This window comes from Blautia sp. HCP3S3_H10_2 (assembly GCF_052122375.1).
Taxonomy (GTDB): Bacteria; Bacillota; Clostridia; order Lachnospirales; family Lachnospiraceae; genus Blautia_A.
The window spans coordinates 57672-114511 of record NZ_JBQKCL010000015.1 but is presented as its reverse complement, the minus strand read 5'-3'; the positions used below and the strand labels follow the sequence as shown (position 1 = coordinate 114511).

The 56840-nt window shown below is 45.2% G+C and carries 44 protein-coding genes and 1 pseudogene (1 of these 45 only partly in view); 39 read left to right on the top strand and 6 right to left on the bottom strand.

The window, feature by feature from the left end; translation table 11 throughout:
* The 6 genes from ACTQWB_RS15265 to ACTQWB_RS15240 form a co-directional block, all read left to right on the top strand.
* Positions 1-3883: SpaA isopeptide-forming pilin-related protein (locus ACTQWB_RS15265; RefSeq protein WP_441502218.1), on the top strand; the 3883-nt coding region annotated here is incomplete at its 5' end.
* A 256-nt stretch (positions 3884-4139) separates the two neighbouring features.
* Positions 4140-7064: an insulinase family protein gene (locus tag ACTQWB_RS15260; protein ID WP_441502219.1), complete on the top strand. Its 2925-nt coding sequence runs from the start codon at positions 4140-4142 to the stop codon at positions 7062-7064.
* A gap of 29 nt (positions 7065-7093) precedes the next feature.
* Complete coding sequence (gene era / locus ACTQWB_RS15255; RefSeq protein WP_441502220.1) at positions 7094-8002, top strand: GTPase Era; 909 nt, start codon at positions 7094-7096, stop codon at positions 8000-8002.
* 2 nt (positions 8003-8004) lie between these two features.
* Positions 8005-8772 (top strand): DNA repair protein RecO, encoded by a 768-nt coding sequence (gene recO / locus ACTQWB_RS15250; protein WP_441502221.1) that lies wholly within the window; start codon positions 8005-8007, stop codon positions 8770-8772.
* 310 nt (positions 8773-9082) lie between these two features.
* Positions 9083-10477, top strand: coding sequence for a glycine--tRNA ligase (locus ACTQWB_RS15245; RefSeq protein ID WP_441502222.1), 1395 nt, complete (start codon positions 9083-9085; stop codon positions 10475-10477).
* Positions 10478-10690: 213 nt separating this feature from the next.
* Positions 10691-11743, top strand: a complete 1053-nt coding sequence (locus tag ACTQWB_RS15240) for an acyltransferase family protein (protein WP_441502223.1) — start codon at positions 10691-10693, stop codon at positions 11741-11743.
* Positions 11744-11889: 146 nt separating this feature from the next.
* Here the strand turns inward: ACTQWB_RS15240 and ACTQWB_RS15235 are convergent, their stop codons facing one another.
* Entirely contained in the window at positions 11890-12768 is an 879-nt protein-coding gene (locus tag ACTQWB_RS15235; protein ID WP_441502224.1) for an aldose 1-epimerase family protein, read from the bottom strand.
* Between the two features lie 221 nt (positions 12769-12989).
* Between ACTQWB_RS15235 and ACTQWB_RS15230 the strand changes: the two genes are divergently transcribed.
* From ACTQWB_RS15230 to ACTQWB_RS15155, 16 genes are all read left to right on the top strand, one after another.
* Complete coding sequence (locus ACTQWB_RS15230) at positions 12990-15542, top strand: family 78 glycoside hydrolase catalytic domain (RefSeq protein WP_441502225.1); 2553 nt, start codon at positions 12990-12992, stop codon at positions 15540-15542.
* A gap of 278 nt (positions 15543-15820) precedes the next feature.
* Positions 15821-17077 carry a 6-phosphofructokinase gene (locus tag ACTQWB_RS15225; protein ID WP_441502226.1) on the top strand — a complete coding sequence of 419 codons (1257 nt, stop codon included), beginning with the start codon at positions 15821-15823 and terminating at the stop codon, positions 17075-17077.
* Between the two features lie 132 nt (positions 17078-17209).
* Positions 17210-19840, top strand: coding sequence for a pyruvate, phosphate dikinase (gene ppdK / locus ACTQWB_RS15220; protein WP_441502227.1), 2631 nt, complete (start codon positions 17210-17212; stop codon positions 19838-19840).
* A gap of 201 nt (positions 19841-20041) precedes the next feature.
* A complete protein-coding gene (locus ACTQWB_RS15215; RefSeq protein WP_441502228.1) occupies positions 20042-21451 on the top strand; it encodes a sensor histidine kinase in 1410 nt (469 codons plus the stop codon).
* On the top strand, positions 21448-22239 hold the full coding sequence (locus tag ACTQWB_RS15210) for a response regulator (protein ID WP_441502229.1): 792 nt from the start codon (positions 21448-21450) through the stop codon (positions 22237-22239). The genes ACTQWB_RS15215 and ACTQWB_RS15210 overlap by 4 nt, the downstream gene beginning before the upstream one ends.
* Before the next feature lie 252 nt (positions 22240-22491).
* Entirely contained in the window at positions 22492-23655 is a 1164-nt protein-coding gene (locus ACTQWB_RS15205; RefSeq protein WP_441502230.1) for a BMP family lipoprotein, read from the top strand.
* A gap of 129 nt (positions 23656-23784) precedes the next feature.
* Complete coding sequence (locus ACTQWB_RS15200; RefSeq protein ID WP_441502231.1) at positions 23785-25326, top strand: ABC transporter ATP-binding protein; 1542 nt, start codon at positions 23785-23787, stop codon at positions 25324-25326.
* Positions 25319-26449 carry an ABC transporter permease gene (locus ACTQWB_RS15195; protein ID WP_441502232.1) on the top strand — a complete coding sequence of 377 codons (1131 nt, stop codon included), beginning with the start codon at positions 25319-25321 and terminating at the stop codon, positions 26447-26449. Before ACTQWB_RS15200 ends, ACTQWB_RS15195 begins: the two co-directional genes overlap by 8 nt.
* Positions 26449-27390, top strand: coding sequence for an ABC transporter permease (locus tag ACTQWB_RS15190; protein WP_441502233.1), 942 nt, complete (start codon positions 26449-26451; stop codon positions 27388-27390). The genes ACTQWB_RS15195 and ACTQWB_RS15190 overlap by 1 nt, the downstream gene beginning before the upstream one ends.
* A 124-nt stretch (positions 27391-27514) precedes the next feature.
* On the top strand, positions 27515-28303 hold the full coding sequence (gene udp / locus ACTQWB_RS15185; RefSeq protein WP_441502234.1) for a uridine phosphorylase: 789 nt from the start codon (positions 27515-27517) through the stop codon (positions 28301-28303).
* A gap of 98 nt (positions 28304-28401) precedes the next feature.
* Positions 28402-29067, top strand: a complete 666-nt coding sequence (gene deoC / locus ACTQWB_RS15180; RefSeq protein ID WP_441502235.1) for a deoxyribose-phosphate aldolase — start codon at positions 28402-28404, stop codon at positions 29065-29067.
* 96 nt (positions 29068-29163) lie between these two features.
* Positions 29164-29601 carry a cytidine deaminase gene (locus ACTQWB_RS15175; RefSeq protein ID WP_441502236.1) on the top strand — a complete coding sequence of 146 codons (438 nt, stop codon included), beginning with the start codon at positions 29164-29166 and terminating at the stop codon, positions 29599-29601.
* Positions 29602-29695: 94 nt separating this feature from the next.
* Positions 29696-30670 (top strand): adenosine deaminase, encoded by a 975-nt coding sequence (add, locus tag ACTQWB_RS15170; RefSeq protein ID WP_441502237.1) that lies wholly within the window; start codon positions 29696-29698, stop codon positions 30668-30670.
* Between the two features lie 27 nt (positions 30671-30697).
* On the top strand, positions 30698-31888 hold the full coding sequence (locus ACTQWB_RS15165; RefSeq protein ID WP_441502238.1) for a phosphopentomutase: 1191 nt from the start codon (positions 30698-30700) through the stop codon (positions 31886-31888).
* 31 nt (positions 31889-31919) lie between these two features.
* The gene (locus ACTQWB_RS15160) at positions 31920-32648 is read left to right on the top strand and encodes a Crp/Fnr family transcriptional regulator (protein ID WP_441502239.1); all 729 of its coding nucleotides are present in this window, start codon (positions 31920-31922) and stop codon (positions 32646-32648) included.
* Between the two features lie 34 nt (positions 32649-32682).
* Positions 32683-33504 carry a purine-nucleoside phosphorylase gene (locus ACTQWB_RS15155; protein ID WP_441502240.1) on the top strand — a complete coding sequence of 274 codons (822 nt, stop codon included), beginning with the start codon at positions 32683-32685 and terminating at the stop codon, positions 33502-33504.
* Between the two features lie 158 nt (positions 33505-33662).
* Here the strand turns inward: ACTQWB_RS15155 and ACTQWB_RS15150 are convergent, their stop codons facing one another.
* From ACTQWB_RS15150 to ACTQWB_RS15140, 3 genes are read right to left on the bottom strand one after another with little or no spacing between them, the layout of a single operon-like run.
* Complete coding sequence (locus tag ACTQWB_RS15150; RefSeq protein ID WP_441502241.1) at positions 33663-33866, bottom strand: hypothetical protein; 204 nt, start codon at positions 33864-33866, stop codon at positions 33663-33665.
* Positions 33867-33911: 45 nt separating this feature from the next.
* On the bottom strand, positions 33912-35099 hold the full coding sequence (gene gltS / locus ACTQWB_RS15145) for a sodium/glutamate symporter (protein ID WP_441502242.1): 1188 nt from the start codon (positions 35097-35099) through the stop codon (positions 33912-33914).
* A gap of 57 nt (positions 35100-35156) precedes the next feature.
* The gene (locus ACTQWB_RS15140; RefSeq protein WP_441502243.1) at positions 35157-36086 is read right to left on the bottom strand and encodes a TAXI family TRAP transporter solute-binding subunit; all 930 of its coding nucleotides are present in this window, start codon (positions 36084-36086) and stop codon (positions 35157-35159) included.
* Positions 36087-36329: 243 nt separating this feature from the next.
* Here ACTQWB_RS15140 and ACTQWB_RS15135 point away from each other — a divergent pair, with 243 nt between their 5' ends.
* The 3 genes from ACTQWB_RS15135 (at position 36330) to rsmH (ending at position 39136) form a co-directional block, all read left to right on the top strand.
* Positions 36330-37250 carry a carbohydrate kinase family protein gene (locus ACTQWB_RS15135; RefSeq protein ID WP_441502244.1) on the top strand — a complete coding sequence of 307 codons (921 nt, stop codon included), beginning with the start codon at positions 36330-36332 and terminating at the stop codon, positions 37248-37250.
* Positions 37251-37261: 11 nt separating this feature from the next.
* Complete coding sequence (gene udk / locus ACTQWB_RS15130; RefSeq protein ID WP_441502245.1) at positions 37262-37897, top strand: uridine kinase; 636 nt, start codon at positions 37262-37264, stop codon at positions 37895-37897.
* Between the two features lie 141 nt (positions 37898-38038).
* Positions 38039-39136 carry a 16S rRNA (cytosine(1402)-N(4))-methyltransferase RsmH gene (gene rsmH, locus ACTQWB_RS15125; RefSeq protein ID WP_441502246.1) on the top strand — a complete coding sequence of 366 codons (1098 nt, stop codon included), beginning with the start codon at positions 38039-38041 and terminating at the stop codon, positions 39134-39136.
* Positions 39137-39149: 13 nt separating this feature from the next.
* Here the strand turns inward: rsmH and ACTQWB_RS15120 are convergent, their stop codons facing one another.
* On the bottom strand, positions 39150-40946 hold the full coding sequence (locus ACTQWB_RS15120) for an outer membrane protein assembly factor BamB family protein (protein ID WP_441502247.1): 1797 nt from the start codon (positions 40944-40946) through the stop codon (positions 39150-39152).
* 208 nt (positions 40947-41154) lie between these two features.
* Between ACTQWB_RS15120 and rfbD the strand changes: the two genes are divergently transcribed.
* From rfbD to ACTQWB_RS15085, 7 genes are all read left to right on the top strand, one after another.
* On the top strand, positions 41155-42003 hold the full coding sequence (rfbD, locus tag ACTQWB_RS15115) for a dTDP-4-dehydrorhamnose reductase (protein ID WP_441502248.1): 849 nt from the start codon (positions 41155-41157) through the stop codon (positions 42001-42003).
* Position 42004: 1 nt separating this feature from the next.
* The gene (locus ACTQWB_RS15110; RefSeq protein WP_441502249.1) at positions 42005-43300 is read left to right on the top strand and encodes a dicarboxylate/amino acid:cation symporter; all 1296 of its coding nucleotides are present in this window, start codon (positions 42005-42007) and stop codon (positions 43298-43300) included.
* A 468-nt stretch (positions 43301-43768) separates the two neighbouring features.
* Positions 43769-44140 (top strand): GntR family transcriptional regulator, encoded by a 372-nt coding sequence (locus ACTQWB_RS15105; protein WP_441502250.1) that lies wholly within the window; start codon positions 43769-43771, stop codon positions 44138-44140.
* Between the two features lie 5 nt (positions 44141-44145).
* Positions 44146-44994, top strand: a complete 849-nt coding sequence (locus ACTQWB_RS15100; RefSeq protein ID WP_441502301.1) for an ATP-binding cassette domain-containing protein — start codon at positions 44146-44148, stop codon at positions 44992-44994.
* A complete protein-coding gene (locus ACTQWB_RS15095; protein WP_441502251.1) occupies positions 44991-45659 on the top strand; it encodes an ABC-2 transporter permease in 669 nt (222 codons plus the stop codon). The genes ACTQWB_RS15100 and ACTQWB_RS15095 overlap by 4 nt, the downstream gene beginning before the upstream one ends.
* Positions 45660-45666: 7 nt before the next feature.
* Positions 45667-46896, top strand: a complete 1230-nt coding sequence (locus ACTQWB_RS15090) for a DUF362 domain-containing protein (RefSeq protein ID WP_441502252.1) — start codon at positions 45667-45669, stop codon at positions 46894-46896.
* Between the two features lie 165 nt (positions 46897-47061).
* Entirely contained in the window at positions 47062-48231 is a 1170-nt protein-coding gene (locus ACTQWB_RS15085) for an MFS transporter (protein ID WP_441502253.1), read from the top strand.
* A gap of 174 nt (positions 48232-48405) precedes the next feature.
* On the opposite strand, the gene ACTQWB_RS15080 is transcribed toward ACTQWB_RS15085, so the two are convergent.
* Entirely contained in the window at positions 48406-49005 is a 600-nt protein-coding gene (locus ACTQWB_RS15080) for an AAA family ATPase (RefSeq protein WP_441502254.1), read from the bottom strand.
* Between the two features lie 339 nt (positions 49006-49344).
* Here ACTQWB_RS15080 and ACTQWB_RS15075 point away from each other — a divergent pair, with 339 nt between their 5' ends.
* The 7 genes and pseudogenes from ACTQWB_RS15075 to ACTQWB_RS15045 form a co-directional block, all read left to right on the top strand.
* Entirely contained in the window at positions 49345-50163 is an 819-nt protein-coding gene (locus ACTQWB_RS15075) for an FAD binding domain-containing protein (RefSeq protein WP_441502255.1), read from the top strand.
* Complete coding sequence (locus ACTQWB_RS15070) at positions 50153-50668, top strand: (2Fe-2S)-binding protein (protein WP_441502256.1); 516 nt, start codon at positions 50153-50155, stop codon at positions 50666-50668. The genes ACTQWB_RS15075 and ACTQWB_RS15070 overlap by 11 nt, the downstream gene beginning before the upstream one ends.
* A complete protein-coding gene (locus ACTQWB_RS15065; RefSeq protein WP_441502257.1) occupies positions 50665-52965 on the top strand; it encodes a xanthine dehydrogenase family protein molybdopterin-binding subunit in 2301 nt (766 codons plus the stop codon). The genes ACTQWB_RS15070 and ACTQWB_RS15065 overlap by 4 nt, the downstream gene beginning before the upstream one ends.
* The gene (locus ACTQWB_RS15060) at positions 52962-54044 is read left to right on the top strand and encodes a DUF6077 domain-containing protein (protein ID WP_441502258.1); all 1083 of its coding nucleotides are present in this window, start codon (positions 52962-52964) and stop codon (positions 54042-54044) included. The genes ACTQWB_RS15065 and ACTQWB_RS15060 overlap by 4 nt, the downstream gene beginning before the upstream one ends.
* Before the next feature lie 12 nt (positions 54045-54056).
* On the top strand, positions 54057-54908 hold the full coding sequence (locus ACTQWB_RS15055; RefSeq protein WP_441502259.1) for a hypothetical protein: 852 nt from the start codon (positions 54057-54059) through the stop codon (positions 54906-54908).
* 102 nt (positions 54909-55010) lie between these two features.
* Complete coding sequence (locus ACTQWB_RS15050; RefSeq protein ID WP_441502302.1) at positions 55011-56585, top strand: Na+/H+ antiporter NhaC family protein; 1575 nt, start codon at positions 55011-55013, stop codon at positions 56583-56585.
* Positions 56586-56614: 29 nt separating this feature from the next.
* Positions 56615-56840 (top strand): annotated as a pseudogene (locus ACTQWB_RS15045) (pseudouridine synthase); its annotated part runs 428 nt beyond the window's last position; the annotation flags it as partial.

Here is a 56840-nt window from a genome sequence, read left to right as displayed (position 1 = left end):
GAGCAATACAGAAGAAAGTAAAGGAAAACTGGAACTGGTCAAGACAGGAGCAGAGGGAAAAGCCCTTGAGGGAGCAAAATTCGACCTGTATAAAGTTGGGAATCCGGATGAAAATCGTGGTTCCTATGTAACTGGCCAAGATGGAAAGATCACAGTTGATAACGTAGAACCGGGAAGCTATTACTTTGTAGAAACAGAAGCTCCGTCAGGTTACGTAACACCAGGCGGTGAAGCGGCAAAGACAGAGACAAAGACGGTAAAAGCAGGCCAGAAGGAAAAGTTAACCTATACATTCGAGAAGAGTAATACGGAAGAAAGTAAAGGAAAACTAGAACTGCTGAAGACAGGAGCAGAAGGAGCAGCCCTTGAGGGAGCAAAATTCGACCTGTATAAAGTTGGAAATCCGGATGAAAAGCGTGGCTCTTATGTGACCGGCAAGGATGGAAAGATAACAGTTGATGACGTAGAATCGGGAAGTTATTACTTTGTAGAAACAGAAGCACCGTCAGGTTACGTAACACCAGGCGGTGAAGCGGCAAGGACAGAGACAAAGACGGTAAAAGCAGGCCAGAAGGAAAAGTTAACCTATACATTCGAGAAGAGTAATACGGAAGAAAGTAAAGGAAAACTGGAACTGCTGAAGACAGGAGCAGAAGGAGCAGCTCTTGAGGGAGCAAAATTCGACCTGTATAAGGTTGGAGATCCAGATGAAAAGCGTGGCTCTTATGTGACTGGCGAGGATGGAAAGATCACAGTTGATAATGTAGAACCGGGAAGCTATTACTTTGTGGAAACAGAAGCTCCGTCAGGCTATGTAACCCCGGTTGGAACAGATGCTAAGACTGAGACCGTAGTAGTAAAAGCAGGCCAGGCATTCGTAGTAACGTATACGACTAATGTAAGCAACACGGAGGAAAACGAAGGAAAGCTGAAACTGGAGAAGACCGGAACAGACGGTAAAAAACTTGCGGGAGCAGAGTTCGACTTATACCGTGCGGAAGAAGGAAAGGCGGACACCAAGATCAATGAAGTGTCGTTAGTAACAGATGAAAACGGAATCATTGAGATAAGTGTAGACCCAGGAAGCTATTACTTTGTAGAGACAAAGGCACCGACAGGCTATGTGACGCCAAGCGGAGATGCAGCAAAGACACAAGTAAAAGAAGTTCTTGCAAAACAGGCTGAGGTAAAAGTATATGAAGTATCAATGACAAATACGCCTACCAAAGCCACCATCACCAAAGTAGATGCCCTTGGCAACCAGCTTTCAGGTGTAGTACTTGAAATCCAGGATAAAGATGGCAACCCAATTGAGACTTGGACCACAGATGGAACACCACACGTAATCATCGGCAAACTGATTCTTGGTGAAACCTACACATTAGTTGAGAAATCTGCACCAAAAGGTTATGCTTTAGCAAAATCTGTCGAGTTTACTGTAAGTGCGGATGACACTGACAATGTAGTTACGATGGAGAACACCTACTCCGCATCCGGATCTCTGAATCTGACAGCTAAGAAGACCTTGACAACCACAGAGACATCACTTGCAGCAGGTCAGTTTACATTCGAGCTTCGGGATAAAGATGGCAATGTGCTTCAGAGCAAGACCAATGATGCTGACGGAAACGTAATCTTTGATGCAATCGAGTACAACCTTGTAAAAGATGCAGCTTACAAAGATGACACAGACAAGAAAGTAGATGCTATCGGCGACTACCTGTACACTGTAAATGAGGTGAAAGGCGACGCAGCTGGTTACACCTACGACAACACCATCTACACCATCAACGTAACCGTAGAAGATGCTGGAAACGGTACCTTAACCGTAACCCCAGTGATCCATTCCTCCAAGTCCACATCCGAGGATGCGACTGTAGCAGGCATGGAATTTACCAACACCTACAAGACATCTGGTCAGATCGTCCTCAGTGCAACCAAGACTCTGGAGGGTCAGACACTGGAAGCAGATCAGTTCAGTTTCCAGGCAACAGAAATTGATGCAGATGGAAATGCAGTAGAAAATGGTTACAACGAAACTGTGAAGAATGCTGACGGCGGTGCCATCACATTCCCAATCATCACGTACGAGAAATCCGGAAGCTATTATTACCAGATTACCGAAGTAAAAGATGAGAAACCGGCATACCAGTATGATGAAAGCAAATACGTTGTAAAAGTAGACGTAACAGATGACAATGCAGGCAAGTTAACAGCGAAAGTTACCGCAGTCACAAAGAACGGAGAACCTGTAGAGAACGGCAAACCTGTAGAGAATGGTGAACCGGAAGAGGAAAGCAGCTTTGCAAAAGCAGTTGCCTTCACTAACACCTACAGTGCTTCCGCTGACCTTGAACTGAAAGCCCAGAAGTCCATGAAGGTAGAAGGCGAAGAGCTTGGAACCTTCGAATTTGAGCTGAAAGATGCCGACGGAAATGTAATTGAAACTGTTAAGAACGATGAAAACGGTGCGATCAACTTCAGCAAGCTTTCCTATGATGAGAAAGCAGTTGGACAGACTTTCACCTACACGGTAAACGAGAAAATCCCGTCAGAAGCGGACATCTACGTATATGACAACACTGTTTATACAGTAACCGTAGAAGTAGAAGACAACCGAGATGGTACTCTGAAGCTTACCACCAAGGTGAATGGTGAAGATTACACGGAAGAAGCAATTAAATTTGTCAATGACACTACCAAGGTCACCATTTCCAAGGTGGATGATACCAGCCTGAAAGCTCTTTCCGGAGCAAAACTTCAGGTTGTGGATGCAGATGACAAGGTTGTGGAAGAGTGGGTTTCAGATGGTACTCCACATGTGATCACAGCAAAACTTGTTCTTGGTGCAACCTACAAACTGGTTGAGGCAGAAGCCCCATTAGGATATGAGATCGCAGAGCCGATCACCTTCACCGTTGATGCGGATGATACCAAGAATGCAGTTGAGATGAAGGATGCCATGACCAAGAGCGAGACAGCTGCAATTGAGATCACGAAGGAACTGAAGCTGAACGATGCACTTGCTGGTGCAAAAGACATGACCTTCTACGTAGCACTTTTTGCAGATGAAGAATGCACGATCCTTGCTTCTGATGTAAAAGCACTCGAGTTCAAGAATGCATCTTCTTCAACTGTCACATTTACAGGAGTGGATCTTGGAAGAACCTACTATGTAAGTGAGACTGACGAAGCAGGAAAGGCAGTTGAATCAGGCATGACACCTGATGGAAAAGTTTATATCCCAGTTTATCCGCAGGGCAAGGAGATCACCGTAACAGAGGATGGCGCAAAGAGCAGCATCACATTCGAGAACCAGTTCAACGAATGGCCGGATGGATTCTACAAGATCGCAAATCTGAATGTAACCAAGGAGCTTCTTGGTGCCGACGGAAATGCCCTGGAAAGCGATGGAGTCTTCTATGCAGGTATCTTTGATGACAAAGAGTGCACAACTCTTTCCACAAGAACTGAGAAGAACATCCTCACGCTTGACCTTGCTGGCGGATCTACTGTATCTGAGAGCACTCAGGCGGTTGTAATGCCTGGTGAATCCTTTAATCTCTATGTTGCAGAGACTGATGCAGAGGGAAATCTGGTTGCTGGTACGGAAGGATTTAAGTATGTAGTGACTGTTAAAGACGGAAATGTATACTTTGATGAAAATAACCTCAATGCTAAGGTAACCATCATCAATCAGGAACAGCCGGAAGCCACACCTACTGTAACTCCTGAGGAGACACCAACACCAACACCAAGCTCATCCACAGGCGTTAAGACTGGTGATGACACACCAATCGGATTCTATATGGCAATGCTCTTCCTTGCAGCCCTTGCAATCGAAGAAACAACCAGAAGACGCCGTAAAAAAGAACAGGATTAACTAATCACAATTAAATAATCAGAACCGCCCCTGCAGGAAGGAATCCTACCAGATCCGCCTGCAGGGGCGGTTCGTCTTTCCTGGGAAATTTTCCCATCCAACTCTATTGCACTTCCAGGCAACACAATGTTATAATAAACGTTACGAATGAAGTTCAGGCATACTTTGCGAGAGCCTGGATATGCTAGAAAATAAAATCAATTTCAGGAGATTTGCCGCTATCTGGCGGGCAAGCCTGAGATTTTTGGAGGAAAAAATGAAAAAAGAGAACATTCCTGCATACGAGATCGTAAAGCAAGAGAATCTGACAGACATCCATTCCACCGGATATCTGCTTCGCCACAAGAAGACCGGGGCCAGACTGGTCCTGATCGAGAATGATGATGAGAATAAGGTATTTTCCATTGCATTTCGTACCACACCGAAGAACAGTACCGGTGTTCCACATATTCTGGAGCACAGCGTTCTGTGTGGCTCCCGTGAGTTTCCACTGAAGGACCCATTTGTAGAGCTGGTGAAGGGCTCCTTAAATACCTTTTTAAATGCCATGACTTATCCGGATAAGACCTGTTATCCGGTGGCAAGCTGCAATGACCAGGACTTCCAGAACCTGATGCACGTATATCTGGACGCTGTTTTTTACCCGAATATCTATCAGAAAGAGGAGATTTTCCGCCAGGAGGGCTGGAACTATCATCTGGAGCAGAAGGAAGGCCCCCTCACATACAATGGCGTGGTATATAATGAGATGAAGGGGGCATTTTCTTCCCCAGACGAGGTGCTGGAGCGGGAGATCATGAACAATCTTTTCCCGGATAATACCTACGGTGCGGAATCCGGCGGTAATCCGGAGAACATCCCGGAGCTTTCCTATGAGGAATTCCTGGACTTCCACCGTACTTATTACCATCCGTCCAACAGCTACATTTACATGTATGGAAATATGAATATGGAGGAGAAGCTTCGTTTTATCGATGAGAAATATCTGTCGGCGTTTGATGCCCTGGATGTGGATTCTGCGATTCCCAGACAGGCAGCATTTTCCCAGGTGAAAGATCTGGAAATTGCATACCCGGTTGCAGAGAATGAGGAAGAAGAGGACAATACCTATTTTTCCTACAATATGGTTGTGGGAGATGCCATGGACAGCACCCTTGGGGTAGCCTTTGATGTGCTGGATTATGCACTGCTCAGCGCACCTGGCGCGCCGGTGAAGCAGGCCCTTCTGGATGCCGGAATCGGTAAGGACATTTATGGGGATTACAGCGATGGAATTTTACAGCCATTCTTTTCCATTGTGGCAAAAGGGGCGAAGACCAGCCAGAAGGAGCAGTTTCTGTCCATTATCCGCAGCAGCCTTCAGGACATTGTGAAGAATGGAATTGATAAGAAAGCAGTTCTTGCCGGAATCAACTATATGGAGTTCCGTTACAGAGAGGCAGATTTCGGCTCTTACCCGAAGGGACTGATGTATGGTCTTGACATCATAGGAAACTGGATGTTTGATGATGAGAATGTATTTTCCCAGGTGAAGCTTCTGGCAATCTATGACGAACTGAAAAAGAAAGTAAACGAGGGCTATTTCGAGGAGCTGATCCAGAAATGGCTTCTGGATAATACACATGGCCTGATCCTTACCCTTGTGCCGAAGCGCGGTCTTGCAGCTCAAAGAGAGAAAGCGCTGGCAGATAAGCTGGAGGCTTACAGAAGCAGTCTTTCCGATGAGCAGCTGGAGGAAATGGTGAGAAAGACAAAAGCACTGGAGGATTATCAGGAGTCTGAGGAAGACCCGGAGAACCTGAAATGTATTCCGATGCTGAAGCGCTCTGATATCCGCAAAGAGGTCAATGGCTTTTCCAATGAGGAGCTTCAGGTGGATGACAGCCTGTTTTTGTACCAGGATGTGTGCACCAATGGAATCGGTTATGTGAACGTGATGTTTGAGATCAAAGACCTGGCAGTGGAGAAGGTGCACTATCTGGGCCTTCTGAAAGCGGTTCTTGGCTATGTGGATACAGAGAATTACACATACGGACAGCTGTTTAATGAGACCAATGCCAGAACCGGTGGCATCCAGTGCGGTGTGGATGTATTTGACAAGGCCAATGATCCGGAAGCATTCCGTACCATGTTCACCATCCGCGGTAAAGCGTTGTATTCCCAGATGGATTTCCTTTTCCAGATGATGGAGGAGATTCTGAATACGTCCAAAATCACAGATACCAAGCGTCTGTATGAGATCATCTGCGAGATCAAATCAAGAGGTCAGGCTTCCCTGATCGGGGCAGGCCACCAGACAGCAGTGCTGCGCGGTGCTTCCTATGGTTCCCCGATGGCACGCTATCAGGATGAAATGGCAGGTGTTGGTTATTATAAATTTATTGAAGACCTGGAGAAGAATTTCCAGGAGAAAAAGGGTGAGATCGTGGCCGGACTGCAGAATGCGATGGCAGAGATCATCCGCCCGGATACGTTTATGGTAAGCTACACAGGAGAGAGAGAATCGGTGGAGCAGATGAGAACTCTTTTTGCTGCTTTGAAGAAGAGCCTGCCAGAGTGCTCCTGCCAGGTTCCAGAGGTTTCCATAACCTGTGAGAAAAAGAACGAAGGATTCAAGACCTCCGGTCAGGTTCAGTATGTGGCCAGAACCGGTAATTTTGTAAAGAAAGGTTTTACTTACACTGGTGCGCTGGAGATTCTGAAGGTGGCTTTAAGTTATGATTACCTGTGGATCAATCTCCGCGTAAAAGGCGGCGCATATGGATGTATGAGCGGCTTTAAGAGAAGCGGAGAGAGTTTCTTCGTTTCCTACAGGGATCCTCATCTTCGCCGTACTCTGGATGTATACCAGGGGGTACCGGAATATGTGCGTACTTTTGCAGCAGATGAGCGGGAAATGACCAAATATATCATCGGAACCATCAGTGGAAAAGATGTGCCGCGTACTCCACAGACCCAGGGCGCACTTGGCAGAATGGCATATTTCCGCGGCCTTACCGTAGAGATGATGCAGAAAGAGCGTGACCAGATCCTGAATGCGACTGTAGAAGATATTCATGCACTGGCACCGCTGATCGAAGCGGTACTTTCCGACGACCAGCTTTGCGTGGTGGGAAGTGAGAGCGCCATTGAGAAGGACAAAGACGTATTTATGGAGACGAAGCCGCTGGTAAGCTGCTGAAGATATAAGAAAGAATGAGGATATAATAAATGAAACCAGATTTTAAATCCGGATTTGTGGCTATCATCGGCCGCCCGAACGTTGGCAAATCTACCCTGATGAACCATCTGATCGGCCAGAAGATCGCTATCACATCCAAGAAACCCCAGACTACCAGAAACCGTATCCAGACCGTTTATACCTGTGATAAGGGACAGATCGTTTTTCTGGACACCCCTGGTATCCACAAGGCGAAAAACAAGCTTGGAGAGTACATGGTAGCTGTTGCAGAGCGTACCCTGAAAGAGGTTGACGCTATTATGTGGCTGGTTGAGCCATCTACCTTTATCGGCGCAGGAGAGCGCCATATTGCAGAGCAGCTGCAGGGCGTTGGTGTGCCGGTTATCCTGATCATCAATAAGATCGATACCGTGAAAAAAGAGGAGATTCTTCCGGCGATTGACACATACCGCAAGATCTGCGATTTTGCCGAGATTATTCCATGCTCAGCCCTTCGTGGACAGAATACAGATGATATTATCGACAGTATCTTGAAATATCTGCCTTATGGACCAATGTTCTATGATGAGGACACCGTAACGGATCAGCCCCAGCGCCAGATCGTAGCAGAGGTGATCCGTGAGAAAGCTCTTCATGCCCTGGATGCAGAGATTCCGCACGGAATTGCAGTAGCCATTGACAAGATGAAGGAACGTCCTGGCAAAAATCCTATGATAGATATCGAAGCGACTATTATCTGCGAGAGAGATTCTCACAAGGGAATTATCATCGGAAAAGGCGGCGCCATGCTGAAAAAGATCGGCAGCAACGCCAGATATGAGCTGGAGCGGATGCTGGATTCCAAGGTGAATCTGAAGCTTTGGGTAAAAGTGAAAAAAGACTGGCGTGACAGTGACTTTATGATCAAAAACTTTGGTTACGATAAGAAGGAAATCTGAAAATGAGTGATCTGATCACGGTACAGGGCGTTGTGCTTTCGGCCCAGCCGGTAGGGGATTATGACAAGCGGATCGTGCTTCTTACCAGGGAACGGGGGAAGATTTCTGCCTTTGCCAAAGGTGCCAGACGTCAGAACAGTCCCTTTATGGCGGCGGCGAATCCTTTTGTATTCGGGAATTTCACTCTGTATGAGGGACGCAGCAGCTATAATCTGAACCAGGTGACCGTGACCCATCATTTTGTGGAGCTTGCCACCAGGCAGCCGGGAGTTTATTATGGATACTATTTCCTGGAGCTTGCCGATTATTTCGGAAGAGAGGGCACAGATGAAAAGAATATGATGAATCTTCTTTATCTTGCTGTGAAGGCTCTTCTGAATCCGGAACTGGATGACCGGCTGGTGCGTTGTGTTTTTGAGCTCCGTACAATGACGGAGCAGGGATTGATGCCGGAGCTTTTTCACTGTGTAAACTGTGGGGAAGCGCCTGACGGGGAAGGCAACCTGTATTTTTCCCAGGAGGCACATGGTATTCTGGACGGGGGATGTCTGCGTAAGGCGGACATCCAGGAGGTACGGACAGCGAAGCGGATTTCCCCGGCTGCACTTTATACCATGCAGTATATTGTCAGTGCGCCGATGACGAAGCTGTACAGCTTTACAGTGACAGAAGAAGTCCTGTGGGAGCTGGAACATCATATACAGCCTTATGTGGCGGGAAATACAGACAAGAAATTTAAAAGCCTGCAGATATTGGAGGTTATGGTGTAGTTAGAATGTATAAAAATGATGTTAGTGTCAAAAGGTCTTTTGACACTAACTCGATACCACGGATTGTTCCGCAGCTACGCTGCTCCCACAATCCTTCAAACATTCGGAATCCGCTGATTTACTACGTAAATCGCTACTTCCTCATGTTTGGCGGGTCCCAAGATCAAAAGCTTTATCGTGCAAGCACGAACAGCTTTTTGACCTTTTGACCCTGGTATCATAAAATTGAGTACGTGGTAAAACTTTACAAAATGAAAAGTAACGAGTATAATGTTAGAAAATCATCTATCAAACAATGAGGAGAGATATCATGGAAAAAACAATGGACAAGATTATTGCTCTGGCAAAAGCAAGAGGATTTGTTTACCCGGGTTCTGAGATCTACGGTGGTCTGGCTAATACATGGGACTATGGTAACCTTGGTGTAGAGCTGAAGAATAATGTGAAACGTGCATGGTGGCAGAAATTTATTCAGGAGTCTCCGTATAACGTAGGCGTTGACTGCGCTATCCTGATGAATCCGCAGACCTGGATCGCTTCCGGACATCTGGGAAGCTTTTCTGACCCGCTTATGGATTGTAAAGAGTGTCATGAGCGTTTCCGTGCAGATAAGATCATCGAGGACTACAGCCAGGAGAATGGCATCGAGCTGGAGAGCTCTGTAGACGGATGGTCCCAGGAAGAGATGAAGAATTTCATCGAAGAGCATAATGTTCCATGTCCTTCCTGCGGTAAGCATAATTTCACAGATATCCGTCAGTTCAACCTGATGTTCAAGACCTTCCAGGGCGTAACTGAGGATGCGAAGAATACTGTATATTTAAGACCTGAGACAGCACAGGGTATTTTCGTAAACTTCAAGAATGTCCAGAGAACATCCCGTAAGAAGATTCCATTTGGTATCGGTCAGATCGGTAAATCCTTCCGTAACGAGATCACACCTGGTAACTTTACATTCCGTACCCGTGAGTTTGAGCAGATGGAGCTTGAGTTCTTCTGCGAGCCGGACACAGACCTTGAGTGGTTTGCATATTGGAAGAACTTCTGCCTGAACTGGCTGCATTCCCTTGGCCTGAAGGATGAGGAAGTCCGTTACCGTGACCATGATAAAGAGGAGCTGAGCTTCTACAGCAAGGCTACCACAGATGTAGAGTTCCTTTTCCCATTCGGATGGGGCGAGCTTTGGGGAATCGCTGACAGAACTGACTACGATCTTACCCAGCATCAGAATGTATCCGGACAGGATCTTACTTACTTCGATGATGAGAAGAAGCAGAAATATATTCCATATGTAATTGAGCCGTCACTTGGCGCTGACCGTGTAGTTCTTGCATTCCTTTGCAGTGCATATGATGAGGAAGTTCTTGACGCAGAGAAGAATGATGTGCGTACTGTCCTTCATTTCCATCCGGCACTTGCACCGGTTAAGATCGGTGTGCTTCCACTTTCCAAGAAGCTGAATGAGGGTGCTGAGAAGATCTACGCCCAGTTATCTAAGAAATATAACTGCGAGTTCGATGACCGTGGAAACATTGGTAAACGTTACAGAAGACAGGATGAGATCGGTACTCCGTTCTGTGTAACCTATGATTTCGATTCTGAGACAGATGGTATGGTTACGGTTCGTGACCGTGATTCCATGGAGCAGGTTCGTATTAAGATCGACGAGCTGGATGCTTATTTTGCTGATAAATTTACTTTCTAAGATGTGGGAACGCATTTAAGAAATTTATGTGGCTGGTATTTTTCGGAATAATAGAGCGAATAAAGTGAATAAAAGGGGGCTGACTTTCTATCTGTATGGGAAGTTAGTCCCTTTCAACTGTTAAGAAATACCATGGATGGATTGTCAGTGGATACTATTTATGGTGCTGCCCGCGGGGCAGTTAAGTTCTTTGGATTTTGGAGTTACGAGGAAATGAAGAAACAACGTTGGACGTGTATTGATATTTTGAAATGCCTGGCTGCCATTGCAGTAGTGGAGATCCACAAGCCTCTGGAAATACAAAGAGGAGCAGAGCTTGTGATCCTGTGCCGCTTTGCAGTACCTGTGTTTTTCATGATCACTGGTTTTTTTTACCCGGAAACAGTGGCGAGAAAGCGGGAACTGAAGCAGCTTGGCAAAATTTTTACCATTACCATTGGTGCGAATCTGTTTTACCTGCTGTGGAAAATCCTTCTGGCAGTTGAGACAGGGGAAAATATAAAAGGAGCACTGCTGGCCCGGTTTGAGGAAAGAGTACCAGAGGATTTCGTTTTGTGGAATCTTTCTCCGCTTTCGCCTCATTTATGGTATCTGCAGGCTCTTCTCTATGTGCTTATCATTGCATTTATTGTGGAGCATCTGGGCTTGCAGAAGCTGGCGTATCTGCTGATTCCGGTGTTGTTGGTGGGAAATCTCATAAAGGGAAATTATTCCCTGCTCCTTCTTGGAAAAGATTATTGTCATGTTTATTATGCGAGAAATTTTCTGTATTGTGGTCTGCCATTCTTCTGGCTGGGATGCTGGTTTGGCTCCAGGAAGGAAGCCCTTCTTAGCTTTCTGGACAAAAATAAGCTGGCAGTCCTTTTATGCGGTGTTCCCTTCTTCTGGAACCTGGCTCTTCTGGAACAAAAGTGGCTGGAAAAGAGAAATGCTCTTGGAACCCAGGAAGAGTACGCCGGAACCATTTTTCTGGCAATCTGTATTTTCCTTCTTTTCGTTGGCTGGCAGAACTTTTACAGGGAGAATGCTTTTACCAGCATGCTGGCAAAAGTGGGAAAAGACTATTCCATGCTTATTTATGTTCTCCACTACGCGGTCCTGCAGGCTTTGTCCAGATGCTTTAAAGGCAGAAAAAATCTGCTGGCAAGAGGATATCATCAGTATGGGATGGTGTTTGTGTTTGCCATCACTGTGTTGATGGTGGCGGTTTATATTTATGCAAGGAAAAAATTGAGGATGGCTTCACAGGCAAAAGGTTGTGAGTAAAGATGTTTCATGGAGCTATATGAAAAGGATTAAATGAGTAAAAAAATCGGTACACTTCAAAAAAAGAGGAAGTGTACCGATTTTTTGCCTATGTAGATAACGGGCCCACGCTTTAGAAACTTATTCTAAGAAGTGGAAGAATGGTTTTAGAATACCTCAATGGTATATGCTGTCTCAAACATCTCATCCATCTTCAGATGGTTGATAAATGGTTTCTCAGATAATTCTCCGTTGAATCCGCAGTCATCACAGCGTCCCATCCATGGCTCCAGGCAGACAAACGGGGCTTCAGAGGAAGCAGACCAGATGCCAAAGTTGGGGAAGCCTACGCAACGGAGCTCCACATAAGGAGTGCCGTCTGGAAGAGCAATGCCAGCCTTTGTGATCTGATTGTCAAATACCAGGGCATCGTGATCAAACATATGGTCATCAATCTGGCAGGTGCCGTTTTCCAAGGTAAGAGTGCTCTTCTCGTCCGCTTTGGCAGTACCGGTTTCCGGATCCAGAAGAAGATAGGTAAGGCTGTCCTGTCCATCAAAGGTCAGGCGGTAATCACTTCTTCTGGTATCTGGCAGTACAGGCACATTGAATGCCGGGTGCCCGCCAATTGCGAAATACATGTCGCCTTCACTGTTATTTGCAACCTTCCAGCTGACTGTAAGAGTACGTCCTTTCAGGATATGGCGGATGCGGAGCACGAAATCGTAAGGATACGCTTTGTGAGTTTCTTCGTTGGAGCGGATCTGATGAGTCACAGAATCCAGTGTGGAATCAATACATGTGAAATCTGTATCACGGGCAAAGCCATGCTGCCTGGAAGCATACTCCTGACCGTTAATGCGGTAGCAGTTCTTATAATGCTTTCCTACATTTGGGAAAAGAACCGGCGCATGACGGCCCCAGAATTTCGGATCTCCCTGCCAGATCACTTCTCTGTCTTTTTCCTTATCATAGATGCTCACAAGCTCAGCACCATGGTCTTCAATCGTTACTTTCAGAAAATCATTTTCGATAATTCGTTTCATGATGTAAAACCTCCGTGTGTGATGTTGGGTATATTATACTACGGTGGGTGACAATTGTGTATCTTAATTTGGAATTAGGATCTTTTGGGCTGCCATTTGGGACAGAAAAAGCACCATTTGGAAAAAAATCTCCCACAGAGATGCGAGATGTGCTATAAAAAACGTATTAACAGCATCCGTTATGGATATGAAGAAATAAAATAGTTGAAGGAGTTTAGCTTATGTTACGCATTAACGAATTTAAAGTCGAAAATCTGTCTTCCGGTTGTGTTACAGACAATCCGGCACCTGTATTTTCTTTTTCCATGATAAGTTCAGAGAAAAATGTTCTGCTGAAAAAGGCAGTGTTGTCTGTGAATAACTGGATGGAGGAGTTCAGACAGCAGACAGGAATTGTGTATAATGGACCTAAACTGACTCCTTTTACCAGATATCTGGCAACTCTGGAAATTACAGATAATTATGGGGAAACGGCAAGCACTTCCCTGGAGTTTGAAACCGGTTTTATGGGAAAAGAATGGAACGCTTCCTGGATAACAGACGGTGCTTATCAGTTTAAAGAGCGCAAAAAATCCCCCAGACCAATGACATTTAAGAAGGATTTTTCCATAAAAGGGGAAATCAGACAGGCAAGAATTTATTCCACAGCCCTTGGAATCTATGAACTTGAGCTGAATGGCAAAAAGGTGGGGAATGATTATTTTGCTCCAGGCTATACCTCCTATAAACATCAGCTTCAGTATCAGATGTACGATATTACAGAAGAATTAAGGAAACAAAACCAGCTTGTGGCAGTTGTGGGCGGAGGCTGGGCAGCTGGCTCTTATACCTACAAAAGAATGAACCGGATCTATGCAAAACGACAGGCATTTCTTGGAGAAATCCACATTCTCTATAAGGATGGTACACAGGAAATCATAAGCACAGATGAAACCTGGCAGGTGACGGAAAATGGAAATTTCCGGGAGGCAGAATTTTATGATGGTGAAGTCTATGATGGGACTGTGAATCTGGAAAAAGCTTCTTTTTGCAATGCCAGTATTGAAAAGGTGAAAATCAGGCCCCAGCTGCTGGCCCAGTATGGAAGCCTGGTAAAAGCTCATGAACAGTTTGAACCAATATCCTGCCAGATATCCCCATCTGGGATGCTGATCTATGATTTCGGCCAGAATATGGCAGGTGTGATACAGGCAGACATACAGGGAAGAGCCGGAGAAAGGATTGTTTTTCATCATGCGGAAGTCCTTCTGGACGGAGAATTATATACAAAACCATTGCGAAGTGCCAGGCAGCAGGCTGTTTATATCTGCAAAGAAGGCGAACAGAAATATTCGCCAAGGATGACCTATATGGGATTTCGGTATGTTGGGGTAAGCGGAATCCCTGTGGATAGAATAAAATTAAAGGCGGTCGCGCTGTATTCAGACCTTCCGGAAAATGGAGAGTTTTCCTGTTCAGAGCCTATGCTGGATAAGCTTCAATCCTGCATTGAATGGAGTGCCAAATCCAATTTCGTAGATATCCCTACGGATTGTCCACAGAGGGATGAACGTCTGGGATGGACAGGTGATATTGCGCTTTTTGCGCCTACAGCTGCCTATAATTTTGACATGAGCCGCTTTTTTGACAAATGGCTGAAGGACATGCGGGCAGAGCAGAACCAAGGTGGAGGGATACCCATGATCGTTCCCATGGTAAAGATTCCGGGGCAGTTTGAGATGATGTTCCCATTGGCCGCAGATCACTGGGGAGATGCCTGTATTCTTGTTCCATGGGCAGAATATAAGGCAAGAGGTGACATAGAACTTCTGCGAAAAATGTACCCTTCCATGAAAAAATATATAAAAGCATGTAAATTCTGGGCGGGACTTTTCTCTACTCCCAAAAACAAACGGATCTGGAAGCTTTTGTTCCATTATGGTGACTGGTGTGCGCCGGATATGGGCTACAAAGACTGGATGAAGCGTGGAAAATGGACTGGAACTGCCTGTCTTGCACATTCATCTGGAATTGTTTCAGAAATTGCCGGAATTCTGGGAGAAACAGAAGAGGCAGAGGAATATAAGAAATTAAGCCAGGAAACAGCCCAGGCTTACCGCAATATTCTGATGGATGAAAACTGCCATATTAAAGGTGGAGATTTTCAGACCGCGTTTGTTTTGCCCTTGTATTACAATATGCTGTCTGGAAATGACAAAAAGACAACGGCTGCAAATCTGGTAAATTTGATCCGTGATAACAATTATAATATAAAAACAGGATTTCCGGGAACGCCATATGTGCTTTTCGCCCTGGCAGATAACGGCTATCTGGAGGATGCGTACAAAATGCTTCTCACAGATACCTGCCCTTCCTGGCTCTATGAGGTAAAAGCTGGTGCGACGACCATGTGGGAGCGCTGGGATGCCCTCCGGGAGGATGGCAGCTGCAATCTGGGGGAGGACAACGGAAGCGGTGGAATGGTATCCTTCAACCATTATGCAAATGGTGCAGTGGGGGATTTCTTTTACAGACGTATTCTGGGAATTGAAGCCACAGAGGGAGGATATAAGACATTTCGCATTGCACCGCAGCCTGGCGGTGGCCTTTCCTGGGCTATAGGAAATGTAAATACTCCATATGGCCGGATCCGGGTTTCATGGACCATAGAGAACGGCCGCTTTAAGCTGGAAACAGAAGTTCCTGCCGGAACCAAATGCGAAATCATACTTCCATCAGGACGAAAGGTTACAGAAGGAAGCGGCAGTTATTCCTATGAAGAGCTGCTTGGCTGAGATTTCCTGGGAAATTTTAAACACGCTCCAGAAGGTGCTTTGATAATTGGAAAAGAGAAAACGCCATACAATATGCACAAAATGACTAACGGAATGCGCTCGCACTTCCCAAAAAGAAAGCAAAAGTATATATAAAAGAATAAAAAGACAACGAAATAATATACATAATACACAATATCACATTGACTTTGCCATAGACGTTTGGTAAACTATACAATTATAGGGCGAAAAAAGTATCCGCCGCCCAGAATTATCCAGAATAGAGGAGGAATACCACAATGGCAAAGAAAAGAAATATTATTGTAGGACAGTCCGGAGGCCCCACATCTGTAATCAATTCCAGTCTTGCTGGTGTATATAAGAACGCAGTAGAGCGTGGCTTTGACAAGGTATATGGAATGCTCCACGGCATTCAGGGACTTCTGGACGAGCAGTATATCGACCTTTCCACCCAGATCCATTCCGAGCTGGACATTGAGCTTTTGAAAAGGACACCGTCCGCTTTTCTTGGTTCCTGCCGCTATAAACTTCCGGAGATTCACGAAGACCGGAGCATTTATGAGAAGATATTTGAAATCCTGAACAAACTGGATATTTATGCATTTATCTATATTGGTGGAAATGATTCCATGGACACCATTAAGAAATTATCTGATTATGCTATTATTACCGGCCAGACCCAGAAATTCCTGGGCGTACCTAAGACGATCGACAATGACCTTGCCCTTACCGACCACACACCGGGCTTCGGAAGTGCAGCCAAATACATTGCAGCTTCCACGAAAGAGGTCATTCGCGATGCAGAAGGCCTTACCTATAAAAAAAATATGATCACCATCATGGAAATCATGGGAAGAAATGCCGGATGGCTCACAGGTGCCACCGCACTTTCCAAGTCAGAGGACTGCGAAGGCCCGGATCTTATTTACCTTCCGGAGGTTCCTTTTGACATTGACAAATTCCTTGCAAAAGTAAAAGATCTTCTGAAAAAGAAATCTTCCGTTGTCATCGCCGTATCCGAAGGAATCAAGCTGGCTGACGGACGCTATGTGTGCGAGCTTGGAAATGTAGGGGATTATGTGGATGCATTTGGTCACAAGCAGCTTCAGGGAACTGCCACCTATCTGGCTAATTTCCTGGCAGCAGAGTGCGGCTGCAAGACCCGCGCCGTGGAACTTTCCACATTACAGAGAAGTGCTTCCCACATGGCTTCCCGTGTGGACATTGACGAGGCTATGATGGTGGGCGGAGCAGCAGTAAAGGCTGCAGACGAAGGCGATACTGGCAAGATGGTGGTAATCGACCGTGTATCCGACGATCCGTACATGGCAGCGACCGGAATCTATGACGTACACCGCATTGCAAATGAAGAGAAGCTGGTTCCGAGAAACTGGATGAACAAAGAAGCAAATAATGTGACCAAGGACTTTATCGACTATATCAAACCACTGATTCAGGGTGATTACCAGCCGATCATGGTGAACGGCGTCCCACGTCATCTGGTGCTGAATACTGGAAGAAAAAAGAAAAATTGAGAAAATGATAAAAAATCGACTGTTTTTTACCAGAATAACCTTGACGAATGACGAATAAGCCTATAAAATAACTATGTGCGTATAAAACATAGTTTATGTTCAATGAACAAATTTTTAGGAGGAAAATGTAAAATGGCAAAATGGGTTTACATGTTTACAGAAGGTAACGCTGATATGAGAAACCTTCTGGGTGGTAAAGGTGCCAACCTTGCTGAGATGACAAACCTTGGACTTCCTGTTCCGCAGGGATTTACAATCACTACTGAAGCTTGTACTCAGTACTATGAGGACGGAAGACAGATCAACGACGAGATCATGGGTCAGATCATGGAAGCAATCACCAAAATGGAAGGAGTTACCGGTAAGAAATTCGGTGATATCGAAAATCCTCTGCTTGTTTCCGTTCGTTCCGGCGCTAGAGCTTCTATGCCAGGTATGATGGATACTATCCTGAACCTTGGTTTAAATGAAGACGTTGTAGCTGTATTATCTGAGAAATCCGGCAACCCACGTTGGGCTTGGGACTGCTACAGAAGATTTATCCAGATGTACTCTGACGTAGTTATGGAAGTTGGTAAGAAATACTTCGAAGAGCTTATCGACAAAATGAAAGCTGCAAGAGGCGTTAAACTTGACGTTGAGCTTACAGCTGATGACCTTAAAGAACTTGCTATGCAGTTCAAGGCTGAATATAAAGAAAAAATCGGCAAAGATTTCCCATCTGACCCGAAGGAGCAGTTAGTTGGTGCAATCAAAGCCGTATTCCGTTCCTGGGACAACCCACGTGCGAACGTATACCGTCGTGACAACGATATCCCATATTCCTGGGGTACAGCTGTTAACGTACAGATGATGGCATTTGGTAACATGGGTGATGACTGTGGTACTGGTGTTGCATTTACAAGAGACCCAGCTACAGGAAACAAAGGTCTGTTCGGTGAGTTCCTTACCAATGCACAGGGCGAGGACGTTGTTGCTGGTGTTCGTACACCTATGCACATCGCTGAGATGGAGCAGAAGTTCCCGGAAGCATTCAAGAAATTTACAGAAGTTTGCCATACTCTGGAGACACACTACAGAGATATGCAGGATATGGAGTTTACTGTTGAGCATGGCCAGTTATACATGCTGCAGACACGTAACGGTAAGAGAACCGCTCAGGCTGCTCTGAAGATCGCTTGTGACCTTGTTGATGAGGGAATGAGAACAGAGGAAGAAGCAGTAGCTATGATCGATCCTCGTAACCTTGATACACTTCTTCATCCTCAGTTCGACGCTAAGGCTCTTAAAGCTGCTACACCAATGGGCAAAGGTCTTGGAGCTTCTCCAGGAGCTGCTTGTGGTAAGATCGTATTCACAGCTGATGACGCTGTAGAATGGGCTGAGAGAGGTGAGAAGGTTATCCTTGTTCGTCTTGAGACATCCCCAGAGGATATCACAGGTATGAAATCTGCAGAGGGTATCCTGACAGTTCGTGGTGGTATGACATCTCACGCAGCAGTAGTTGCCCGTGGTATGGGTGAGTGCTGTGTATCCGGATGCGGTGATATCGCTATGGACGAAGAGAATAAGAAATTCACACTTGCTGGCAAAGAGTTCCATGAGGGAGATTTCCTTTCCATCGATGGTACAACAGGTAACATCTATGACGGAGTTATCCCGACTGTAGACGCTACAATCGCTGGTGAGTTCGGACGTATCATGTCCTGGGCTGACAAGTACAGAACAATGAAAGTTCGTACAAACGCTGATACTCCTGCTGACGCTAAGAAAGCAGTTGAGCTTGGTGCAGAAGGTATCGGTCTTTGCCGTACAGAGCATATGTTCTTCGGTGAGGGACGTATCGATGCATTCCGTGAGATGATCTGCTCCACAACAGCTGAGGAGAGAGAAGCAGCACTTGCTAAGGTTCTTCCATATCAGCAGGAAGACTTTGAGGGACTGTTCGAGGCTCTGGAAGGCAACCCAGTAACAATCCGTTTCCTGGATCCGCCGCTTCATGAGTTCGTTCCTACAGAAGAGGAAGACATCAAGAAACTTGCTGACGCTCAGGGCAAGACTGTAGAAGAGATCAAGACAATCATCGCTTCTCTTCATGAGTTCAACCCAATGATGGGACATCGTGGATGCCGTCTGGCAGTTACCTACCCAGAGATCGCTAAGATGCAGACAACAGCAGTTATCCGTGCAGCTATCAATGTAAAGAAAGCTCACGCTGACTGGAACATCTGCCCAGAGATCATGATCCCGTTAGTAGGCGATATCAAAGAGCTTAAATATGTTAAGAAATTTGTTGTTGAGACAGCTGACGCTGAAATCGCAGCAGCTGGCGTAGATCTGAAATACGAAGTAGGTACCATGATCGAGATCCCTCGTGCAGCTCTTACTGCAGATGAGATCGCAAAAGAGGCTGACTTCTTCTGCTTCGGTACTAACGACTTAACTCAGATGACATACGGATTCTCCCGTGATGACGCTGGTAAATTCCTTAACGCTTACTATGATGCTAAGATCTTCGAGAACGATCCATTTGCAAAACTGGATCAGGTTGGTGTTGGTAAGCTTATGGATATGGCTATCAAACTTGGTAAGCCAGTTAACCCGAACCTTCACATCGGAATCTGTGGAGAGCACGGTGGAGATCCGTCTTCTGTAGAGTTCTGCAACAAGATCGGTCTTGACTATGTATCCTGCTCACCATTCCGTGTACCGGTTGCTCGTCTGGCAGCAGCTCAGGCAGCTATCGCTCAGAAGAATAAATAATTTTTCTGAAATCAGAGAATTTCATAGATTTTCGTCACATGAAAGTGTGACATGTGTCCAAGCGTAAAGATTGGCCCTGGAAACTATAGAGATATGGTTTTCGGGGCCTTTTTTGATAGATTTTATTCTTTTATTAGGGACATGACAGTGAGTAAAAATAATGATATAATAGCAAAAAAATGTGAAAAAAGGAGTCCCGCTATGTTTAACCGTCAGTCTATTCATATCTCTTTTCTCCTGTGGGGATGCGTATTCTGTCTTCTGACAGCCTTTTGCACTCATATGGGAAAAGACGTTGACAGAAAAAATAAAATCCACATGATCTCTTTACAGTTCACTGGTGCCGTGCTTATGTGCAGTGATGCTTTTGCCTGGGGATTCCGCGGCTATCCCGGCAATCTGGGAAGAAATATGGTGGTGATAAGCAACTTCCTGGTATTTACCTGTAGTGACCTGTTGCTGTTGTTTTACCATGAATATGTATGCAGCTGTCTTTTTGAAAATAATCCCGGTGAAGCGAAGAAATATATCAGGGTAAAAATCGTTTACGGAATCAGTATAGCTGCAATATTACTGGTGGTAATTTCCCAGTTTGCCCATTTCTATTATTATGTAGATGCACAGAATTATTATCATAGAAATTACGCCCACTTTGTTTCTCTGCTTCTCCCAATGACAGGCATCGTATTGGATGCTTCCCTGATCATTCAATTCCGAAACAAAATAAGCAGAGAACTGCTGACAGCACTGCTTTCTTACATCGTGCTTCCCTTTGTGGCATCCATTGTGCTTCTGTTTTATTATGGTATTTCATTGAATAATATAGCTATTACCATTTCCATCATTCTTATGTTTTTGCAAAATACCGTTGAGCAGGTGAAGAAAGTGGCCAGCCAGGAGAGGAGGCTTGCCAGTCAGGAGCTTCAGCTGGCTGGACAGGAAAGGACGCTTGCAAAACAGGAACGAATGCTGGCAAAGCAGGAGCGGACACTTGTCTGCCAGGAGCGGGAGATCATGGACAGCCGGATTGCGTCCATGATGAGTCAGATCCGTAATCATTTTATTTTCAATTGTCTGAGTACGATCAGCGGATATTGTAAGATCGACCCGGAAAAAGCAGATGCAGCCCTTACAAGATTTACCCGTTATCTTCGCAGAAACATGAATTTCCTGGAAGAAAAAGGCCTGATAACCTTTGAAAATGAAGTAAAACAGTTAGAAGATTATGTGGCATTGGAACAGATGCGGTTCGGTGACCTGATCGAATTTGGTGAGGATTTTGAAACAGTTGCATTTAAAATTCCGCCGCTTACGGTACAGTCCCTGGTAGAAAATGCCATTAAACACGGACTTACCAAACCTGGTAAGAAGGGTTCCGTCTGTGTTCTGACAAGAAAAGAAAAAAGTGGAATCGTAATAGAAGTGATTGACGACGGAGTAGGTTTCGAAACGTCAGAAATGGAAGAGAAGAATTCCATTGGAATCCGGAATGTCCGTTATCGTCTGGGGCATATGATCAATGCTTCTTTGAAAATTGAAAGCACACCAGGGAAAGGAACCAGAGCAGTTATTTTTATACCAGTGACAGCAGAGGATGAGAACAGAAGATGAAAATTATTTATGTGGATGACGAAAAAATACAACTTGAAAACTTTAGACTGACCACAATGGGAATGGAGGAAATCTCCAGCCTGGAATTATTTTCAAACAGTCTGTCTGCCTATGAATGGGCAAGGGAGCATCAGGTAGATGTGGCATTTCTTGACATTGAAATGCCGTATCTGAATGGAATCGGGCTTGCAAAAAAGCTAAAAGAAATCAACCGGAAAACAATTATTGTGTTTGTGACTGCTTACGATAATTATGCGTTTGATGCCTTTGAGGTAAGACCGGCAGGATATCTGCTGAAGCCCTACAACCGTAAGGAAATTGAAAATGAACTGGAAAATATCAGTTTTCTGATGAATGAAAACAGGGAAAAGAAGATCAGCATTATTACAATGCCAGATCTTTCATTGAAAATTAGCGGAAAAGATGTTTTTCTGGGACACGGGAAACCAGAAGAACTGTTTGCGCTTTTGGTAGACCGTGGTGAGAATGGGGTGACGAAAAGTGATGCTGTTGCATGCCTTTGGGAGGGGAAAATACTCAGCAGCAGTACTTACGGGACCTGCCTGTATCGTTTGAAAAACATTCTGGAAGAAGCCGGTGCCCCTGATCTTCTTCTTGCGAAAGGCAATACCAGATATCTGAACACCAGTCTGGTAGATTGTGATCTTTACCGTATGTTAAATGGAGACAAGGAGACAATTGCAGCATATTCGGGAATGTATCTGAGAAGATATTCCTGGGCGGAAGAGAGAACCGCCCAGCTAAATGAAATAAAGAAAAAAATGTAGTTGTGGCTCTTGGCAGCTGCGAAAAAATAAAAAGGACACATGTTTTTTTACAATTTCAAAATTTGAAAAAAATGTATGAAAAAAACTTCAAAAAACTGTTTCTTTTATACGAAAATTTAAAAAAATGAGCAAAAAGGGACTTGAGTCCTTTTTTTGAAACGAGACATATGGCATTGTATGACTAACAAAGCTCATTTGCAGTTACTGTGTAAAGCGGACAGTAACTATTTACAAAAAGGAGGACAACAGAATATGAAAAAAAGAGTTGCAGCTATGGTTCTTGCAGGAGCGATGGCACTTTCCCTTGCACCGGCTTATGGAGTGACAGAGGTAAAGGCTGAGGCGGCAGATATGAAGATCGCCATGGTAACAGACTCTGGGGACATCACAGACCAGAGCTTTAACCAGACTACCTACGAGGCATGTAAGGAATGGGCAGAAGAGAATGGCTCTGAGTTCAACTATTACAAACCAGAGAGTGATTCTGATGAAGCACGTAATGCAAGTGTGGATCAGGCAGTTGCAGACGGAGCCAATGTGATCGTACTTCCTGGCTACATGTTTGCGGCTACTATCGTAGAGCAGTCCGAGATGTATCCGGATGTGAAGTTTATCGCACCAGATGTAAGTGCAGGCGATATCTGCGAGAAAGGTGTTGGCGAAGGATACACTTATAATCCGGATGATTACCAGGTATCTGATTATTACAACACAGATAACGTTTACTGCTGTACTTACCAGGAAGAGGTTTCCGGATATATGGCAGGATACACAGCTGTACAGTTAGGATACAAGCATCTTGGATTCCTTGGCGGAATGTCTGTACCGGCAGTTACCCGTTTCGGATATGGTTATATCCAGGGAGCTGACGAAGCTGCGAAAGAGCTTGGAATTGCAGATCAGGTTGAGCTTGAGTATGTATGCGGTGGACAGTTCTACGGCGATGCAGATATCACAGCTTACATGGACACCTGGTATGGAAGCAAGGGCGTTGAAGTTGTATTCGCATGTGGCGGCGGTATCTACACATCTGCAGCAGAAGCAGCAGCGAAGGTTGATGGTAAGGTGATTGGTGTTGACTCCGACCAGTCCGGAATCATTGGTGAGGACATCACAGTTACATCCGCTATGAAAGGTCTTGCACCGACTGTAAAGACTGTACTTGATGCAGTACGTGATGACAACTGGGCTGATTATGCAGGAAAGATCGATAACCTTGGTCTTGTATCTGAGAATCCGGAAGAAAACTATGTACAGCTTCCAATGGAGACCACACAGTGGGATGATAATTTTACTGTAGATGATTACAAAGAGCTTGTTAAGAAATTATATAACGGCGAGATCGAAGTAAGCAGTGACATCACCGCATTGCCAGAGACTGAGATCACAGTAGAAGATTACGGCAGCATTAAATAAGACAACTACTCCGCATAGAAAGATGTTGTTATTAAACACGGGTAGTGTTCCGTGATAAGTATAAGGGGAGTGAGCGATTGCCACTTCCCTTTCTTTATCGGAAAAGAAGGATAAAAGGAGAAGGCGAAGATGAGTGAATATGCAATTGAAATGCTGGGAATCACCAAAAGGTTTCCGGGAATCATCGCAAATGACAATATCACACTTCAGTTAAAAAAAGGTGAGATTCACGCACTGCTTGGAGAAAATGGAGCAGGCAAATCCACCCTGATGAGTGTTCTGTTCGGTCTGTACCAGCCAGAAGAAGGCGAGATCCGCAAGGATGGCCAGAAAGTGGAAATCAAGGATCCAAATGATGCCAATGATCTGGGAATCGGAATGGTGCACCAGCATTTCAAACTGGTGGAATGCTTCAGTGTCCTGGACAATATCATTCTTGGTGTTGAGACGACGAAAAATGGTTTTCTTCAGAAGGATGGCGCACGTAAAAAGGTTATGGCCCTTTCTGAGAAATACGGTCTGTCGGTAGACCCGGATGCCATTATCGAAGATACCACAGTAGGTATGCAGCAGAGGACAGAGATCCTGAAAATGCTTTACCGTGACAACGAGATCCTGATCTTTGACGAGCCTACTGCCGTACTGACTCCACAGGAGATCCAGGAGCTGATGCAGATCATGAAGAACCTTGCGAAAGAGGGCAAGAGCATTCTTTTTATCACTCATAAGCTTGGGGAGATCATGCAGGTTGCAGACCGCTGTACCGTTCTTAGAAAAGGAAAATACATCGGAACCGTAGACATTAAGGATACCAATCCGGAGAAGCTTTCCGCCATGATGGTAGGGCGCGACGTCAATTTCGTGGTTGAGAAAGAAGAGGCGAAGCCAGGGGATGTGGTTCTGGATGTGAAAGATATGGTAGTTGCCTCCAAGCGTCACAAAAACAACGCTGTCAATGGTGTTTCCCTTCAGGTTCACAGAGGGGAGATCGTCTGTATCGCAGGAATTGATGGAAACGGACAGACCGAATTTGTCTATGGACTTTCCGGTCTGGAGCCATTGAAAAGCGGCACCATTACCATGAATGGAAAAGACATTACCCATATGCCTATCCGTGAGCGTCTTACCTCAGGAATGAGCCATATTCCGGAGGACCGCCACAAACATGGCCTTGTTCTGGATTATTCCCTGGAAGACAATATTGTACTTCAAAGATATTTCGAGCCTCAGTTTACCAATAAATTCGGATTCCTGAAACGGAAAGAGATCCGCAGATATGCAAACCGTCTTATCGAACAGTACGATATTCGTTCTGGTCAGGGCGCTGTTACAAAGGCAAGATCCATGTCTGGTGGAAACCAGCAGAAGGCGATCATTGCCCGTGAGATCGATAAGAATCCGGAGCTTCTGATCGCAGTCCAGCCTACAAGAGGCCTGGATGTAGGTGCCATCGAGCATGTTCACAAGCAGCTGGTACAGGCAAGGGATGCAGGCAAGGGAGTTCTTCTGATCAGCCTGGAGCTGGATGAAGTTATGAATGTATCTGACCGTATTCTGGTTATGTACGAAGGAGAAATCGTAGGAGAATTTGATCCGAAGAAGGTTACAGTAGAGGAGCTTGGACTTTATATGGCAGGATCAAAGAGAAAGGAGACGAAGAGCAATGAATAAGGAGTCCAGTAAGAAAACGAGCATTTTGAGAAACAATGCAGTCCAGACCATCATTGCCTCTCTGCTTTGCATTGTGATTGGTCTTTTCATCGGATATGTGGTGCTTCTGATCATCAATCCGTCAGGGGCAGCCGGTGCCATCGCAGCGATCATCAAAAACTATTTTTATTATCCAAGTCTTCCGCCAATGTTGAAATATATGGGAACCACGCTGGTAAAAGCATCTGCATTGCTTATGTGTTCCCTTTCTGTTCTGTTTGCTTATAAGGTGGGGCTTTTTAACATCGGAGCGGCAGGACAGTATGTAGTCGGGGCTGGTGCATCTTTGTACTTTGCTTTGAAATTTGGCATGCCCTGGTATGTATGCCTGATCGCAGCAGTTGTTATGGCTGCGTTAGTTGGTGGAATTTCAGGTGCATTAAAGGCGTACTTTAATGTAAATGAGGTTATTTCCTGTATCATGCTGAACTGGATTTCCCTGTATGTGGTAAACATGCTTCTCACACAGGTGAAGTCAGAATCCACTCCTTATACAGTGGATCTTTCTAGTGGAAACAAAAGTGCACTTCTTCCAAACTGCGGGCTGGATCAGATTTTCTCCGGAAATAAGTTCGTTTCCATTGGCCTTATCATTTCTGTTGTGATGGCAGTTGTTGTGTGGGTACTTCTGGAAAAAACAAAATTTGGTTTTGAACTGCGTGCCACAGGTATGAATAAAAATGCTGCAAGATATTGCGGTATGAAAGAGAAGAGAAATACCATTGTTACCATGATGATCGCTGGTGGCCTTGCAGGCCTTGGAGCTGCGATTTTCTATCTCAGCGGAATTGAGACCTGGATGGTACAGCAGACCACCGTTCCGGGAATGGGCTTTAATGGAATCGCAGCAGCCTTCCTTGGAGGTTTAAATCCAATTGGTGCCATTTTTTCCTCTTATTTTATCCAGCATATTACAAGCGGTGGAAGTTACGTGGACAAGACCATGTACTGTGCACAGATCTCTGATCTGATCTCTGCATTTATCATTTACCTGTGCGGATTTGTATTCTTCTTTAAACTCTGGTTAAACCGTTATCTTGATAAGAGAGATGAGAAAAAAGCTGCAAAAGGAGGAGAAAAATAATGTTATTATTGATCCAGTATACATTAATATTTGCTTCTGTATTGATTCTCGTAGCACTTGGCGGCTGTTTTTCTGAGCATAGCGGTGTGATCAATATCGGTCTTGAGGGAATCATGGTTATGGGGGCCCTTGGTGGTGCCCTGATGATGAAATATCTCCCGGAATCTGCACCGGCAGTGGTTGTGATCGTTCTTGTGGTTCTGGCAAGTGTGGTGATCGGAATGGTCTTTTCCCTTCTGCTTGGCGTGGCTGCCATCAAGTTTAATGCAGACCAGACTCTGGTAGGAACGGCTTTAAATCTTCTGGGACCGGCAGCAGCAGTTGTAATCGTCCGTGCCATCAATATGGCGGAGAATCCGGATAATGTATCCTCCACAGTTGCCTACAAGGCTGCTAAGAAAGCTTTTCTGGTAAGAATTGGCAAATTTGAGTTCAGCTGGTTTATGCTTTTTGCCCTTCTGATCCTGATCGCTTCTTATATCGTATTGTATAAAACAAGATTTGGACTTCGCCTGATGGCGTGTGGAGAGCATCCTCAGGCTGCTGACTCCGTGGGAATCAATGTTTTCAAAATGCGTTACGCAGGTGTGCTGATCTCCGGTGCACTTGGTGGGCTTGGCGGACTGGTGTATATTACCGCTGGTGTCAGTGAATGGAAGTTCGAAAATGGAGTTGCAGGCTTTGGGTTCCTTGCACTTGCGGTAATGATCTTCGGACAGTGGAAACCGGTGAATATCGGACTGGCAGCCCTTTTATTCGGACTGTTCCGTGCATTGTCCAACGTATATACCGGATTTGATGCCCTGGTAGCTTTAAAGCTTCCGAGCACCTTATATAACATGTTCCCGTACATTATTTCCCTGATCGTTCTTGTATTTGTATCCAAGAATTCCAGGGCACCGAAGGCGGAAGGTATTCCGTATGATAAGGGACAGAGATAAATACAATTAAAAATATTAAAGTTAAAAGCAATATATAAAGGAAACCGGCAAATTGCAGAGTATTAATATGAGGCAGTACAATTTGACGGTATCAGGTAGTAGAGGAACAAGAGAAGGTGACATTATGAAGAATTACTCAGAGGATGCAAGCAGGCAGTATCACATCCAGGTGGCAAAGGGGGAAGTTGGCCGCTATGTGATCATGCCTGGAGACCCAAAGCGTTGTGTAAAGATCGCCCAGTATTTTGAGAATCCGGTTCTGATTGCGGATAACCGGGAATTTATTACTTACACAGGTACATTAGACGGTGTGAAGGTGAACGTAACCTCTACCGGAATCGGTGGACCGTCCGCATCCATTGCAATGGAAGAGCTTTCCCGCTGCGGTGCAGACACCTTTGTCCGCATCGGAACCTGCGGTGGCATGCAGCCTGAGGTAAAAAGTGGGGATGTAGTAATTGCCACAGGTGCCATCCGTATGGAGGGAACCAGCCGGGAATATGCGCCAATCGAATATCCTGCAGTGGCCAATCTGGACGTGACAAACGCTCTTGTTGCAGCCGCAAAAGAGAAAGGTCTTTCCTATCACACTGGTGTTGTCCAGTGTAAGGATGCTTTTTATGGACAGCATGAGCCGGAAGCCATGCCTGTAGGGTATGAGCTGCTCAACAAATGGGAAGCCTGGAAAAGAATGGGATGTCTTGCTTCTGAGATGGAGTCTGCGGCACTTTTTATCGCAGCTGGCAAGCTTCGGGCAAGAGCTGGTTCCTGTTTCCTGGTAATCGCAAACCAGGAGAGAGAAAAGCTGGGGCTTGATAATCCGGTTGTACATGATACAGATATGGCTATCCGGGTGGCTGTGGAAGCAGTGCGGAAACTGATCCGGGAAGATCAGGCAGTGAATCGCTTTTAATGGCTGTAAAATGTGCGCAAAAAATGAAAGTAAGTACAATAGAAAATATACAAAAAATATACAAAAAATATACAAAAAATATATAAAGAGGAAAAGAAATGGACGTAAAAGAGATTTTAAAACATGTAGACCACACCCTTCTTCTCCAGCCATCAACCTGGGAAGAAATCAAACAGATCTGTGATGATGCAATCGAATATGGAACCGCTTCCGTATGCATTCCGCCAAGCTATGTAAAACAGGCAGCAGAATACGTGAATGGAAAAATGGCAGTATGTACCGTCATCGGCTTTCCAAATGGCTATATGACCACAGCAGCCAAAGAATTTGAGACAAAGGATGCTCTTGCAAATGGAGCTTCTGAGATCGATATGGTAATCAATATCGGCTGGCTGAAGGATAAGAAATACGATCTGATCGAGAATGAGATCCGCACGCTGAAAGCAGCATGTGGGGATAAAATTCTAAAGGTGATCATTGAGACCTGTTTCCTTACAGACGAGGAAAAGATCAAAATGTGTGAGATCGTAACAGCAGCAGGTGCAGATTATATTAAGACCTCCACAGGCTTTGGTGGCGCTGGAGCTACTTTCGCGGATATCGAGCTGTTTTCTAAGCACATCGGACCAAATGTGAAGATGAAGGCAGCTGGTGGTATTTCCTCCCTGGAAGATGCTGAAAAATTCCTTGCTCTTGGTGCTGACAGACTGGGAACCAGCCGTATTATCAAGATCGTGAAGAATGAGAAAGCTACTGGCTATTGAGAAAATTACGATTCGTTTTCCGGATAATATGAAATAGGTGTACTCAAAATATATGGGACTTTGTTGGAAACATGTTGAAAAATAGGAGGTGTAAAAATGGAAAAGCAGATGATAAACAGGTTAATTGAAACAGCGATTGCACAGTTGGAATTTTCCTATACACCCTATTCCAATTTTAAAGTGGGCGCAGCCCTGCTTGGAAAAAATGGTCAGATTTATACTGGCTGCAATATCGAAAACGCCGGATACAGTGCTACAAACTGCGCAGAACGGACCGCGTTTTTCAAAGCAGTAAGTGAAGGTGTCAGGGAATTCCAGGCAATCTGCGTGGTAGGCGGAAAGGATGGAATCCTTACGGAATATGCATCTCCCTGCGGTGTGTGCAGACAGGTGATGATGGAATTCTGCAATCCGGAAACCTTCCGGATCATTCTGGCGGTGGATAAGGAACATTACGATATATATACCCTGAAGGAACTTTTGCCGTTAGGATTTGGACCGGCGAACCTTAATTCTTTTCAATCGGCTGAATGACTTAAGAGATGCGATGCAGTACAGACAATTGGTGAAATGAAACCAGTCGCGTAAAGTAGAAAAATAGAGTGAAAGTACAGCAGGAGACGAAATTATGACACCAGAAGAATTAAGAAAAATGCCCAAAATAGAACTCCATTGCCATCTGGATGGTTCCTTAAGCCGGGAGTTTATAGAGAGCAGACTGGGAAGGACGGTACAGCAAGAAGAGCTTAGTGTATCAGAGGACTGCACCAGTCTGGACCAGTATCTGGAGAAATTTTCCCTCCCCGGCCAGTGTATTATGGATGAAAAAGGACTGGAAGAAGCAGGCTATGACGTGCTTTGTGCTATGAGCCAGGAAAATGTGCGCTATGCAGAAATCCGCTTTGCGCCCCTTCTTTCAGAGACTTCTGATATGAGCTGCCGGTCTGTGATCGAGGCTCTGTTAAAAGGGCTTGAGCGGGGAAGAAGAGACTTTGGAACAGAATTTGGTGTGATTACCTGTGCCATGCGCCATCATAGCCAGGAGGATAACAGCCGTATGCTAAAAACTGCCCGGGAATATCTGGGATACGGCGTGTGTGCAGCCGATCTGGCAGGTGCAGAAGCTGCTTATCCCATGTCACAGTTTATGGAGCTTTTCCAGAACGCACGCAGGCTGGAAATTCCGTTCACCCTTCATGCAGGAGAGTGCGGAAGTGTACAGAATGTAATCGACTCTGTAAAGGCAGGGGCAGCAAGAATCGGCCACGGAATTGCCATGCGTGGTCATGACAGTCTTCAGAAAGAACTGGCAGAAAGAAAAACCGGAATTGAACTTTGTCCCATCAGCAATCTTCAGACCAAGGCAGTACGGAGCACTTCTGAATATCCGCTCCGGGAGTTTCTGGATGCAGGGCTGAAGGTATCTATCAACACGGATAACCGTACCGTAAGCAATACAAGTCTTACCAAAGAACTTCAGTTTATCCAGAAGACTTATGGAATCCGGGATGAAGAGCTTTGGCTGCTGATGAAAAATGCAGTAGATACCGCTTTTGCAGGAGAGGACATAAAAGAAAAACTATATTCTGAATTGAAACTATAAATGGATGTGGAAATGGGGGATTTTATTTTGAAAAAATATGAAAGAGTTTTCGTGATCGTTCTGGATTCCCTTGGGATCGGTGCAATGCCCGATTCCGGGAAATTCGGGGATGTGGGAGTTGATACATTCGGACATATTCTGGAGAAAATGGGCTCCCTGGAAATACCAAATCTCAGAAAGCTGGGAATGCTGAATCTGCACCCGGCAGGAAATATGCAGGGTGTAGAGCAGCCAATGGGCCGTTATATGCGTGTGGGAGAAGCCAGCAATGGCAAGGACACCATGACAGGCCACTGGGAAATGATGGGAATCAGGACCGAAAAGCCCTTTATCACGTTTACAGATACCGGATTTCCACCGGAGCTGATTCAGGAGCTGGAAAAGCGCTGCGGCAAACGTGTGATCGGCAATAAGAGTGCCAGTGGGACTGAAATCATTGAGGAGCTTGGGGAAGAGGAAATCAATACAGGTGCAATGATCGTCTATACTTCCGCGGATTCTGTGCTTCAGATCTGTGGAAATGAGGAGACCTTTGATCTTCAGAATCTGTACCGCTGCTGTGAGATCGCAAGAGAGATCACCATGAAGGATGAGTGGCGTGTGGGACGAGTAATCGCCAGACCTTATGTGGGCAAAAAGAAAGGAGAGTTTAAGCGCACCAGCAATCGTCATGACTATGCGCTGAAGCCAACCGGCCTTACTGCTTTAAATGCATTGAAGGATGGCGGGCTGGATGTGATCGGTGTAGGAAAGATCAATGATATTTTCTGCGGCGAAGGAATCACAAAGACATATCATTCTGACAGCTCCGTTCAGGGAATGGAACAGACCATTGAAATCTGTAAGGAAGATTTTAAAGGACTTTGTTTTGTAAATCTGGTCGATTTCGATGCGCTGTGGGGACACAGACGGAATGTGGAAGGCTATGGAAAGGAAATCGAGAAATTCGATAAAAACCTTGGCGTTCTTTTACAGGAGCTGAAAGAGGACGATCTGTTGATCCTGACAGCGGACCATGGAAATGATCCCACTTACAGCGGCACCGACCATACAAGGGAATATGTTCCGTTTATCGCATATTCCAAAGCAATGCAAAATGGCGGAGCCCTTGAAAATGAAGATACGTTTTCCGTTATCGGTGCTTCCATAGCGGATAATTTTGATGTGAAAATGCCAGAAGGAACCATCGGACATTCCATTCTGGAGAAGCTGGTTTAAGCTGGGATTTGGCAGAAAATGAGGAAACCACATGAAACATACTTACTTACATGATGTGCTTCCTTTCCTTCGGGAACTGGAAAGAGAGAAACAGAAGCAGTTCGAAGCATATTTCAGAACTGCCCCATTATGGCTTATGGATCTGTTCCAAAGCGAAGTGATGGAGGCCGGGACTACCTTCATCCGGGAAAATGAGCCTGCAGATACGATTTTCTTTGTTGCCAGAGGAAGAGTAAAAGCTACAGATTACCGGGTGTCTGGTATTGCCTACGATTTTATGAAGCCTATGAATCTGATCGCACTGGGCGGTATGGAGGTAATTCTGGGACAAGCCACTTATCAGACGACGTTACAGACGGAGACAGAATGTATTGTGGCGAAGCTTCCAAGAGCCCAGTACGAGAAATGGATCTATTCAGATACAGAAGCGTTCCGCCTGGAAGCCAGACTTACCTGTGCTTCCCTTTTGGAAGAGGAGAGACGCAACCGGCTTTATCTGTTTCTGGAAGGAGCAGACAGACTGGCAGTGCTTTTTGTGAACTGGTTTGAAAAATATAACAAAAATGATATTTTGCTGATTAACGAAAGCCGTCAGAACCTGGCAGATGAGACTGGGCTTTGCCTGAAAAGTATCAGCCGTGCCATCAAGAAATTCCAGATGGATCAGCTGATCGTGAAAAAGGGCAATCAGATCTGTATCAACCGGAAACAGTATGAGGGTCTGAAGCAGACGGTAGATGAGAAAATCGGCAGTGTATAGGCGAAAACAGGATAATAAAAAGGAGAAGGTGTGCATGAGCGATTTATACAGAAAATTAGAGACATGTCTTGCAAGTGTGCGGGCAAAAACAGATTTTAAACCGGAAGTGGCGCTGATCCTGGGATCCGGTCTCGGAGATTATGCAGATGAGATCCAGATCGAAACCACCATTGATTATACGGATATTGAAGGCTTTCCTACCTCCACTGTGGCAGGACATAAGGGCAGATTTGTATTTGGCTATGTGGAAAAGGTGCCGGTAGTGATCATGCAGGGAAGAGTCCATTACTATGAAGGATATCCTATGTCAGATGTTGTGCTTCCAACCAGGCTGATGGGGATGCTGGGAGCGAAAAAACTGTTCCTTACAAATGCGGCAGGTGGTGTGAATCCTTCTTTTAAACCAGGGGATTTCATGATGATCACAGACCATATCACCACAGGTGTTCCAAGCCCGCTGATCGGACCGAATATGGACGAGCTTGGAAGCAGGTTTCCGGATATGAGTGAGGTGTACAGTAAAAGGTTTCAGAATGTGATCCGTGACTGCGCGAAGAAATGCGGTATTTCCATTCAGGAAGGCGTTTATGTGCAGTTTACAGGACCCAATTATGAAACTCCTGCTGAGATCAGGATGGCAGCTGCATGGGGCGGTGACGCGGTTGGAATGAGTACTGCATGTGAGGCGATGGCAGCGCGCCACATGGGCCTCGAGGTATGCGGAATTTCCTGTATCACAAATATGGCAGCAGGTATTTCCAAAGAAGAGCTGAACCACAAAGAGGTGCAGGAGACTGCTGACAGGGTGGCAAAATCCTTTAAAGAGCTGGTAACAGAAATTGTGATCCATATGTAAGGGAAAACATCTGTAAAAGCATAAATAACAGTGTAAATAAAAACGAACGGAACCTGGAAAGCTGAGGATCCGTTCGTTTTTTATAGAAATATGTTTTGTTTCCTGGGTACTTTTCCCTGTTTTGAGGCAGGCTCGTTTTGGTAAAAAATCTCCTGGGTTTAATTCTTTTTCGTACGGATGTGAACCTCAGGAATCGCCACATTATCATATTCGATAGGATGCTGTGCCGGCTGTTCCTCCTCATGGGGTTCTGCTTTATGGGTATGGACTTCCGGAATCGCCACATTGTCAAATGTCAGATCATACTTGTTTTTATGCTGTTCCTTTTTGGTTTTGAGAAAATTCTTTAAATTCTTAAGCATAACGATACTCCTTAAATTTATGATACATTGATCTAAAACCTACAATCATAATATATTGATAAAGAAAGTAATGACAAGACTGTTCAGGAAGTCTGCAAACAAGCTTCCGATAAGGGGAATCAGCAGATATGCCTTTACAGATGGTACATATTTTTCGCAGACAGCCTGCATATTCGCCATGGCATTTGGGGTGGCACCCATTCCGAACCCACAGGTTCCGGCTACCAGGATAGCTGCATCGTAATCTCTTCCCATGATATTGAATTCAATAAAATAGGTGAAAACACAGATCAATACAACCTGTGCGGCCAGCAGGATGACAAGGGGAAGAGCAAGGGAAGCAAGCTCCCACAGCTTCAGGGTGATCATAGCCATGCCAAGGAACAGGGACAGGCTGATACCGCCCAGGTCGTTGATCTCACCCATGTGGATGGTGGTCACATTTGTATATTCGCAGATGTTTCGCATAAGAGCAGCTGCAAGCATGGCGCCGATATAAATGGGAAAGGTAAGCCCTGTTTTCGTGAGAAACATGGAAAATATGGTCCCAAGACCAATGGCCAGGATCAGCTGGAAAACAGCAGATGGATACATATTGGTATGACGCTCGTGCTTTTTTTCATCTTCCACCAGAAGAGTGTCATCTTCTGTGGAGACAGTGGCAAGCAGGTTATGTTTTTCGATAAGACGTTTCCCAAGAGGGCCGCCTACCAGGCTGCCGAAAATAAGTCCAAAGGTTGCTGCAGCAGTACAGATGGTGGTGGCGCCGTTGATCTTGAAATCCTCCAGTACCGGACCAAATGCCCCTGCAGTACCGTGTCCTCCTACCATAGGGATAGAGCCGGTGCACATTCCGATCAGAGGGTCAAGTCCAAGAAGCTTGGCAAGTCCTACAGCTGTAAAGTTCTGAAGCAGGATCAGTGCGATTACAAGTCCCAGGAAAACGATCAGTGATTTTCCGCCGCTTTTTAAGATCTTTAGATTGGCCTGGAAGCCTACAGAGGTAAAAAAGAAAACCATGCAGACCTCGCGTAAGGTATCATCAAAGGAAAATTCAGCAATGCCGGTGCTGTAGCATACACATGTCATAATAGCGAACAAAAGACCGCCGATGACTGGTGCCGGGATACAGAATTTTTCCAGAAAACTGATCCTTTTTCTTAAAAAGTTACCAAGTAAAAGTACCAGCACAGCAATAGCCAGTGTCTGATACATATCTAATTGAATCTTCATGTTAAGTCTTTCTGAGTACTGTTTCCTGTGGAAAACAGCAGCTCTTTTTGTCAGTTGTTATTGGTTTACCTGTAATCCGTCAGCTTCATAATGGGCAGCTGCGCCAGCGTGAAATGGAATCGGGATTCCTTCCACCGCAAATTTCTCATCCAGATTAAGATCCAGGGAAGTTGCATATTGAAGCTCCTTTGCCTTTTCAAAGAGCAGGGCGGTCAACTGTTGGATCGTGTCCTCTGACATGGAGTCGGATGTGACAAGTACAGAGGTTACGCCGATGGTATCTACTTCCTCATCCTGGCCCTTATAGGTTTCGACCGGAATGGTATAACGGCTGTAAGCATCTGAGGAAGCGCGCATTTTACTGATAACGTCATCATCAATGGGAATCAGGCGGATATCACATTCGCGGGAGAGCTCTTCGATGATGGTGGTGTTGATTCCGGCGGTACAGAAAAATGCGTCAATATCACCAGCCTCAAGCTCATGGGCGGCATCGATGTAGTCCAGGTTTTTCGTGGTAACAATGGAAGATGGCATTCCGGCAAATTCCAGTATCTGGGTGGCATTCCGCTCGGTTCCGGAATCTTCGGCACCGATGCTTACTGTATGTCCGGAAAGGTCGTTAAGACATTGGATGTCAGAATCTGCCCGGACGACCAGCTGGCATGCCTCCGTGTAAAGTCCTGCAATGGCACGCAGGTTGCTGTTTTTTTCGTAGGCGTCGTAGATCAGATCCGCCTGTGCGATTCCAAGTTCAATATAATTGTCTGCCAAAAGCCTCAGATTTGCAGAAGAACCAGCTGTTGTGCGTACTTCAAAGGAATGGTCCGGAAGCTGTTCATTTGCCAGCTCTGTGAAGGTGTTTGCAAATGAGTAATACATACCGCCTACATCTGCGGCGCCAAATCGGATGGTATTTTCGGAAATCCAGCAGCCACTTAAGGAAAAAAGCATCAGACATAGCAGTATGCTAAGTGTTCTTTTCATAATGTACTCCTTTCTGTTGTTTTTTGATTTTGTAATTGTCCGGCTTCGAATGTTTTCTGGACAGTTACCCTGTTTTTATTGTACATGGAAATCGCTTTTTAGAAAAGATGAAATTGGAGAAATTTATTTGACGATGGACAGGAACATACAGAAAGTAGTTTATCTGGCTTGAATTTTACCTGGTGAAATGTTAGGATATTAAAATATGAAAAGGTATAACGTAACAAAGGAGAAAGACAGAGTATGGGAATTGTTGTAATCGGTGATGTTTTTATCGATGTGAAAGGATATTCCACAGCACCATTTATTCCAGGTGGAAGAAATACAGGTGTGATCCAGCAGATTCATGGCGGGGTAGGCAGAAATGTTGTGGAAGATATTGCCAATATTGAGCTGAAGCCTACATTTATCAGTGCAGTAGATGATGATGCGATGGGAGATGAAGTGATCCGCAAGCTTATGCGCCATAAAGTGGATACCAGATATATGCGTAAGGTAAAAGATGGTATGGGAACCTGGCTGGCAGTATTTGACCAGGATGGAGACGTGGTGGCGTCTATTTCCAAGCGCCCGGATCACCGGCCCATCGAGCAGATCCTGGATGAACATGGCGATGAGATCTTCCAGGATGCTGACAGTGTGGTGATCGAGATTGACATTGACAAGGAAATCGTGAAGAAGACCTTTCACTATGCAGAGAAATATGGGAAAAAGGTATATGCCCTTGTATCCAATATGACAATTGCCATTGAAAGAAGAGACTTTTTAAGAAGAACAGCCTGCTTTGTGTGCAATCAGCAGGAGGCTGGAATCTTGTTTTCTGAGGATTACAGCAGTCTGAACCCAGAAGAAATGGCCCAGTGTCTTACGAAGAGAATCCAGTCTGCCCATATTCCGAAGATGGTGGTAACTATGGGAAGCGATGGCGCTGCCTATGCAGATCAGGAGGGGAATTGCGGAGTATATCCGGCCATGAAAGTAGATGTGGTTGATACTACAGGAGCAGGAGATGCTTTTTTCGCAGGTGTGTGCGTGGGACTTACCTATGGAAAGAGTATGAGAGAGGCATGTGCCATCGGTACCCGTCTTTCCTCAACGGTTATCTGTACTTCAGAGAATATTTGTCCAAGATTCATGCCGGAAGAGTTCGGCCTTGATATGTAGGAGCGGGATATATGGAAAGTCTTATTATAGGAATTGCTGGTGGTTCCGGTTCCGGTAAATCTACTTTTACAAACCGGATCAAAGAATATTTCGGGGAGGATGTGGTCGTCCTTTATCATGATAATTATTACCGCAGACAGGATGGGATTCCCTTTGAACAGCGTGTAACGGTGAATTATGACCATCCGGACTCCCTGGAGACAGAGCTTCTGGTGGAGCATCTGAAGCTTTTAAAGGCCGGGAAGGCCATTGATTGTCCTGTTTATGATTACTCCAGGCATAACCGTTCGGACAAAATCCTGCACATCACTCCAAGTCCGGTAATCCTGGTAGAGGGGATTCTTCTGCTTGCAGACCCGCGGGTGCGTGACCTTCTGGACATTAAGGTCTATGTGGAGGCAGATGCTGATGAGCGTATCCTCCGCCGGATTTCCCGTGATGTGGAAGAGCGTGGAAGAGACCTGAATGGAATCATTAACCAGTATCTGACCACTGTGAAGCCTATGCACTATCTTTATGTGGAGCCTACCCGTTCCAAGGCAGACATCGTAATCAACAGCGGGAAAAATGATGTGGCATTTGATCTGTTTGTTTCGAAGATCAGTATGGAGCTAAAGAAGAGAAAGCAGGGCAGAGCAGAGAATTAAGGAGTGCCCGAAAAGACCGTGAAACCGGAATGAAGTTGTCAAAAATTGCAATAAGAAATGAAACTGGTAAATGAAAAACGAGAATTAGAGCGTGTTTGAAGCAGGCTCTGGAACAGAAATAAGAAAAAACAGGAGATAAGAATGTGGCAGGAAAAAGATAAGAATCAGTCCCAGCTTACGGCAGCTTCCGGGGAGAACCAGCAGCCTCATAAGCGCCGTGTGCGTTACAAGGGAAAATATCCGAAGAAATTTGAGGAGAAATACAAAGAGCTTCAGCCTGAGAAATACCAGGATACCATCCAGCATGTTCTGGAAAAGGGAAATACTCCTGCTGGTATGCACATTTCCATTATGGTAAAGGAAATCATCGACTTTCTGGAAATCAAGCCAGGTCAGGTGGGCTTTGATGCCACACTTGGCTATGGCGGCCATACCAAGGCTATGCTTGAGTGCTTACAGGGAAAAGGGCATATGTATGCCACCGACGTAGACCACGAGGAAGCTGCCAAGACCAAGAAACGTCTGGCGGATCTTGGATTTGGGGAGGATATTCTGACAATCAAGCTTCAGAATTTCTGCACTATTGATGAGATTGCGAAAGAAGCAGGAGGCTTTGATTTCCTTCTTGCAGATCTTGGAGTGTCTTCCATGCAGATTGACAATCCTAAGCGTGGTTTTTCCTTTAAAGTGGATGGCCCCCTGGACCTTAGGCTGAATCAGGAGGCAGGAATCAGTGCAGCAGAGCGGCTGGAGCATATTACCAGAGATGAGCTTGCTGGAATGCTTTATGAGAACTCAGATGAGCCATACTGCGAAGAGCTTGCAAAAGCCATTACCGACGAGATCCGGAAAGGAAATCATATTGATACCACCACAAAGCTTCGCGAGATCATTGAGAAAACGTTGGATTTTCTTCCAGAAAAGGAGAAAAAAGAGACAATCAAGAAGACCTGTCAGCGTACCTTCCAGGCTCTTCGGATTGATGTGAACCAGGAGTTTGAGGTTCTGTATGAATTTATGGAGAAACTGCCAGGCGCATTGAAGCCAGGTGGAAGAGCAGCTATTCTGACTTTCCATTCCGGTGAAGATAAGCTGGTTAAGAAAGCGTTAAAAGCTGGCTATAAAGCAGGAATTTATTCTGATTATGCCAGGGATGTGATCCGTCCGTCCGCGAAAGAGTGTGCACAGAACGGGCGTGCACGTTCTACCAAGATGCGCTGGGTGATCAAGGCAAACTAGAATGGAAGCTGCATTACTGCAGCTCCATTCCCCATATTTTACAGTCTCTGGTTCCAACGACCATATAATTTTTGTATACAGCAGGAGATGCTTCGATGACACCGTCACTGATCTGGTGGGTGTCCAGAACGTCTCCTGTTTTTCCATCCAGAAGATAAATGTGGCCGGTACTGTTGCAGTACAGAACCCTTCCGCTACCATCGGGATTATATACACATACCGGGGAAGACCAGGCATAGGCAGATTCGTGTTCCCAGACTACTTCACCTGTGCTTTTATCAATACAAGTCAGAACACCCTGTGCCTGTCCGTCGGTTCTTGCCACAGTTACATAAATGAAATCAGACAATTGTTCCCTGCCAGGGGCAATGGTGGACTGGACACCGCCGGAAACACCATCATCGGAAGCGCATTCATAGGATTTCTGCCAGATGATTTCACCAGTTTCTGCATCAATTTTCCATATAGGAACTTCCGCAGTAGAATTGCTTCGCCATCCAAGGCGGAAGGAAGTACTGATATACAGATAAAGATGTCCGTCCTCCACAGAAAGAACCGGGGAGGAGTTTGAATCATCCAGAATGTCCTGTACCCACACAAGCTGCAAGGTATTCAGATCAAGACACATAAGATTCCCGCCGTTGTCTGACATAAAAATGTATCCGTCATAGATTGCCGCGCTGTCCTCCATGCCAAGCCAGTAGGAGGCGACGCTGGTTCTGGTTCCGTAATAATGCCATTTTACAATGTTATCCGGTGAAATGGATAAAGTTCCGGCTTCGGGATCATACTGGGTGTTTAGTCTGATCAGGTAGAAAATGCCGTTTTCACCGGGATAAATAAGGGTGTCTGTTTTGGCGTCCACAAGGGCGGAGGAGTCAAAATAGCTTAAGTTCCCTCTCAGGGAAAAGGGATCGTTATTGCCAAAGGTGTACATGACACTGCAGTCCAGGAGATTTACCACAAAGACTCTGGCAGTTCCTTCATTGCTGTCGTATCCGGCCCCCACATAAAGGATGGGATAGCCTCTTGGGTCAAGGGCACCGGAACCTTTGAAGGTAAATCCCAGATAAAGGGGATCTCTTGTAGCTTCGCCGGTTTCCAGATCCAGGAAATAGACATAGCCATCCATGCAGGCATAGATCACCTCTACAAGGTCATCCTTTTCTTTTGCCCAGTCATACATATTCATGGTCATTTTGACTTCTTTGGACCATTTTTCCATAAGGGGCTGACCTGTCCATCCGCTTCCGGTCCAGGTGGCATCGCCATAAGTAAGGGAGCCGGTCTTGGCGGTCCACAGATCTTTGATTTTCCCCTCTTTGATCTGGGCGCAGCCATAGGAAGCAGTATCGCGGAAATTGTTGCCGCGGAAGGTTATGATTCCGTCTACATCTGTGTAGCCAAGTCCCGCATCAAAGGAATGGGCTGCGGCTGGCTGATAGTCTGACACATTGGCAAGTGTCTGTCCATCTACTTCAATGGCGGTAGAGTCTATGTATAGAGAGGGCTTGGTGGATTCTGTACACCTAGGGGAAAATTCCGCTGGGCGTGCCATTGCTGCTTTTACTGCTGCCAGGGAATCAGACTGTTCCATGTCTATACCTCCGTTTTCACCAGAGGATGTTTCTGCGATCATGGAGACAGTGTTTGCGTTTTCACGGATCTTTTTTACAAGGGAAACGCCCCCACACAGCAGAACCCCGGCTGCGATCACAAGACTTATGCCAAGAATCAGCTTCCGGAGAAAATACTTTCTTTGGAGCTGGCGCTTTCGTCTGCCTGTTTTTCTTTTCTTTTTCTTATTCATATTGGTTCCTTCCTGTGTCTACAGATATTGATGCATTTCTGATTCGATTGCTTCTGATAGCTGAATTATACAAGGTACAGGATGGAAATTCAAGGCATTCAAGGCGTTAATCTTTTACCTTGACAGTGTATACGACAAATTGCTACAATAGTAATAATTGTGTGTAAGAGGAAACGAAGTAAATGACAATTTGACAGGAGGAAAAAACATGCTGAAAGTATGGATCGTAGGATCAGAAGGACAGATTGGAACAGCAATCAATGAAGTGCTGGATCCTCTGGAAATCGAAGTTTTGAACACAGATAAGAATGAGCTTGATATTACAGAGACAGACGAAGTTCTCCGCTTTGGTGAGATCAACCGTCCGGATGTGATCATCAATTGTGCGGCTCTGACCGATGTGGAGCTTTGTGAAAAGAAGCCGGAGGAGGCATTCCGCGTAAATGCCTTAGGTGCCCGTAACTTAAGTATCGTGGCAAGAAAAACAGGCGCCAAAATGGTACAGCTTTCCACAGATGATGTGTTTGATGGCCTGGCAAAGAAGCCGTACACAGAGTTTGACGACACAGATCCCAGGACTGTTTATGGAAAGTCCAAACGGGCCGGGGAAAATTATGTGAAAGAATTTACCCATAAGCACTTTATTATCCGAAGTAACTGGGTGTATGGAAAGGGAAATAATTTTGTAAACCGTGTGCTGGAGGCTGCTGATGAAAAAAGAGCTCTTTCTGTGGCAGAAGACCAGTATGGTTCCCCTACAAGTGCCAAAGATCTGGCAAGGATCATTCTGCATCTGATTCGTACCAATGAGTATGGAACTTACCATGCTACTTGCAAGGGCGTCTGCAACCGTTATGAATTTGCCCAGGAAATCCTCCGCCTTGCCGGCAAGGAAGACCAGCTGAACCCGGTTCCTACTCCGCAGTCAGATCTGTCTTCTGCAAGACCGGCATATGCAGTTCTGGATAATTTTATCCTGCGTATTATTGATGTTTATGAGATGCCAGACTGGAAGGACTCTCTGAATGAATTTATGAAAGAAAAGATGGAGGGCTGAGATGGCTGCAAAAAAAGAAAATAACGGAAAAGAAAAAAAGAAACTTGGCCTTACCAGTATGATCTTTATCGCGCTGATCGCTGGAGCCATTACCGGAATGGTTCTTCATTATATGGTTCCGGACAGCAGTTTTAAAAGTGATGTGATCGTAGAAGGCGTTCTGTATGTCCTTGGACAGGGCTTTATCCGCCTTATGAAGATGCTGGTAGTGCCGCTTGTATTTTGTTCCCTTGTCTGCGGAAGTATGGCAATCGGAGATACCAAGAAACTTGGAAATGTAGGTGGAAAAACGCTTATTTTCTATCTGGTCACAACAGCAGTTGCGGTTGCAGTTGCCCTTGGAATCGGTAGTCTGATGCAGCCTGGTATCGGACTGGATATGAGCCAGATTCAGGCGAATGCATCTGATATTGAGACTATGGAGTCTACTTCCCTGGTGCAGACAATCCTGAATATCATTCCGGATAATCCCATTAAATCCCTGGCAAGCGGTGAAATGCTTCAGATTATTGTATTTGCCCTGATCATTGGTGTGATTCTTGCCAAGCTTGGAGAGCGTGCAGAGACAGTTGCCAATTTTATCAGCCAGTTTAATGATATTATGATGGAAATGACCATGATGGTTATGAGCCTGGCACCGATCGGGGTTTTCAGCCTGATCGCAAGAACCTTTGCAAATATTGGTTTCAGTGCATTTGTTCCGCTGGCGAAATATATGATCGCGGTTCTGATCGCGCTGGCGATTCAGTGCTTTGGGGTATACCAGATCCTGCTTAAAGTGTTTACAGGTCTGAATCCTCTGAAATTTATCAAGAAGTTTTTCCCGGTTATGGCATTTGCATTTTCTACGGCAACGTCAAATGCGACGATTCCTCTTTCCATTGATACTTTGTACAAGAAGGTGGGCGTTTCCAAAAAGATTTCGTCTTTTACCATTCCTCTTGGAGCTACTATTAACATGGATGGTACTTCCATTATGCAGGGTGTGGCGGTTATGTTCGCAGCCCAGGCTTTTGGAATACATCTGACGCCAATGGATTATGTGACGGTAATCGGAACTGCGACGCTGGCATCTATCGGCACTGCAGGTATTCCAAGTGTTGGTCTTGTTACGTTGACGATGGTATTTAATTCTGTTGGTCTTCCGGTTGAGGCAATCGGTATTATCATGGGTATTGACCGTATTCTGGATATGGCAAGAACAGCAGTTAATATTACCGGTGATGCAGTTTGTACTACGATCGTGGCCAGCCAGAATGGGGCTTTGGATAGAGAAGTGTTTAATAAGGCTGAGTGAAATATAGCTCAGTAAAATAAAACCGTGTATATATGTGAAAATAAAAAACATATATACGCGGTTTTTTGGCGTACGCCAGGGAGGGGCGGTGCATTTCGGACAACGTCAAAAAACGGGATTTCACTCCGTCGCTGATTGCAAGTGCCATGAACAAACTCGCCCTTGCAGGGCTCAGACAGTGTTCATGGCACTTGCGCTATACTCGTGAAATCCCGTTTTTTGACTAACTGTCCGAAGTGCACCGCCCCTCCCTGGCTGTTGTTGGCAAGAGCGAATAGTGAATAGTAAGAATTGTGTAGAGTGAATACGAAAGAGCATTGTTCCGAGGAAAAATATAATGGCAATGTATATGTGAAATGTTTGATAAACGGTTTTGGGAAAAATAAAATTGAACGTGAATAAACAGTGTATAACACTTGACAACAGTATAACACTGTTATATACTGTTAATCGCAAAGGAGGAGCTTCATGAAGATCATTATCAACCATTCGTCAATGCAGCCGATTTATGAGCAGATCACGGATCAGATCAAGGCGATGATCATTGACGGGACATTAAGAGAAGAAGAGATGCTTCCTTCTGTGAGAACCCTGGCGAAGGAGCTGAAGATCAGTGCACTTACGGTGAAGAAGGCTTATGACTTTCTGGAGGAAGAGGGCTTCGTGGTTACGGTGCATGGGAAGGGCAGCTTTATTGCCAAGAATAACCAAGGGCTTCTTATGGAGGAGCGGAAACGGGAAATTGAGACAGAACTGGAGGAAGTGATCCGGAAGGCGCGTATCAGCGGGCTTGCGGACAGTGAGATCCGGGAACTGTTTGATTTGATTATGGAGGATTAGGTATGTTGCTGAGTATAGAACATTTGCAGAAAAATTATAAAGATTTTTCCCTGGATGTAAGCATGGAGCTTGAGGAAGGACAGATCACCGGTCTTATTGGAGCTAACGGGGCGGGGAAAACCACTACGTTTAAGGCAATTCTGGGACTGGTCTATCCGGATGCGGGACAGATCTGCATATTTGATAAAAACCTGGAGGAGATTACCGCCAGGGAAAAAGCCAGGATCGGTGCCGCGCTTTCTGATAGTGGGTTTTCAGGCTGTCTGAATGTGAAGCAGGTTATGCATGTTCTTGAGGGGGCTTATGAAAATTTCGGGAAAGAGATGTTTGAGAAACGGTGCAGGGAGTTTTCCATCCCTCTGGATAAGAGACTGAAGGATTTTTCTACCGGAATGAAGGCGAAGCTGAAGGTGCTGATCGCGACCAGTTTTCAGGCGAAGCTTCTGATTCTGGATGAGCCCACTGCCGGGCTGGATGTAATTGCCAGGGACAGTATTCTGGAATTATTAAGGGAATACATGGAGACGGAAGGAAGAAGCATTCTGATCAGTTCCCATATTTCCTCCGATCTGGAGAATCTTTGCGATGATATTTATATGATCGACAAAGGAAGAATTGTGCTTCACGAGAATACAGATCTGCTGATGGATGAATATGGTCTGATCAAGGTGGATGAGAAACAGTATGCTGCGTTAGATAAACAACATATCCTGAGGGTAAAAAAAGAAAGCTTTGGTTATAGCTGCCTGACAGATGAGAAGGGCTTCTATAGGGAAAATTATCCTCAGGCGGTAGTGGAAAAAGGCTCTTTGGATGAGATAATCATGATGATGGTTAAGGGGGAAGCGCTATGAGAGGAGTATTTATAAAAGATCTGGAAACACTGAAAGGGAATGGCAGAACTTTTGCAGCTGTCTACGTGATTGCGCTTATCTGTTTTCTTGGAACTTCCGCAGGACCCTCTTTCCTGATCAGCTATGTATCGGTTCTGGCTGCGATCATGGCAGTGAATACCATTGCTGCTGATGATATGGACAATGGAATGGCTTATATTTTCACTTTTCCTATAAGCAGAAAAGAGTATGTAAAGGAGAAGTATGTGCTTGGTGCGGGGATGATCACAATATTGTGGCTGGTGGCAGTTGTGATAGCTGCCTGCGTGAATTTATCGGGCTTTCGCACAGCACCTTGGGAAGAACTGCTTGCCTCGGCAGCCGCCGGGATCTTTCTTGCAGTTTTTGCAGAAGCAGTGATGTTTCCGGTGCAGCTGAAATATGGAAATACAACCGGAAGGATCGTGTTGTTTGTACTTGTATTTGGAACCATGGCCATAGGATGGATCGGGTCTGAAATATGTAAAAAAATGCATGTGGATGTATCTGCTGTCAAAGCTTTCGGAATGCAGATTTTTGAACTTGGTATTCCGGTATGTCTTGGAATCCTGTTTGTTCTTATGTTGCTATTGCTTCTGATTTCCTGTACAATATCCATAAAGATTATGGAGAAAAAGGAGTACTGATTTTGGAATGAAGAAGAATCAGATTTATATAAAGTGCGGGACGGACTATACCGGGATGACGAAGGAGCTGCTGACAGAATGTGATCTGGCAGGAGAAATCGAGCGGAAATTTAAGAAAACCGGTACTGAATTGTGTTTGACGGATAAAAGAAATCCTGTGTCAGATTTACAGCAGAATAATACCGGTATTGTAACAGAAGAAAAACAGTCTGCAATTCTGGCGAAAGGTAAGCGCCCAGAGAGCAATTTGTACAGGATGAGAATCGGCATCAAACCTAATTTAGTAGCTCCCATGGAGGCATCCTGGGGAGGCACTACCCATCCGGAGGTAGTTGCCGGAATTGTGGAATATCTTCAGGAAAAAGATTTTACAGATCTGGTGATCATGGAAGGTTCCTGGGTAGGAGATAAGACTTCGGAAGCTTATGAGGTTTGTGGTTACAGGAGCTTGTGCGAAAAGTATAATGTTCCTTTTCTGGATATGCAAAAGGAAAAAGGAATTCCGGTAGAATGCGGTGATATGACACTGAATATCTGCAAGAGTGTTCGGGATGTGGATTTTCTGATCAATGTCCCGGTATTAAAGGGGCATTGCCAGACGAAGATCACCTGCGCGCTGAAGAATATGAAAGGTCTTTTGCCAAATTTCGAAAAGCGTAGATTTCATGCTCTTGGGCTTCATGATCCCATTGCCCATCTTGGGCTTGGGATTCACCAGGATTTTATTGTGGTAGATAATATCTGTGGGGATCTGGACTTTGAGGACGGAGGAAACCCGGTGGTTATGAACCGCGTCCTGGCAGGTATGGATCCGGTTCTTATGGATGCGTATGTCTGTGATATGATGCATTATCAGGTAGAAGAAGTGCCCTACATTGTAAAGGCAGCAGCACTTGGCGTGGGTTGCGGGGATATCAGCCAGGCAGAAATCTGTGTCACTGATGGCAATCCTGGAAAGCCTATTCCAAAATCCAGGAAGGTAGTAGAGCTTGCCGATGCTGTTGAAGAAGTGGAGTCCTGCAGCGCTTGTTATGGCAATCTGATTCCGGCACTTGACCGGCTGAAAAGCGAGGGACTTTTGAAGAAGCTGGATACCCGGATATGCATCGGGCAGGGTTATCGCAATCAACATGGAAATCTGGGAGTTGGGCACTGTACCAGAAATTTTGAGCATCATCTGGATGGATGTCCGCCGACGGAAGAGGAGATTTATGAATTCCTGAAAGGAGTGTTGTAATTGTTCAGAGTCAAGATGATTTTTGTACAAAAATTTATTTGGCGGATATGCCCCAATAAAGAAATGCGAAACATTTTGGAAATTGGCTCTGAATAATAATATTGTAAAAGACGGAAAGAAAGGATATAATTCTGTGGAATACAAAAGGCAAGAGAGGTATTACATATGGGTTCCTTATTTTTAGCAGTAATTTATTTGATCTTCATAAGTCTTGGTCTCCCGGATTCCCTTCTGGGATCAGGCTGGCCGAAGATGCAGATCGCGTTTGGCGTGCCATCCTCATATGCAGGGTATGTGTCGATGACCATTTCTTTTATGACGATCATTTCTGCACTGTTAAGTCCTAAGCTGATCCGGAAATTTCACACGAAATGGATCGTGATCGTTTCTATTTTCCTGACAGTGCTTGGCCTGATCGGCTTTTCCTGTTCTCCTGTATATGGCATGCTGTTTTTATTTGCAGTACCTTACGGATTAGGAGCGGGGGCCATCGATGCATCGGTAAATCATTATGTGGCAAATAATTATTCTTCATCCGTAATGAATTTTTTACACTGTTTTTATGGAGTGGGAGCAGTGATCAGCCCGAATATTATGGCTCTGGCTTTAAAGCAAGCCAGATGGAATGAAGGCTACAGATGGACTGCTTATATCCAGATCGCGATCCTTCTGGTAGTGATCCTGTCATTACCTTTATGGAAACAGAATGATTCAAAAGCAGAAGAGGAGGATCAGGCCGTGGCAGGAATCAGGGAGACCATAAAGGTTCCTGGAGTTGTGTTCACACTGATCGCATTTTTTGCCTACTGTTCCGGAGAAGCGACTTGTTTTCTCTGGACTTCCAGTTATTTTGCAGGGATGAAAACCGGACTTTCTGATGGTATGATCGCTTCTTTCGGGTCACTTATATTTGGGGGGCTTATGATAGGCCGGGTAATCTCCGGATTTGTTTCCAGCAGGCTAAGCGATAAAATGCTGATCCGAATCGGAATTCTGGTAGAATTGATTGGTATTTTCCTGGTTATGATACCAACAGAAGGATATTTATTAACAGCTGCTGGTTTTCTGATCATTGGCACTGGTATGGGGCCTGTTTATCCGGCAATCCAGCATATGGCGCCTGGGAAATTTGGAAAGAAATACAGTGCGGCTGTGATTGGGATGCAGATGGCTTCTGCCTATGTGGGCAGTACTTTTATGCCCATGATCTTCGGACATCTTCAGGAGCTGATCGGAATCTGGATTATGCCAGGATATCTGCTGCTTTTTGCAATCCTGAATATTGGCCTGATGGAGGCGTCTGACCTGGCTTGTAAAAAGCAAAATAAAAGCTGACAAATTCTTAGGCAGGAGTGTTGCATGGAAGATATTTTGCATAATAGGAAATTTTGTGCAAAATATTTCTTAAATGAAAATGCCGCCCCACAATTGTGGGACGGCGATTTTGCTGTCAAGGGAGTTTTTTATAGCCCCTTGCATTTCTTTCCTTATAGAGGAGCTTCCAATCGATTAATTCAGAAGTTTCTTTACCATTTCCACGATCTGCTCTTTAGAAACCGTACTGCTGTTAATGCAAAGATCATACTGCAGCATGTCCAGCCAGTTGGTATCTGTAAAATATTCATAATAAGCACGGCGCTCTTTGTCTGTTCGCTTCACAAGCTTGCGTACACTTTTTTCTTCTCTGTCAGTACGTGCCATCACTGTTTTTACACGATCCTCAAATGGTGCATAGATAAACAGACTGATGTGCTTCTTCTGGCTGTCCTTTAATATGTAGTTGCTGCAGCGTCCTACGATCACGCAGTCTTCCTTATCCGCAGCTTCCAGAATGCTTTTTTTCTGCAGGTCAAAAAGTACATCATTCATGGGCACAAAGTGGTACTCCGGATTCATCTGAAGCTCGTAATCCACAGGATAAAGCCACTGGCTTGCTTTCTTTTCATCTACTCTGGCAAATTCGTCAAAGGGGATATTTTTCTCCCTGCTGGCCATTTCAATCAGTTCTTTATCGTAGAACTTAAATCCCAGTTCCTCAGCAAGAGCCTTTCCAATAATACGTCCGTTACTTCCAAACATACGATTGATAGTTATGATACGGTTACTCATAAACGCCGCCTCCTTTTGTGGTGGATTGGAATTACAGGATGTATGACCTTTCATCCCAGATGGTATAATTTTTGTTATAAAACAGAATATATAATATATTTTCTGTTTTTTTACACATTATAACACAATTATTTGAAAATATCTATAGGATTTGCATAAAATCAAAATAAAAAAATATTCAGAATCTGTCATTTTGCTGGAAATTTACGGCTGTTCTTGTTATACTAGAACATGTTAAAAGGATAAGTCTGCGCTTTTTTACGGAGATACTATAGGAACCAAAGAGAAAGCATTTTGCAGGCTGGTTTTTAACAGTTACGATATGAGAAAGGAAAAATCATGCTTAAAATAAAAAACTATGTGAAAGTGGAATCACTGGAAGAAGCTTATGAGCTGAACCAGAAGCGGACAGCCTGTGTGCTTGGCGGCATGGTCTGGCTGAAAATGGGCAATCGTAATATCACCACTGCAATTGATCTTTCCGGTCTGGGGCTGGATACCATTACAGAGACAGAGGATGAATTTGTAATCGGTTGTATGACGCCTCTTCGCGATCTGGAATTACATAAGGGCCTTGATACCTATACAAACGGAGCAGTGAGGGAAAGTCTGCGCCACATTGTAGGCGTGCAGTTCCGCAATTGCGCTACTGTTGGAGGCAGTATCTGGGGACGTTTTGGTTTTTCTGATGTGCTGACCATGTTTCTGGCACTGGACACAGAGGTAGAGCTTTTTAAAGGGGGCAGAGTCTGTCTCTCTGAATTTGTGAAAATGCCAAAGGACAGAGATATTCTGGTACGCATTGTGGTGAAGAAAACTCCGGTGAAAACCTGTTATTTAAGCCAGCGGAATACCAAGACAGATTTTCCGGTGCTTGCCTGTTGCGTAAGTCTGTCAGAGAGTGGAGTGAAAGCTGTTTACGGAGCCCGTCCGGCGAAGGCCTTTCTTTTGGAAGATAAAGAACATCTACTGGATGGCATGGAGAATCTGAATGACAGTGAGAAAAAAGAAGTCTGGGAGAAATTTGCAGAATATGCAGCGACCCATGTTTCTACAGCGGGAAATATGCGAGGCAGTGCAGCGTATAGAACTCTTCTTGTGAAGGTTCTCACAAGAAGAGCATTAGAAGCAGTGGGAGGTATGACTGATGAAAATTAATTTCTGGCTGAATGGAGCCAAAAAAGAAGAGGAAATCCGTCCGGACACCATGCTTCTGGAATTTTTGCGAAGTCTTGGGTGTTACAGTGTGAAGAGAGGCTGCGAAACTGCCAATTGTGGCCTTTGTACCGTTCTGGTAGAAGATAGGCCCATGCTCTCATGCAGTGTTCTGGCAGCACGTATTGACGGAAAAAGAGTTATGACGATGGAAGGCCTTCAGGATGAAGCAAAGGAATTTGGTACCTTTCTTGCCAATGAAGGTGCAGAGCAGTGCGGCTTCTGTAACCCTGGCTTTATCATGAATGTACTTGCCATGACAAAAGAGCTGGAAGATCCTACAGAAGAAGAGATCAAGGAATATCTGGCGGGCAATCTGTGCCGTTGTTCCGGATTTATCGGACAGACCAGAAGTATTTTGAAATACCTGGAATACAAAAAGGAATCCAATATGGAGAAGCAGGAAAATAGAAATCAGGAAAGTGCAGAGAAGGAGGTGCAGGCATGAGCTATGTGAACCAGTCTTTACAGAAAAAGGACGCCATGGCGCTGGTTACCGGAAAACCGGTATATACAGATGACCTGGCACCAAAGGACTGTCTGATCATCAAGATCTTAAGAAGTCCCCATGCCAATGCCTGGGTAGAAGAAATTAAGACAGATACAGCCATGAAAGTGGAGGGTATGGTATGCATCCTTACCTGGAAGGATGTGCCGAAGAAACGTTTTGCTTCTGCCGGACAGACTTTTCCAGAATTCAGTCCTTATGACAGACTGATCCTGGATCAGCATCTCCGCTTTGTGGGAGACGCAGTGGCAATTGTGGCAGGTGAGACAGAAGCTGCAGTTGATCTGGCCATGAAGCGCATCAAGGTAAAATACCGGGTGGAAACACCGGTGCTTGACATGCATACTGCTAAGGATAATCCGGTGCTGGTTCATCCCGAAGAGGACTGGGAGTCTAAATTCCCGGTTGGTGCGGACAATAAGAGAAATCTTGCAGCCAAAGGTCATGAAGAGATGGGCGATATCGATCAGGTCCTGGCAGGCTGTAAATATACCGTTGACGAGGTTTATCATACAAAGGCAGACCAGCAGAGTATGATGGAGACATTCCGGACATACTGTACGAAGGATCATTTCGGCAGACTGAATGTGGTGGCATCCACGCAGGTACCGTTCCATCTGCGCCGAATCCTTGGAAATGCCCTGGGAATCCCATCATCCAGTATCCGCGTGATCAAACCTCGTATTGGCGGCGGCTTTGGAGCAAAGCAGACGGAGGTCTGTGAAATTTATCCGGCCCTTGTCACCTGGCTTACCGGACGTCCGTCCAAAATCGTGTACAGCCGTTATGAATCTTTGATCTGCGCTTCTCCACGACATGAGATGGAGGTGCATGTCAAGGTTGGTGCAGACGAAAATGGAATTGTAAAAGGAATTAAAGTTGAGGCTCTTTCCAATGCAGGTGCTTATGGAGACCATAGCCCTACAACCATTGGACTGACCGGTCATAAGGCCATTGCCCTGTACCGTAATCTGGAAGCCTATGCTTTTGATTATGAGGTTGTATATACCAATGTGCAGGCAGCAGGCGCATACCGCGGGTATGGGGCCACACAGGGGCTATACGCAGTGGAATCAGCAGTAAATGAGCTGGCCCATAAGATGAATATGGATCCGGCAAAAATCCGTGAGCTGAATATGCCGATTGAAGGTGAGCCAATGTATGATTACGATGGCAATCTGACACGCACTGCAAGCTGCGCCATGGACCGTTGTCTGGCCCGTGCCAAGGAGATGATCGGCTGGGATGAGAAGTACCCATACAAGGATATGGGAAATGGGAAAGTGAGAGGTGTAGGGCTTGCCATGGCCATGCAGGGTTCCTCCATTGCCAATGTTGATGTGGGAGGTGCTACCCTGAAGCTGAATGAGGATGCATCCTATACATTATCTCTTGGCTGTGCAGATATGGGAACCGGCTGCGATACCATTCTTTCCCAGATGGCAGCAGACTGTCTGGAAACAGAAATCGACAATATTGTGGCATTTGGTGTAGATACGGATATCTCTCCTTATGATTCCGGTTCCTATGCTTCTGCCACTACTTACGCCACAGGAAACGCTGTGATCAATGCCTGCGGGGAATTAAAGAAGCGTATTATCAGAATCGGGGCCCAGATGCTTGGAGTAGAACCAAAGCAGGCTGATTTTGATGGCAAAAAGGTTTATGCAGGTGAAAAAGAGGTTAGCATTCAGGATGTAGCTTATAAAGGAACCTGTGGAAATAACCAGGAGCTGCAGGTGACAGCTTCTTTCTCTTCAGAGATTTCCCCGCCGCCTTATATGGTGGGAGCAGCAGAAGTGGAGATCGATAAAGAAACTGGAAATATAGATCTGATTGACTATGTGGCAGTGGTAGACTGCGGAACCCCGATCAATCCTAATCTTGCCCGTGTCCAGACAGAGGGCGGTGTTGCCCAGGGAATCGGTATGGCCCTTATGGAGAATGTGCAGTATTCCAAGGAGGGCAGAATCCGGGAGAATTCTTTCATGCAGTATAAGATACCAAGCCGTGTGGACATTGGAAATATCCGCGTAGAGTTTGAGAGCAGTTATGAAAAGAGTGGCCCCTTTGGAGCGAAATCCATCGGTGAGCTGGTAATTGACACACCGTGTCCGGCAATAGCAGATGCGGTCTATAATGCTTCCGGTGTCCGGGTAAGAGAGCTTCCCATCACACCGGAGAAGGTTGCTATGGGGATTCTGGAGAACCAGTTAAAAGGAGAGAAGAATAGATGAGAGAGGTTTGTCTTGCGTGCATAGGATTTATTCTGGAAATGATCGTATTTTTTGCAGCAGGCAGACTTTTGTCCAAAGTATTAAAAGTCAAAGGGAATCTGTCCCTGCAGCTTGTGCTTGGATACCTGGTTTATTTCGCAGTATTTGAAGTGGTGATGGTGCCAATGACACTTTTGTGGGTGCCGTTGAATGTGGCGTCAGTAGTGTGGGCGCTTCTCGTAGTGATCTGTCTGGCAGGCGGTTCCCTTTTACGAAATGGCGGATGGAAAAGACATAAGAAAACTTCAGGCAAGGGAATAAAAGAAGGGTTAAAACAGCTTTGGAAAGAGCATTCCATAATGCTTCTGGCGGCTGTGGCAGTGGTTCTGTTTCAGTGTCTGATCGTGATCTCCTACCAGGATACCACAGTAGATGCCACCTATTACGTTGGAACGGTCAGTACCTCTGTGTATACCAATACTTTAGGCAGATATGATCCATTCCGGGGCGGCATTCTGAAAGCTTTTCAGGCACGTTATATTTTATCCGCATATCCTATGAACAATGCAGTGTGGTGCAAGCTTCTTGGGATTCATCCGATCGTCCAGGCAAAGGTTGTTATGTCCTGTATAAATGTGATCATCTCCAACCTGATCATCTATCAGATTGGTAAGCATTTGTTTGATAACAACCGGAAAAAAGCAGATCTGATGATAATATTTGTATGCGTGCTTCAGCTGTTTTGCGGCACTATTTATACGACGGGAACGTTTTTCTTTACCAGGAGCTACGAGGGAAAGGCGATTCTGGCAAACATTGCTTTTCCAGCTGTGCTGATGTGCGCCTTATGGTTTTACCAGCAGAAAAACGAAAAAAAGGTCTGGGTTGTCCTGTTTCTTACCGCTGCAAGTGCCCTGGCATTTTCCGGATCTGCTATCATTTTCCCGGCAGCAATCCTGGCAGGTATGGTACCGGCAATGCTTATGAACCGGAAATTTTCAGCAATTCCCTATTGTATCCTGTGCATGATTCCTTCTGGCATCTATGCAGCAGTTTATTTTGCATGTAAGCTTGGGCTTATCCGGCTGGCGGCATCTTAAAGGAGGAAAAGTATGGCTGGAGTAACGATTGAAGAACTGGGGCTGAAATTTGTGAAAGCCTGTATGAAGCTGTACTGGGGATCCTGGTGGTATCCATTCCTTTTTGCAGTTGGCCTCTTGTGTACGTTAATCTGGGGACGAAAAAAAAGTTCCAGGATTTTCATCGGATATACGGTATTTCTGTTTCTGACAGTATATAATCCGGTGGTTGTGAAATATATCATTGCGAAGCTTGATTTTGAAAATGAATATTACCGTTTTATATGGATTCTGCCAGTGATTCCGGCTATTGCTTATTATGGTGTAAGCTTTGTATGCGCATTCAAAAAAAGATGGCTGAAGGCTGCGGCAGTTATTGCAGTACTGGGAGTATTCATCTGTCTGGGAAATCCATTAGATGGAGTGGTGAAGAATTTTGCATGTATAGAAAATATTTATAAAGTTCCGGATGAACTTATTGAAATTTGTGAGATTCTGCATCAGAATATGGAGAAGCCGACTGCAAGACCCAGAGTGGTGTTTGACAACAGTCTCAATAATATAGCAAGACAATATGATCCGCAGCTTCGTCTTACGATCAGTAGAAATGCAAGTATCTACAGAGCGGGAAGCACAGTAGCCGGAGAATATCGTGAAGACAGCAGAACTTATAAAAGGCAAAAGGCGATTCTGGATGTGATTGATTATCAGATATACGATCATGCAAAAAAATTCCGGAAAGCATTAAAGAAAACAAAAACGAAATTTGTAGTTGTTAGGAAGAATGAGGAATTGCAGGCATTTCTTTTAAAAAACGGGTGTGAACAGATAGGAGAAACAGATTCTTATAATATATTCCGTTATGTTGGATTAAAGAAGAAATAAAGAATCCACAGTGATGGAATACCTGGCAATCAGGGAAAAAGAGGGAGGAAAGAAATGAAAAATTACGATCGAAAAAGGTGGACTGTCCTTCTGGCAGCAGTCATGATGGTTATTCTGGCTTGTCCTGCCACAGTTCTGGCAGCAGATGGGGAAGCTGCTACGCCGGCTGTGTATGCCACTTTCTGGTCATTGGTGCCACCTGTTGTAGCCATTGTCCTGGCGCTTATCACAAAGGAAGTTTACAGCTCTTTGTTTCTTGGGATTTTAGTTGGAGCACTTCTGTACTCCGGTGGAAATTTTGAGGGTACCGTAAACCAGATCTTTTCCGGTGGAATGATAAGTGTACTTTCATCTGGCAGTAATGTTGGTATTCTGGTGTTCCTGGTAATTCTTGGAACCATGGTCTGCCTGATGAACCGTGCAGGAGGATCAGCAGCCTTTGGGCGCTGGGCCAGCAAGCATATCAAAACGAGAGTGGGAGCAGAGCTTGCGACTATTTTGCTTGGTGTGTTGATCTTTATTGATGACTATTTTAACTGTCTGACGGTAGGAAGCGTTATGAGACCTATCACAGACCAGCACAATGTATCCCGTGCAAAACTGGCGTATCTGATCGATGCCACCGCAGCGCCGGTATGTATTATCGCACCGATTTCTTCCTGGGCGGCAGCAGTCAGCGGTTTTGTACCAGGGGAAGATGGAATGTCAGTATTTGTAAAGGCGATTCCATATAACTATTATGCACTTCTCACGATCGTTATGATGGTTTCCATGGTGCTTATGAAAGAGGAATTTGGTGCCATGGGAGTGCATGAATCAAATGCATTAAAGGGGGACCTGTTTACCACCGCTGCCCGCCCGTATGCTTCAGGTGAAGGGGAAGGACAGGTGAATCCCAGAGGAAAGGTTATGGATCTTCTGATCCCTATTATTTCCCTGGTTATCTGCTGCGTAATCGGGATGATCTACACAGGCGGATTTTTTAGTGGCACTGATTTCGTAACTGCTTTTTCCCAGAGTGATGCATCTGTTGGTCTGGTACTGGGAAGCTTTTTCGGCCTGGTTATCACGATCCTTCTGTATATGGTCCGCAGGGTATTATCTTTCCGCGATTGCATGGCATGCATACCGGAGGGCTTCAAATCCATGGTTCCGGCAATCCTGATCCTTACTTTTGCATGGACCTTAAAGAGTATGACAGACAGCCTGGGTGCTGCTGAATTTGTGGCGGAAATGGTGAAATCCTCAGCTGAAGGGCTGGTAAACATGCTCCCGGCGATCATTTTCCTGGTAGCCTGTTTCCTGGCATTTGCAACGGGAACTTCATGGGGAACCTTTGGCATCCTGATTCCAATTGTTGTCCATGTATTTGAAAATACACCTGGAGATCTGATGATCATTTCTATTTCTGCCTGCATGGCAGGTGCTGTATGTGGTGATCATTGCTCGCCGATTTCAGATACTACCATTATGGCTTCCGCAGGTGCCCAGTGTGATCATGTAAATCATGTATCTACCCAGCTTCCATATGCGATTGTGGCGGCAGTTGTGTCATTTGTAACTTATATTTTTGCAGGCTTCATCCAGAGTCCACTGTGCCTGATCATTGGCGTGGCGCTGATGATGGGAGCTATGCTTATAGTGAAATTAAGATTTTCAGATCTGAAAAACGAATAAAGAGCAGTAAAACCTTATATAATGGAAAAATGGACGAAAAAATCAGAATCAACAAATATTTAAGCGAAGCAGGATTTTGTTCCAGGCGGGAAGCAGACAGTCTGATCCAGGATGGACGGGTCACAGTAGAAGGACATAAGGCAGAACCTGGTGAGAAAATCTCACCAGATATGATTGTGTCTGTAGATGGAAAGCCCGTAAAAAAAGTGGAAAAAAAGGTTCTTCTTTTATTTTATAAGCCACGGGGAGTGGTAT

Bases quoted from the DNA above. Each gene is read 5' to 3' on its own strand.
- ACTQWB_RS15240 (WP_441502223.1), top strand. From the start codon at position 10,691: ATGAAGAAACAACGTTGGACGTGTATTGATATTTTGAAATGCCTGGCT.
- ACTQWB_RS15215 (WP_441502228.1), top strand. From the start codon at position 20,042: ATGTTTAACCGTCAGTCTATTCATATCTCTTTTCTCCTGTGGGGATGC.
- ACTQWB_RS15235 (WP_441502224.1), bottom strand. From the start codon at position 12,768: ATGAAACGAATTATCGAAAATGATTTTCTGAAAGTAACGATTGAAGAC.
- udp (WP_441502234.1), top strand. From the start codon at position 27,515: ATGAAGAATTACTCAGAGGATGCAAGCAGGCAGTATCACATCCAGGTG.
- ACTQWB_RS15150 (WP_441502241.1), bottom strand. From the start codon at position 33,866: ATGCTTAAGAATTTAAAGAATTTTCTCAAAACCAAAAAGGAACAGCAT.
- ACTQWB_RS15195 (WP_441502232.1), top strand. From the start codon at position 25,319: ATGAATAAGGAGTCCAGTAAGAAAACGAGCATTTTGAGAAACAATGCA.
- deoC (WP_441502235.1), top strand. From the start codon at position 28,402: ATGGACGTAAAAGAGATTTTAAAACATGTAGACCACACCCTTCTTCTC.
- ACTQWB_RS15055 (WP_441502259.1), top strand. From the start codon at position 54,057: ATGGCTGGAGTAACGATTGAAGAACTGGGGCTGAAATTTGTGAAAGCC.
- ACTQWB_RS15260 (WP_441502219.1), top strand. From the start codon at position 4,140: ATGAAAAAAGAGAACATTCCTGCATACGAGATCGTAAAGCAAGAGAAT.
- ACTQWB_RS15245 (WP_441502222.1), top strand. From the start codon at position 9,083: ATGGAAAAAACAATGGACAAGATTATTGCTCTGGCAAAAGCAAGAGGA.
- ACTQWB_RS15075 (WP_441502255.1), top strand. From the start codon at position 49,345: ATGCTTAAAATAAAAAACTATGTGAAAGTGGAATCACTGGAAGAAGCT.
- ACTQWB_RS15050 (WP_441502302.1), top strand. From the start codon at position 55,011: ATGATGGTTATTCTGGCTTGTCCTGCCACAGTTCTGGCAGCAGATGGG.
- ACTQWB_RS15085 (WP_441502253.1), top strand. From the start codon at position 47,062: ATGGGTTCCTTATTTTTAGCAGTAATTTATTTGATCTTCATAAGTCTT.
- ACTQWB_RS15205 (WP_441502230.1), top strand. From the start codon at position 22,492: ATGAAAAAAAGAGTTGCAGCTATGGTTCTTGCAGGAGCGATGGCACTT.
- ACTQWB_RS15065 (WP_441502257.1), top strand. From the start codon at position 50,665: ATGAGCTATGTGAACCAGTCTTTACAGAAAAAGGACGCCATGGCGCTG.
- ACTQWB_RS15080 (WP_441502254.1), bottom strand. From the start codon at position 49,005: ATGAGTAACCGTATCATAACTATCAATCGTATGTTTGGAAGTAACGGA.
- ACTQWB_RS15070 (WP_441502256.1), top strand. From the start codon at position 50,153: ATGAAAATTAATTTCTGGCTGAATGGAGCCAAAAAAGAAGAGGAAATC.
- ACTQWB_RS15090 (WP_441502252.1), top strand. From the start codon at position 45,667: ATGAAGAAGAATCAGATTTATATAAAGTGCGGGACGGACTATACCGGG.
- ppdK (WP_441502227.1), top strand. From the start codon at position 17,210: ATGGCAAAATGGGTTTACATGTTTACAGAAGGTAACGCTGATATGAGA.
- ACTQWB_RS15190 (WP_441502233.1), top strand. From the start codon at position 26,449: ATGTTATTATTGATCCAGTATACATTAATATTTGCTTCTGTATTGATT.
- recO (WP_441502221.1), top strand. From the start codon at position 8,005: ATGAGTGATCTGATCACGGTACAGGGCGTTGTGCTTTCGGCCCAGCCG.
- ACTQWB_RS15105 (WP_441502250.1), top strand. From the start codon at position 43,769: ATGAAGATCATTATCAACCATTCGTCAATGCAGCCGATTTATGAGCAG.
- ACTQWB_RS15200 (WP_441502231.1), top strand. From the start codon at position 23,785: ATGAGTGAATATGCAATTGAAATGCTGGGAATCACCAAAAGGTTTCCG.
- ACTQWB_RS15110 (WP_441502249.1), top strand. From the start codon at position 42,005: ATGGCTGCAAAAAAAGAAAATAACGGAAAAGAAAAAAAGAAACTTGGC.
- ACTQWB_RS15060 (WP_441502258.1), top strand. From the start codon at position 52,962: ATGAGAGAGGTTTGTCTTGCGTGCATAGGATTTATTCTGGAAATGATC.
- add (WP_441502237.1), top strand. From the start codon at position 29,696: ATGACACCAGAAGAATTAAGAAAAATGCCCAAAATAGAACTCCATTGC.
- udk (WP_441502245.1), top strand. From the start codon at position 37,262: ATGGAAAGTCTTATTATAGGAATTGCTGGTGGTTCCGGTTCCGGTAAA.
- ACTQWB_RS15210 (WP_441502229.1), top strand. From the start codon at position 21,448: ATGAAAATTATTTATGTGGATGACGAAAAAATACAACTTGAAAACTTT.
- rfbD (WP_441502248.1), top strand. From the start codon at position 41,155: ATGCTGAAAGTATGGATCGTAGGATCAGAAGGACAGATTGGAACAGCA.
- ACTQWB_RS15135 (WP_441502244.1), top strand. From the start codon at position 36,330: ATGGGAATTGTTGTAATCGGTGATGTTTTTATCGATGTGAAAGGATAT.
- ACTQWB_RS15140 (WP_441502243.1), bottom strand. From the start codon at position 36,086: ATGAAAAGAACACTTAGCATACTGCTATGTCTGATGCTTTTTTCCTTA.
- ACTQWB_RS15160 (WP_441502239.1), top strand. From the start codon at position 31,920: ATGAAACATACTTACTTACATGATGTGCTTCCTTTCCTTCGGGAACTG.
- rsmH (WP_441502246.1), top strand. From the start codon at position 38,039: ATGTGGCAGGAAAAAGATAAGAATCAGTCCCAGCTTACGGCAGCTTCC.
- era (WP_441502220.1), top strand. From the start codon at position 7,094: ATGAAACCAGATTTTAAATCCGGATTTGTGGCTATCATCGGCCGCCCG.
- ACTQWB_RS15225 (WP_441502226.1), top strand. From the start codon at position 15,821: ATGGCAAAGAAAAGAAATATTATTGTAGGACAGTCCGGAGGCCCCACA.
- ACTQWB_RS15095 (WP_441502251.1), top strand. From the start codon at position 44,991: ATGAGAGGAGTATTTATAAAAGATCTGGAAACACTGAAAGGGAATGGC.
- gltS (WP_441502242.1), bottom strand. From the start codon at position 35,099: ATGAAGATTCAATTAGATATGTATCAGACACTGGCTATTGCTGTGCTG.
- ACTQWB_RS15230 (WP_441502225.1), top strand. From the start codon at position 12,990: ATGTTACGCATTAACGAATTTAAAGTCGAAAATCTGTCTTCCGGTTGT.
- ACTQWB_RS15175 (WP_441502236.1), top strand. From the start codon at position 29,164: ATGGAAAAGCAGATGATAAACAGGTTAATTGAAACAGCGATTGCACAG.
- ACTQWB_RS15120 (WP_441502247.1), bottom strand. From the start codon at position 40,946: ATGAATAAGAAAAAGAAAAGAAAAACAGGCAGACGAAAGCGCCAGCTC.
- ACTQWB_RS15155 (WP_441502240.1), top strand. From the start codon at position 32,683: ATGAGCGATTTATACAGAAAATTAGAGACATGTCTTGCAAGTGTGCGG.